The organism is Pseudomonas bohemica (assembly GCF_002934685.1).
Lineage (GTDB): Bacteria > Pseudomonadota > Gammaproteobacteria > Pseudomonadales > Pseudomonadaceae > Aquipseudomonas > Aquipseudomonas bohemica.
Genome location: NZ_NKHL01000083.1, coordinates 1 through 44,945, shown reverse-complemented (window position 1 = coordinate 44,945; position 44,945 = coordinate 1). Strand labels below are relative to the sequence as shown.

The 44,945-nt window shown below is 59.2% G+C and carries 41 protein-coding genes and 1 other RNA gene; 14 read left to right on the top strand and 28 right to left on the bottom strand.

Annotation, left to right across the window (positions count from 1 at the left end):
• Positions 1 to 374: 374 nt before the first annotated feature.
• Positions 375 to 1,541 (top strand): zinc-binding metallopeptidase family protein, encoded by a 1,167-nt coding sequence (locus tag CE491_RS04635; protein ID WP_110947187.1) that lies wholly within the window; start codon positions 375 to 377, stop codon positions 1,539 to 1,541.
• 166 nt (positions 1,542 to 1,707) lie between these two features.
• The gene (locus CE491_RS04630) at positions 1,708 to 3,513 is read left to right on the top strand and encodes a putative bifunctional diguanylate cyclase/phosphodiesterase (protein ID WP_110947186.1); all 1,806 of its coding nucleotides are present in this window, start codon (positions 1,708 to 1,710) and stop codon (positions 3,511 to 3,513) included.
• Between the two features lie 18 nt (positions 3,514 to 3,531).
• Here the strand turns inward: CE491_RS04630 and CE491_RS04625 are convergent, their stop codons facing one another.
• On the bottom strand, positions 3,532 to 4,020 hold the full coding sequence (locus CE491_RS04625; RefSeq protein WP_110947185.1) for a GNAT family N-acetyltransferase: 489 nt from the start codon (positions 4,018 to 4,020) through the stop codon (positions 3,532 to 3,534).
• A gap of 235 nt (positions 4,021 to 4,255) precedes the next feature.
• On the opposite strand from CE491_RS04625, the gene ffs reads away from it, so the two are divergent.
• An RNA gene (gene ffs / locus CE491_RS04620) (signal recognition particle sRNA small type) lies at positions 4,256 to 4,352 on the top strand.
• Between the two features lie 230 nt (positions 4,353 to 4,582).
• Here ffs and CE491_RS04615 read toward each other — a convergent pair.
• On the bottom strand, positions 4,583 to 4,786 hold the full coding sequence (locus CE491_RS04615; protein WP_110947184.1) for a hypothetical protein: 204 nt from the start codon (positions 4,784 to 4,786) through the stop codon (positions 4,583 to 4,585).
• Positions 4,787 to 4,936: 150 nt separating this feature from the next.
• Here CE491_RS04615 and CE491_RS04610 point away from each other — a divergent pair, with 150 nt between their 5' ends.
• The 5 genes from CE491_RS04610 to CE491_RS04590 all read left to right on the top strand — a co-directional run bounded on the left by CE491_RS04610 (position 4,937) and on the right by CE491_RS04590 (position 8,940).
• The gene (locus CE491_RS04610; RefSeq protein ID WP_110947183.1) at positions 4,937 to 5,212 is read left to right on the top strand and encodes a metal/formaldehyde-sensitive transcriptional repressor; all 276 of its coding nucleotides are present in this window, start codon (positions 4,937 to 4,939) and stop codon (positions 5,210 to 5,212) included.
• Between the two features lie 11 nt (positions 5,213 to 5,223).
• Positions 5,224 to 6,159 (top strand): CDF family Co(II)/Ni(II) efflux transporter DmeF, encoded by a 936-nt coding sequence (dmeF, locus tag CE491_RS04605; protein ID WP_110947182.1) that lies wholly within the window; start codon positions 5,224 to 5,226, stop codon positions 6,157 to 6,159.
• Positions 6,160 to 6,325: 166 nt separating this feature from the next.
• Entirely contained in the window at positions 6,326 to 7,252 is a 927-nt protein-coding gene (gene coaA, locus CE491_RS04600) for a type I pantothenate kinase (protein WP_110947181.1), read from the top strand.
• Between the two features lie 77 nt (positions 7,253 to 7,329).
• Positions 7,330 to 7,695, top strand: coding sequence for a Rap1a/Tai family immunity protein (locus tag CE491_RS04595; protein WP_110947180.1), 366 nt, complete (start codon positions 7,330 to 7,332; stop codon positions 7,693 to 7,695).
• Positions 7,696 to 7,737: 42 nt separating this feature from the next.
• On the top strand, positions 7,738 to 8,940 hold the full coding sequence (locus tag CE491_RS04590) for an MFS transporter (protein ID WP_110947179.1): 1,203 nt from the start codon (positions 7,738 to 7,740) through the stop codon (positions 8,938 to 8,940).
• 81 nt (positions 8,941 to 9,021) lie between these two features.
• Here CE491_RS04590 and CE491_RS04585 read toward each other — a convergent pair whose 3' ends face one another.
• From CE491_RS04585 to CE491_RS04570, 4 genes are all read right to left on the bottom strand, one after another.
• The gene (locus CE491_RS04585) at positions 9,022 to 9,861 is read right to left on the bottom strand and encodes a PhzF family phenazine biosynthesis protein (protein ID WP_110947178.1); all 840 of its coding nucleotides are present in this window, start codon (positions 9,859 to 9,861) and stop codon (positions 9,022 to 9,024) included.
• A gap of 121 nt (positions 9,862 to 9,982) precedes the next feature.
• A complete protein-coding gene (locus CE491_RS04580; protein ID WP_110947177.1) occupies positions 9,983 to 10,471 on the bottom strand; it encodes an N-acetylmuramoyl-L-alanine amidase in 489 nt (162 codons plus the stop codon).
• Positions 10,472 to 10,587: 116 nt separating this feature from the next.
• A complete protein-coding gene (locus CE491_RS04575) occupies positions 10,588 to 12,309 on the bottom strand; it encodes an acid phosphatase (RefSeq protein ID WP_110947176.1) in 1,722 nt (573 codons plus the stop codon).
• Positions 12,310 to 12,576: 267 nt separating this feature from the next.
• Complete coding sequence (locus CE491_RS04570) at positions 12,577 to 13,347, bottom strand: substrate-binding periplasmic protein (RefSeq protein ID WP_110947175.1); 771 nt, start codon at positions 13,345 to 13,347, stop codon at positions 12,577 to 12,579.
• A 157-nt stretch (positions 13,348 to 13,504) separates the two neighbouring features.
• Here CE491_RS04570 and dnaX point away from each other — a divergent pair, with 157 nt between their 5' ends.
• The 4 genes from dnaX (at position 13,505) to recR (ending at position 18,029) form a co-directional block, all read left to right on the top strand.
• Positions 13,505 to 15,631: a DNA polymerase III subunit gamma/tau gene (dnaX, locus tag CE491_RS04565; protein ID WP_110947174.1), complete on the top strand. Its 2,127-nt coding sequence runs from the start codon at positions 13,505 to 13,507 to the stop codon at positions 15,629 to 15,631.
• A 67-nt stretch (positions 15,632 to 15,698) separates the two neighbouring features.
• A complete protein-coding gene (locus tag CE491_RS04560; protein WP_110947173.1) occupies positions 15,699 to 16,025 on the top strand; it encodes a YbaB/EbfC family nucleoid-associated protein in 327 nt (108 codons plus the stop codon).
• Between the two features lie 303 nt (positions 16,026 to 16,328).
• The gene (locus tag CE491_RS04555) at positions 16,329 to 17,357 is read left to right on the top strand and encodes an NADP-dependent oxidoreductase (protein ID WP_110947172.1); all 1,029 of its coding nucleotides are present in this window, start codon (positions 16,329 to 16,331) and stop codon (positions 17,355 to 17,357) included.
• A 69-nt stretch (positions 17,358 to 17,426) separates the two neighbouring features.
• Entirely contained in the window at positions 17,427 to 18,029 is a 603-nt protein-coding gene (gene recR / locus CE491_RS04550) for a recombination mediator RecR (RefSeq protein WP_110947171.1), read from the top strand.
• Positions 18,030 to 18,102: 73 nt separating this feature from the next.
• Here the strand turns inward: recR and CE491_RS04545 are convergent, their stop codons facing one another.
• The 15 genes from CE491_RS04545 to CE491_RS04475 all read right to left on the bottom strand — a co-directional run bounded on the left by CE491_RS04545 (position 18,103) and on the right by CE491_RS04475 (position 32,235).
• Complete coding sequence (locus CE491_RS04545) at positions 18,103 to 18,651, bottom strand: adenine phosphoribosyltransferase (RefSeq protein ID WP_110947170.1); 549 nt, start codon at positions 18,649 to 18,651, stop codon at positions 18,103 to 18,105.
• A gap of 65 nt (positions 18,652 to 18,716) precedes the next feature.
• On the bottom strand, positions 18,717 to 19,451 hold the full coding sequence (gene fnr, locus CE491_RS04540; protein WP_110947169.1) for a fumarate/nitrate reduction transcriptional regulator Fnr: 735 nt from the start codon (positions 19,449 to 19,451) through the stop codon (positions 18,717 to 18,719).
• Positions 19,452 to 19,571: 120 nt separating this feature from the next.
• Positions 19,572 to 20,954, bottom strand: a complete 1,383-nt coding sequence (gene hemN, locus CE491_RS04535) for an oxygen-independent coproporphyrinogen III oxidase (protein WP_110947168.1) — start codon at positions 20,952 to 20,954, stop codon at positions 19,572 to 19,574.
• Positions 20,955 to 21,092: 138 nt separating this feature from the next.
• Positions 21,093 to 21,776 (bottom strand): sulfite exporter TauE/SafE family protein, encoded by a 684-nt coding sequence (locus CE491_RS04530; RefSeq protein ID WP_110947167.1) that lies wholly within the window; start codon positions 21,774 to 21,776, stop codon positions 21,093 to 21,095.
• Positions 21,777 to 22,445: 669 nt separating this feature from the next.
• Positions 22,446 to 22,661, bottom strand: a complete 216-nt coding sequence (gene ccoS / locus CE491_RS04525; protein ID WP_110947166.1) for a cbb3-type cytochrome oxidase assembly protein CcoS — start codon at positions 22,659 to 22,661, stop codon at positions 22,446 to 22,448.
• Positions 22,662 to 22,679: 18 nt separating this feature from the next.
• Positions 22,680 to 25,133 carry a heavy metal translocating P-type ATPase gene (locus CE491_RS04520; RefSeq protein ID WP_110947165.1) on the bottom strand — a complete coding sequence of 818 codons (2,454 nt, stop codon included), beginning with the start codon at positions 25,131 to 25,133 and terminating at the stop codon, positions 22,680 to 22,682.
• Positions 25,134 to 25,137: 4 nt separating this feature from the next.
• A complete protein-coding gene (locus CE491_RS04515) occupies positions 25,138 to 25,677 on the bottom strand; it encodes a FixH family protein (RefSeq protein ID WP_110947164.1) in 540 nt (179 codons plus the stop codon).
• A gap of 12 nt (positions 25,678 to 25,689) precedes the next feature.
• Complete coding sequence (gene ccoG / locus CE491_RS04510; RefSeq protein WP_110947163.1) at positions 25,690 to 27,105, bottom strand: cytochrome c oxidase accessory protein CcoG; 1,416 nt, start codon at positions 27,103 to 27,105, stop codon at positions 25,690 to 25,692.
• A gap of 191 nt (positions 27,106 to 27,296) precedes the next feature.
• Positions 27,297 to 27,749: a type II toxin-antitoxin system VapC family toxin gene (locus CE491_RS04505; RefSeq protein WP_110947162.1), complete on the bottom strand. Its 453-nt coding sequence runs from the start codon at positions 27,747 to 27,749 to the stop codon at positions 27,297 to 27,299.
• Entirely contained in the window at positions 27,749 to 28,000 is a 252-nt protein-coding gene (locus tag CE491_RS04500; protein ID WP_110947161.1) for a type II toxin-antitoxin system Phd/YefM family antitoxin, read from the bottom strand. Before CE491_RS04500 ends, CE491_RS04505 begins: the two co-directional genes overlap by 1 nt.
• Positions 28,001 to 28,156: 156 nt before the next feature.
• The gene (ccoP, locus tag CE491_RS04495) at positions 28,157 to 29,137 is read right to left on the bottom strand and encodes a cytochrome-c oxidase, cbb3-type subunit III (protein WP_110947160.1); all 981 of its coding nucleotides are present in this window, start codon (positions 29,135 to 29,137) and stop codon (positions 28,157 to 28,159) included.
• The gene (locus CE491_RS04490) at positions 29,134 to 29,325 is read right to left on the bottom strand and encodes a cbb3-type cytochrome oxidase subunit 3 (protein WP_110947159.1); all 192 of its coding nucleotides are present in this window, start codon (positions 29,323 to 29,325) and stop codon (positions 29,134 to 29,136) included. Before CE491_RS04490 ends, ccoP begins: the two co-directional genes overlap by 4 nt.
• 5 nt (positions 29,326 to 29,330) lie before the next feature.
• A complete protein-coding gene (gene ccoO / locus CE491_RS04485; RefSeq protein ID WP_110947158.1) occupies positions 29,331 to 29,942 on the bottom strand; it encodes a cytochrome-c oxidase, cbb3-type subunit II in 612 nt (203 codons plus the stop codon).
• On the bottom strand, positions 29,942 to 31,384 hold the full coding sequence (ccoN, locus tag CE491_RS04480) for a cytochrome-c oxidase, cbb3-type subunit I (RefSeq protein WP_110947157.1): 1,443 nt from the start codon (positions 31,382 to 31,384) through the stop codon (positions 29,942 to 29,944). Before ccoN ends, ccoO begins: the two co-directional genes overlap by 1 nt.
• A 521-nt stretch (positions 31,385 to 31,905) precedes the next feature.
• Positions 31,906 to 32,235 (bottom strand): hypothetical protein, encoded by a 330-nt coding sequence (locus tag CE491_RS04475; RefSeq protein WP_110947156.1) that lies wholly within the window; start codon positions 32,233 to 32,235, stop codon positions 31,906 to 31,908.
• Positions 32,236 to 32,250: 15 nt separating this feature from the next.
• Here CE491_RS04475 and CE491_RS04470 point away from each other — a divergent pair, with 15 nt between their 5' ends.
• Positions 32,251 to 32,928: an alpha/beta family hydrolase gene (locus tag CE491_RS04470; protein ID WP_110947155.1), complete on the top strand. Its 678-nt coding sequence runs from the start codon at positions 32,251 to 32,253 to the stop codon at positions 32,926 to 32,928.
• Here CE491_RS04470 and CE491_RS04465 read toward each other — a convergent pair.
• The 3 genes from CE491_RS04465 to CE491_RS04455 all read right to left on the bottom strand — a co-directional run bounded on the left by CE491_RS04465 (position 32,917) and on the right by CE491_RS04455 (position 37,348).
• Positions 32,917 to 33,393: a hypothetical protein gene (locus CE491_RS04465; RefSeq protein WP_110947154.1), complete on the bottom strand. Its 477-nt coding sequence runs from the start codon at positions 33,391 to 33,393 to the stop codon at positions 32,917 to 32,919. The two genes, CE491_RS04470 and CE491_RS04465, sit on opposite strands and share 12 nt — an antisense overlap.
• 119 nt (positions 33,394 to 33,512) lie before the next feature.
• Positions 33,513 to 35,423, bottom strand: a complete 1,911-nt coding sequence (locus tag CE491_RS04460) for a hypothetical protein (protein WP_234407512.1) — start codon at positions 35,421 to 35,423, stop codon at positions 33,513 to 33,515.
• 62 nt (positions 35,424 to 35,485) lie between these two features.
• Positions 35,486 to 37,348: a hypothetical protein gene (locus CE491_RS04455; protein ID WP_234407511.1), complete on the bottom strand. Its 1,863-nt coding sequence runs from the start codon at positions 37,346 to 37,348 to the stop codon at positions 35,486 to 35,488.
• A gap of 1,305 nt (positions 37,349 to 38,653) precedes the next feature.
• Here CE491_RS04455 and CE491_RS04450 point away from each other — a divergent pair.
• Positions 38,654 to 40,018, top strand: coding sequence for an autotransporter outer membrane beta-barrel domain-containing protein (locus CE491_RS04450; protein ID WP_234407513.1), 1,365 nt, complete (start codon positions 38,654 to 38,656; stop codon positions 40,016 to 40,018).
• Between the two features lie 133 nt (positions 40,019 to 40,151).
• On the opposite strand, the gene CE491_RS04445 is transcribed toward CE491_RS04450, so the two are convergent.
• From CE491_RS04445 to CE491_RS04430, 4 genes are all read right to left on the bottom strand, one after another.
• Complete coding sequence (locus CE491_RS04445) at positions 40,152 to 40,811, bottom strand: hypothetical protein (RefSeq protein ID WP_110947152.1); 660 nt, start codon at positions 40,809 to 40,811, stop codon at positions 40,152 to 40,154.
• Between the two features lie 423 nt (positions 40,812 to 41,234).
• Positions 41,235 to 41,903, bottom strand: coding sequence for a hypothetical protein (locus tag CE491_RS04440; RefSeq protein WP_110947151.1), 669 nt, complete (start codon positions 41,901 to 41,903; stop codon positions 41,235 to 41,237).
• A gap of 296 nt (positions 41,904 to 42,199) precedes the next feature.
• Positions 42,200 to 43,765, bottom strand: a complete 1,566-nt coding sequence (locus CE491_RS04435) for a methyl-accepting chemotaxis protein (RefSeq protein ID WP_110947150.1) — start codon at positions 43,763 to 43,765, stop codon at positions 42,200 to 42,202.
• Positions 43,766 to 43,869: 104 nt separating this feature from the next.
• Positions 43,870 to 44,661, bottom strand: a complete 792-nt coding sequence (locus CE491_RS04430; RefSeq protein ID WP_110947149.1) for a CPBP family intramembrane glutamic endopeptidase — start codon at positions 44,659 to 44,661, stop codon at positions 43,870 to 43,872.
• Positions 44,662 to 44,945: the final 284 nt, after the last annotated feature.

The following is a 44,945-nucleotide window of genomic DNA, read 5'->3' as shown; positions in this document are numbered from 1 at the left end:
GAATCGGTACCGGTGCAGGACTCAAAACCGTAGGAGCGCGCTTGCCGGCGGACGCGGTGTGTCAGGCGTTTCATTTATAACTGAGCCCGCGCATTCGCTGCCGTCGTAACCTCCGGCGTCGCTCACAGGTTTTTGCGGTGGAATCGGTACCGGTGCAGGATTCAAAACCGTAGGAGCGCGCTTGCCGGCGGACGCGGTGTGTCAGGCAATTGATTTGCAAATGGCCCTGCGCAATTGCACGTAAGCGCGCTCCTGCCGAGAAAATCCGACAGACTGGAGTCCGTTCCAAGCACAGATTTCACTCTGCGAAAAATATCCGGAACCCCCCGCAACCCCCGATGATCTAGTGCTTGCAGCCCATTCAGGAGATCGTCATGTTCCAGTTCTTCGAGCAACTCAGCACAAGGATCGCGGCGCCTTTCGTCGGCGAAAACAAGCGCAATAGTAAAGTCTGGCAATGCCGCTGCGGACAGTCAGTGTTCTTCCGCAACAGCCAGTGCCTGGCGTGCTCGGCTGCATTGGGTTATCTGCCCGAACAGAGCAAGATTGCCGCGCTGGAACCTGGCCCGGACCTCAATACCTGGCGCCTGAGCGATGAACCGCAGGCCGGTCTCTACCGCCGTTGTGCCAACCTCGACACGCCCGCTGCCTGCAACTGGATTTTCCCTGAGCACAATGCTGGCCAATTCTGTGTCGCCTGTAGCCTCAACCGGACCATCCCCGACCTGTCGATCCCGGATAACCCTGAGCGCTGGCTCAAGATCGAGACCGCCAAGCGCCGGATGATCGCGCAACTGATCACTCTTGGCTTGACCGTCATCCCGAAGAGCGTCGACGAAGAGCGTGGTCTGGCGTTCGAATTCCTCGGTGTCGACCTGCAAGGCAACCTGCCGACCACTGGGCACGCCAATGGCCTGATCACCCTCAACGTCGAAGAAGCGGACGATGCCATCCGTGAGAAGGTCCGCGTGCAGATGCATGAACCCTATCGCACGCTGCTCGGACATTTCCGTCACGAAGTAGGGCATTACTACTGGGATCGTCTGATCGCCAACACCTATTGGCAGGACGGCTTCCGCAACCTGTTCGGCGATGACCGCGCCAGCTACGCCGATGCCCTGGATCATCATTATCAGAACGGTGCTCCGCCAGATTGGCAATCCAGCTACGTCAGCGCCTACGCCACTATGCACCCGTGGGAAGACTGGGCCGAGACCTGGGCGCATTACCTGCACATGATGGATGCGGTGGATACCGCCTTGAGTCTGGGCATGAGCGCCCGGGATATGGACCTCGACTATCAGCCGTTCGAGCTCAACACGCTCTACGATCCGCAGCATCCGGGCGGTCCGGCATTCCTGGCGTTCGTGAATGCCTGGATCGAACTGGCGGGTATGCTCAACGAACTTTCACGCGCCATGGGGCAGCCAGATTTTTATCCGTTCGTGTTGCCACCTGCGGTGATTACCAAGCTGCACTTCATTCATCTGGTCATACAAGGCGCGGGCGGCAAGGCAGATGAAGTGTTGCAGGTGCAATGACCTGTTCGATTGAAGGGTGAGAGGTTGCTCAGTGCAACTTTGGAACGGCGGTCGTGTCAGCACCGCCGGTCTGCGAGAGCCTGCACAGGCGCGGATCTAGTGCTACTTTCCCTTCCAATGTCGTTTTGATACTACTGGCAGAAAGCAGTTGCACAGGGATTCGCAAATGGCCAATAGCGCTCCAATTCCTTTGAACGAAGCCTCGCGGCTGTCCCGCATTACCTATATGGGGCTTCTCGATTCGACTTCCGACGAAGTGCTGGACCATATCGTCGACATGGTCGTTCATTACTTCAATGTACCCATCGCCCTGGTCTCGATTGTCAGCGAGCATCGGCAGTGGTTTCGCGCAGGCACCGGACTCGACGAGCACGAGACGCCTCGGGAAATCTCCTTTTGCGCCTATTCGATCCTCAGCCACGATGTGTTTCAAGTCGTAGATGCGCGGATAGACGAACGCTTCAAAGATAACCCGCTGGTGGTTGGCGAGCCGCACATCCGGTTCTATGCCGGGGTGCCGTTGGTGACCGCAGACGGCCTGGCGCTGGGCACGCTGTGCATCATCGACAGCAACACCCGCGCGCCCCTCGATGCTCGCGACATCACCATGCTCCAGATGTATGGCCAGCTGGTGATGAAACGCCTCAACGACCTGCGCAAGGCCAGCTATGTCGATCAGCCGACAGGGCTCTTCAACCGCCTGCGCCTGGAAGAAGACATCATCGCCCTGGCTAACCGTGAAGATCATGCGCTGGTGGCGCTGGACATGGTCAACCCGGTGTTTCTCGACAGCATCGTCAAGGCGCTGGGCTACAGTTTCGCCCAGGAACTGGTGCGCGGCATGATCAACGCCTGCCGGGCGCAGCTGCCTGCCGACACGGCGCTGTACAAGGTCAGCCCGACGCGCATCGCGCTGCTCACCCGACATGACGGCCCTGAGCAGGCCGAGCAGCTGTTTCGCAAGCTGATCACACACTTCCAGCGTCCGTTGACCTGTCGCAACATTCCGATCCAGATGGACCTGGGCATTGGCGTGCTGCCTTTGGGGCTGGGGCGCAGCGATGAGAAAGACTGGATTCGCCTGGTGGTCAGCGCTGCCGATGAAGCGCGAGGCAAGGCCACTGGCTGGCGCTGGTACGAACCTCACCTGGATTTCGCCCAGCAGCGAGCGTTTCTGCTGCTGGCGTCGCTGGCGGACGCGGTGCGCAGCCCCGATCAGCTCTCGCTGATGTTTCAGCCGAGGCTGGAGGTGAGTACCGGGCGTATTGTCACCGTCGAGGCGCTATTGCGCTGGCAACACCCGGTATTGGGGCCGATCAGCCCGGCCGAGTTCATTCCGCTTGCGGAAAAAACCGCGCTGATCCGATCGCTGAGCCTGTGGGTGCTGCGCCATGCGGTTGGACAGGCGAGAACCTGGCAACACCAGGGCTACGCTTTCAAGGTGGCAATGAACGTTTCCGCTATTGATCTGGCCAACTCGCAATTCAGCGATGCGCTGTTCGAGCAACTGGCGATCAGCGGGCTGGATCCGGGTCGCTTCGAACTCGAATTCACCGAAAGCGCACTCTGCGACAATCCCGAGCTCACGCGCCAGCAACTCGAACGCCTGCGCGCGCTGAATATCGACATTGCCATCGACGATTTCGGCACCGGATACAGCAACTGGACTTACCTGCGCCAGCTGCCAGCCACCACGGTCAAGCTCGACAAGTCGCTGGTGGAAAACCTCGAAGCCAATGAAAAGGATCGCCGACTGGTCGAAGCCATCGTCGACCTGGCCCGTCGACTGGGTTACCGCGTCGTGGCAGAAGGGGCCGAGACCGAAGGTGTCTATCAGATCCTCTGCGAACTGGGCTGCCACGAAGTGCAGGGTTACCTCGTCGCCCGTCCCATGACCGTCAGCGCACTGGAACACTGGATGAACGGCGAACGCAACAACAAGGTCAGGCAACTGCAAGCGCTGGGCAGTTGAATGGCGGTCGGGCGCCTCTCAACGCAGTTTGAGGATCATTTGCCGCTCGAACCCCTCGGCGGGGGTGGCCGGATCTTCCCTGAACGTCCAGCCCAGCGCCTGATAAAGCGCGATCGCCGAGTGATTGTCGGGATGCACGGCCAGCATCAGGTGCTCGATTTCCGGCCATAGGTTTGACACGCGTTCCGGCAGCTTCTGCAAACAGGTTCTGCCCAATCCGAACCCCTGATAACGCCGGTCGATCATCAGTGCGTGCAACGTCGCAGTCCGCCCCCTTGCCCAGAGCGGCAACAACGACCTGCGTTTGAGCAGAAAGAATCCCCTTGGGACCTCTTCCACCAGCAGTACGTAGCCCTGAATGTCGGCTACCGGGCGAGCGCTGAGCGCATGCAGCCCGCCGTGAATGTCCCCGACCATGGTTTTCTGCTCCGGCCGCAAGTCGATCTGCAACACTTGCTGAAGCTGCAGGGCAGACAACGCCTCGTATTTCATCAATGAGCTATTCATGGGCGCCACCTTGCCAAGGCCTGGGCGACTAAGTCCAGCGCGGGATGGAGCGGGGTGGCCGCCGACACGTTTGCCACGCCACCCAGCACTTGCGGCATCCTGGACCCGTTGCATGCGGCCATCTACAAGTGCTTGAGCGCTATCAAATTTTTTATCTACACCAGAGGTTGTAACTTCGCGCCAGACCGGTACAATGGCGCGGCTCGCCGACTGGTGAGTGTCGTTATGGTGACCCTATCGGTCCCCCCGCAACGATTACCCGTGAACCTGGTCAGATCCGGAAGGAAGCAGCCACAGCGGGAACATTGTGTGCCGGGGTGTGGCTGGTGGGGTTGCCTCCATAACGAACCCTCCTTTATTCCCCTTCGTTTTGTTTCCTCCGAAATGCCCTCCTGTTTTGAAACCGTCTATGGTCCTGGCTGGCTGGTAGTGCCGATCCGCAGGGTTGGCTGCGAATAGACCGGGAAATCAGATAAGCGCGGTCTATTGCTTTATCTCGTCGCGTTTGATGACCTTCTGATGGCCGGTGCGGCTCGCCGATGAGGTGCAAGCGCAGGCCTCATCACAATCTCCCCGCACGCTCTCTCGCAAACCTGCGCCCTGCGGGCGTACGCTCGGCCACTACGCATCCATCCTGGATCGAAACGGCGGCATAGCCCTGGTCACGCAGGTAAAGCAGCGCTGTGAAATCCAGCGGATTGACTCTCGACACGGCTTCATCAGCCAGGGTGGCGAGTAATCGGAGAGCCAAGAATTCAAGCCGCATGGGAAGCGCCTCTGTCAGCGTCGATTGTGGTGGCTATTTGTCAGCACGATGCAAGGCGGAGTTCAATTTATTTCCATCTTCTTTTCAGCGCTTGTGAGTCAGGCGCGAACGACCCATCATGCCGATAAGCATAGGTAAGGGGGGTATGGTATGGCGCATTTGCACGCCAAAAACGATGACTTGCTCAAGCGCGTTCGGCGCATCGCCGGGCAGGTGCAGGCGATCGAACGTGGGCTGCAGTCCGATGCCGACTGCGCCAGGACGCTGCATCTGGTCGCGGCCACGCGTGGGGCGATCAATGGCTTGCTGGATCACATCATCGAGGCCCACGCGCGTGAGCATGTGGCGCATCCTGGGTTGAGTGACGAGCAGCGGGCGCAGGGCCTGGAAGATCTGCTCGAAGCCATTCGCCGCTATTCGAAATAAGGAGGTCGCCAATGGTCCTTTCGCAGAAGCACACCCACGAGCACGTGTTCCTCAGTCAGTCCCATGACGAGAACGCTCGCCGCACGCTGTGGGTGGTGGTGTTGACGTTCGTGATGATGGTGGGAGAGATCGCCGCGGGCTATGTGACAGGCTCGATGGCGCTGCTGGCCGAAGGCTTTCACATGGCGACTCACGCCGGAGCGCTGGGCATCACAGCAGCGGCGTATTCATTCGCCCGACGCAACGCCAACAACGGCCGATTCAGTTTCGGCACGGGCAAGGTGGGTGATCTCGCAGGTTTCGCGTCGGCGCTGATTCTGATGCTGGTGGCACTTGGGATCGGACTTGAATCGCTGCTGCGGCTGTTTCAGCCCACGCCGGTGGCCTTTGGCGAGGCGACATTGATCGCCGTGGTCGGGCTGCTGGTGAACGTCGTCAGCGCGTTGATGCTGTCGGGCGGCCAGGCTCACAGTCATCACCCTCATGATCACGCGGGCCACTCTCATGATGCTCACGTCCATTCTCACGGGGGCGATAACAATCTGCGCTCCGCTTATATCCATGTGCTTGCCGATGCTCTGACCTCGGTGCTTGCCATCGCCGCGTTACTGGCCGGGCGTTACCTGGGCTGGGTCTGGCTCGACCCGGTGATGGGCGTGGTCGGCGCGGTGGTGATCGCCAATTGGTCCATCGGGCTGATCAGGCAAAGCGCCAACGTGCTGCTGGATGTCACCGATGAACAGGTCGCGCAAGAGATTCGCGAGGTGGTGGAGGCCGGCGGCGACGTGCAAATTACCGATCTGCACGTCTGGAAGGTGGGTCCGGATGCCCGCGCGGCGACTGTCAGCGTGCTGGCGAACGTCGAGGTAACGGCTGAAACGATTCGTCAGCGCCTGGACGTGGTGCATGAGGTTTCGCACCTGACCATCGAGTACCGAGCGGCGTAAGGTGGACGTTCCCGCGCAAGCCTGATCTGGCGCAATACCCTTCACCGGCTCAACGCCAATTGCGCCAATAATGCGTGGCAAATCGAAGAAATCTGCCCCGCTTTTGGGTCAATACGATAGTCTTCGCACCATTGTCGATACGGACACCTGGATTGGAAGGCTATAGATGGCGCCTGATGACTACCTCGTAATGACCAGCGCAGAGTGGGCGGGACTGCGCGCCAGTACGCCACTGACTTTGTCCGAAGAAGATCTGGCGGCGTTACGAGGGGTAAACGAAGATATTTCCCTGGAAGACGTCGTCAATATCTATCTTCCTTTGTCGCGCCTGATCAACTTGCACGTCAGTGCTGCGCGCAGTCTGGCGAGCATCAAGGACACTTTCCTCGGCCGTCCTGCGAAAAAACAGACGTACGTGGTCGCCGTTGCCGGAAGTGTCGCGGTAGGTAAAAGCACCTTCGCTCGGGTGTTGCAGGCGTTGATGGCTCGCTGGCCGGATCATCCGCGGGTCGATCTGGTCACCACAGACGGTTTTCTGCACTCCAATGCGAAGCTCGACGCCGGAGGCATCATGCACCGCAAGGGCTTTCCGGAGAGCTACGATCGCAAGCGCATGGTCAAGTTTCTGTCTGACCTCAAGGCTGGCGTCGCGGACATCAGCGCGCCGGTCTATTCGCACATCAGTTATGACATCGTGCCGGACAGATTCCTGCAGATCAGCCAGCCGGACATCCTGATTTTCGAAGGGCTGAACGTGCTGCAGACCGAAGGCAACGACGGTCAGAAGCCGGGCAGTATCGTCTCGGACTTCTTCGATTTCTCGATTTATCTGGATGCCGACGAGGGTGACATCGAGCGTTGGTACGTCGAGCGCTTTTTGATGCTGCAGCGCACGGCGTTTCGTGCTCGTGGCGCTTATTTCCGCGAGCTGGCCGATTTGCCGCCGGAAAAATCCCCGGATGCCGCACGCAAGATCTGGCGCGACATCAACCGCCCGAACCTGCTGGAAAACATCCTGCCCACCCGTGAGCGCGCAAGCCTGGTGGTGCGCAAGGCGGCGGATCATTCGGTCAAGGAGTTGTGGCTGCGTTAGGGGTTTGTTGTTGGCCGGTTCATCGGATGCCGGTCACAGGGTTTGTGCAAGCAGGGATGACAGGAGAATAGATCAACATGGCCAGGACCATCCTGTGCTCGGCAGCGCTAGCCCTGTGCTTTGCCTCGGCCGCCCTGGCTGACGGAAACAAGCTGTTGCTCGAATGCCAGGACGGTATCAGCAGCATGAGCGGCGGCGTGGCTAAAAATCCGGTGGGGATCGGCCACTGCGTTGGCGTTCTGCAAGCCACCATCGACACGCTGGACCTCGTCCATGAAGCTGGCGGCACGCCTGAATTGGTCTGCATACCGGAAGGCGGGATTCCGATGATTCAGTCGATGCGCATCGTGGTTCAGTCCCTGGAAGAGCATCCGCAAAGCTTGCATCTGAACGAATCGGTGCTTGTCGTCTCGTCGCTGAAAAACGCGTTTCCCTGTCGATAGATCTGTATAAGCCGTTCCCCTCTCTCAGAAAGGAAGCTGACGATGCGTATCAATGCTTTGATTGTGCTGTTGCTCACCGGGCTGGTGGCCGCAACCTTCGGTTTTGGCATCTATCTATTCGCTCAGCTGGTGCCAGACATGCGCGCCAGCCTCGGCTTTGATATCTCCTACGTTGGCACCATCACGGCGTCAGGGCAGTTTGGTTTTCTGCTGTGCGCGTTGCTGGCGGCCTGGCTCACCCCGCGGGTCGGGGGTGGCTGGGTGATCTTCGGCTCGGGCGTGGTCTGCGCGGCGGCCCTGCTGCTGATCCCGCTGACGCATGACATCCTGCTGATCGGCGCACTGCTGACAATACTGGCCGGGACGGCAGCCACGGTGTTCGTGCCGATGGTCGACGTCATTTCGCGTACAGTCGCCTTCAAATACCGCGGCATGGCCATGGGGCTGGTGTCCAGTGGCACCAGTTATGGCGTGTTCATCAATAGCCTGCTGGTGCCGCTGTACGCGCCGCAGGGTGAATGGCGCATGGTCTGGTGGATCGTCGGCCTGATCACCCTCGTGCTGGCGATTGGCGTGGCGCTGGTGTTCAAGCGGGCGCGGTTATTCGTCGTCAAGGCAGAAGCCGCAGCGCCCGATGATTCAGCCGCACAGGTCGGCAAAACCGCTCTGATGCAGCCCTGGGTGCTGACGGTTTGGGCGATGAATTTCCTGCTGGGCTTCTCGACCTTCCCCTTCCAGAACTACCTGTCTTCCTACCTGCGCACTGAGCTCGGTTTCAACGTGACCTACGCCGCGAACATCTGGGCCAGCATCGGTTTCGTCGGCATGTTCGCCGGCCTCGCGTTGGGCTGGCTGTCGGACCGCGTCGGCCTGCGCATCGCGATGCTGCTGGTCTACGGCTGCGTGGCTCTCGCGGCGCTCATCCTCGTGATTCATCCCGCCGGTTACTGGCCGCTGGTGGCCGGCGTGCTGTTCGCCCTGGCGTTTTACCCTATCTTTGGCCTAATCCCCGCATACGTCTCGAAAATGGCCGGCAGCGCGGCGTTGGCTGTCACCATTTTCGGCGTTGCCAATATTCTTCAGGGCGTAGGCGGAATGATCGGCAACTTCAGCGGCGGGGTATTGGCCAGTTTCAATGGTTCGTTCGTCGGGGTATATGTGGGAATTGCGCTGGTTGCGGTGCTGTTGGCGGGGTTGACGTTGCGGTTACCCAAAGAGGCCAGCGAATTTCTTAATGCGGTGTGAGCGATAAGGTGGGGCCGGCCGTTCCTGAGTGAAGCGTGAATCGCCGACCTCGCTGCTATCGGGTCGGCGCTCCTGGGGTAGTTACAGCGTCACGCTCCCCTCCACACACTTCTGCACATCACCCCCCACCCAGATCTGCTCGCCCACTTGCTCGATGCTGATCCTTCCGCGATGGCCGATCACAGTCCCTTGTCGCGCGGTGTATTTGCTCGGCGCCAAACCCGCGCCGATCAACCACTGAGCCAGGCTGGCGTTGAGGCTGCCGGTGACCGGGTCTTCGACGCCGTTGTCGCTGCTGATCAACGCGCGGACTTCGAAGTCGGCCTCGGCATCCGGGCCGGTCCAGGGCGCGATGACGCCTACGTTCAGGCCGTTGAAGGCCTGGTAGTCAGGGCGGATTGCCAGCAATTCCTCTCGGCTTTCGAGCATGACCGCGACCCAGCCCGGCCCGTTGTCGACCCACTGGCTGGCGACAATGTGCTCGGGGGCCATGCGAAGCCCTGCGGCGATGCAGTGCAAGACATCCGCTTCAACCGGGCCGCTGCGCAGCAATGGCGGAGCGGAGAAGGCCAGGCGCGAACCATTGCGGCGGATGCGAACCAGCCCTACGCCGCATTCCTGAACGATCTCGTCGGTCTTCGCAGTGCCGCCGTTATCCAGCCAGACGAAACAGCTGCCCAGCGTCGGGTGGCCGGCAAACGGCAGCTCGCGGTTGGTGGTGAAAATACGCACGCGATAATCGGCGTCTGGGTGGGTTGGACGCAGCAGGAAAGTGGTTTCGCTGAGGTTGGTCCAACGCGCGAACGCGGCCATTTGCGCGTCGGTCACGTCATCGGCGGCATACACCACGGCGAGCGGATTGCCCTCGGTGGCGGCGCTGGAAAAGACGTCGACCTGTTGGAAATTCAGTGTCTGGGGCATGGCACTCTCCTTAAGTGCTGTAGGGCGCGGTCACTCTAGTCAGGAGAAACCGCACCGTATATGCACAGTTCCACACTCATTTCTACGGGATGTGTGTGGTCGCCAGGCGCCAATCAAGCGTTCATCGGTGCTCTTTCAGCCACTTCGCCACATCGAACGATGGGCAGGCCTTGATGAACTCGTTGGGGGTGATGATCCCGTCGCCGTTGCGGTCTGGAGACAAATCCCGATGCCCCAGCACGCGGGCCTCGGGATGGCGCTCGCGTAGTTCATCGAGCAGGTGGTGAAGCGCAACGAATTGCGCTGAGGTGAAATTGTTCGCAGGCTTGCCCGCTGAATCGACGCCGCCGACCAGGCAGACGCCGATGGAGTTGGCGTTATGCCCTTTGACGTGGGCGCCAATGGCGTTCTCCGGTCGCCCGGTTTCCACCTCGCCGTTGCGGCGGATGACGTAGTGGTAGCCGACGGTGTCGAACCCGCGTTGGCGATGCCATTGGGTGATGTCGCGAACGCCGATGTCTTGAGTGGGACGAGTGGCCGAACAATGCACGACCAACAGTTCGGTAGTCGCGCGATAGCCAGGTACGTAAGAAGGGTGTGATGCATTCATGTTGTTGCTTCCTTGCAGGGTGATTGGAGTCCTGAAAGGAATACCCGTCGCGGCGGCAGGTCAACGAGGCAAACGTTGCAGAACGTCTCGGTGGCGTTGTGCACCGGCGCTTTTCTTCAGACGGGAAACCTCAGCGCAGCGGTCAGGTCACCCATGGGCGTTTGTCCTCGCGCGATCATGGCGCTGTCCCGCTCCACAAGCCCGTCGAGCTTTTCCAGGCCGTGCACCCGCGTGATCAGCCGCAGGATCGACGCGGTGTCGTAGACGGTGTGATCCACGGTGCCCTTGCGCGCGAATGGCGAAATGACAATGGCGGGAATGCGTGTTCCAGGCCCCCATCGGTCACCCCTGGGCGGCGCGACGTGATCCCACCAGCCGCCGTTCTCGTCGACGGTGACGACGATCACCATATTTTTCCATTGCGGGCCGTTGCGCAGCACTTTCACCGCACGATCGATGTGTCGATCACCGGCAGCGACGTCGGCGTAACCGGCGTGCATGTTCAGGTTGCCCTGGGGTTTGTAGAAGGTCACGGCAGGCAGCTTGCCCGCGTCGGCGTCAGCGAGGAATCCATTGGTGCTCGCTTCATCGCCCAGCCCGCCGTCGCGCAAGCGTTTTTTACGTTCCGCCGGGTTCTCCGGGCCTTGCTGTATAAAATAGTTGAACGGCTGATGGTGATACTGGAAATTGGGGATTTTGGGATTGCCCGGCGAATCCTTGTATTCATCCAGCGTGACCTGCCAGGCTCCGGCATACCAGGCCCAGTCGACGTTCTTCTTCGACAGCTTGTCGCCGATGTGCTCGTGGCTCTGCGGCACCAGCACGTTGGCCAGATTGGGCTGTGAGTAGTCGGGTTTCTCCTTGTCGCGCAACCAGGTCGGCCAGTAGGGCGGGGCCATGGTGTTGACCGCATAGCCATCCGGCGTCAGGGCACTGGGGCCGAATTGCGGGGGACCGGACATGGCGCTGGGCGGAGATTTTTCCAATGGCTTGAGGCGGTAATCCAGCGGGTCGCTGCTCTCCAGGGTAGCGATCTGCGACTTGGCGGCGGAGCTGGCGGCGTTCGGGTAGAACGGGGCCCTGGCCGAGATCAGATAATGGTGGTTAAGAAACGAGCCGCCGAAGGCGCCCTGGAAGAAGTTGTCGCAGAGCACGAACTCCCGAGCTACATCCCACAGGCGCAGGGAATATTGGCTCTGGCTGTAGTAACCCATCGGCAGACCGCCGGAATCGGCCCAGGCGACGAAGGCGTCGTTCTTTCCGCCGTTGATCTGCATCTGGTTCTGATAGAAGACGTGCCACAGATCGCGGGTCACGACACCCAGTGGCAGGTCTTCACCGCTCGGGCCCTTGAGGGCGAAAGGCGCGTTCGGCAGGTTTTCCTGATATTGCAGGCCGGTGGGGTAGGTGACGCCATCGAGGCTCTGCGGTCCGATCTGACATACGCCGCCCCAGCACGAGGGCAGCTTTTCCAGCACCTTGCCGTCGCGATCGCGTTGGCGATAGTCATCTGCCTTGACCGAAGACAGCGGCTTTTCCACGCCGGGAAAGTTGGCGAACAGGTTGTTGAAGCTGCGGTTCTCGGCATAGATCACAACGATGGTCTTGACGTTGTCGTGCAGCGCCTTGTCCAGTTCGGCGCCGCTAAGGGTGGATTCCAGCGAGGCGGATGTTCCATCCTCGACCGAATCACTGGCCGCAACCATGTTGCTCAGCGTCGCGCCCGCGCCCAGAACCGCCACCCCGCCCAGAAACCTGCGACGACCAGCGTCCGTCGGGGAATCGATGGAGGGTTCGCTGGCGGACGGTTTGGTGGGATCTCTGGGTGTATCGCTCATCACGGCTCCTGCTCGCTCGGTTGAAGTTGTTACCGATTACGTCGAGCGAGCCTAATGCCGGAATGTGACGTTGTTGCTACAGCTGCAAAGCGCCAATCCAGAGCCTTTGCTTGAGGTCGAGCATGCGTTCTGCCGAATGTGCCAATGCCTCCGCGCTGTTTTTTCAGCGGATCGGTCTCGGTCTTCGTGACCAAGATCACGCCCAGGGGAGTGCCGTCTTTTGCGATAAGCCGAATGCATTACACGCAGACGTGTGAAAGCTTGGATTCAGGGCGCGGCCGGCCGATCCGCAGGCAGACCGGAGACGGTGTTGTAGCGACTCATGATCCGGTCGATCTCACCTGACATACGCATGCGCAGCAGAATTCTCATCAACCGTTGCGCGGGGATGCTGGTATCGTTGCGCACGACGCAGCCCACTGGTTGCTCGTCGAGTACCGCCACGCCGCGCAGCTTCTGCTCTTCTGGCAGATTGCGGTTGAACCAGTCCAGCGACCACTGGTTGCCCACTGCATAGCGGTAGCGATGGATCTGCAGTTTCTGCAACACCTGCACTTCGCTGCGCGCATCGTCACGACGCAGCACGTCATTGTCGAACGCCGCTTGCAGGGTAGGGTAGGCGTAGCCCAGCACCGTGCCGATGGTCTCGCCGGTCAGGGTTAGGGGCGCTCTGGGCGCGGCGTTGTCAGGGGTGCTGATCAGTAAGTCGCGCTGAATCAACAGCGGCAGGCTCCAGGTATAGTCGCCTGAAAGGTTGGGCATCCACGACTGCGCGGCATAGCAGCGCACGTCGATGGCGCCGCGCTCCAGGGTGCGTTGCACGCGCTGCATTGGCACCACACGGTATTCCGCCGTCAGGTTCGCCTGGGCGGCCATGCTCTGCATGATGTCGAAGAGGAAGCCGCCGGTGGGCTGATGGTCATCGATCTGCACCAGCGGCATCGCCCACGCATCGGCAATGGAAAACCGCAAAGACGCTTCCCCGGCATGAGCGAACCCGCTCACTAGCAACACAGCGCTCAGTGCCAGCAGACGCATCAAGGTCCCTCGTGTGAACATTAACAACGGTATTGGGCAGTGGTGGCAGTCTAGCGACAGATTGTTTATATGCGTGCACTCATATTGCCCGGATGCAATTTTGCCCCCGCTCCGCTAGCATTAGCGGTCTTCCGCAACCCAGTCGCGACGGTTTTCAATGAGTTATCAGGTTCTTGCACGTAAATGGCGTCCGCGCTCGTTCCGCGAAATGGTCGGCCAGACCCATGTGCTCAAGGCCTTGATCAACGCGCTGGACAGCCAGCGCCTGCACCATGCCTATTTATTCACCGGTACGCGCGGGGTCGGCAAGACCACCATCGCGCGGATCATCGCCAAGTGTCTGAACTGCGAAACCGGTATCACCTCGACGCCCTGCGGCGAATGTTCGGTCTGCCGGGAGATCGACGAAGGCCGTTTCGTCGACCTGATCGAGATCGACGCCGCGAGCCGGACCAAGGTCGAAGACACCCGTGAACTGCTGGACAACGTGCAATATGCACCGAGCCGCGGGCGCTTCAAGGTCTACCTTATCGATGAAGTGCACATGCTCTCCAGCCACTCCTTCAACGCCTTGCTCAAGACGCTGGAAGAGCCGCCGCCGTACGTCAAGTTCATCCTCGCGACCACCGATCCGCAGAAGCTGCCAGCGACCATCCTGTCGCGCTGCCTGCAGTTCTCGCTGAAGAACATGACCCCGGAGCGTGTGGTCGAGCATCTGACCCACGTGCTGGGCGCGGAAAACATCCCATTCGAAGACGATGCGCTGTGGCTGCTCGGTCGCGCTGCCGATGGCTCGATGCGCGACGCCATGAGCCTCACCGACCAGGCCATCGCATTCGGTGAAGGCAAAGTGCTGGCCACCGATGTACGCGCCATGCTCGGTACGCTGGATCACGGCCAGGTCTACGACGTGCTGACCGCGCTGATCGACGGCGATGCGCGCTCCTTGCTCGAGGCCGTGCGTCATCTGGCCGAGCAGGGCCCGGACTGGAGCGGCGTGCTGTCGGAGATGCTCAACGTGCTGCATCGTGTCGCCATTGCCCAGGCGTTGCCCGAAGGCGTCGACAACGGCCATGGGGACCGCGACCGCGTGTTGGCCCTGGCCCAGGCATTGCCTGCCGAAGACGTGCAGTTCTATTACCAGATGGGGCTGATCGGTCGTCGCGACCTGCCTCTGGCGCCAGACCCGCGCGGCGGCTTCGAAATGGTGCTGTTGCGGATGCTGGCTTTCCGCCCGGCGGACAACGACAACGCGCCGAGACAGCCGCTAAAGTCGGTGGGGATCAACCCGGCCACGGTTGATTCCCAGACAACGGTGGCCGGTGCAGCGCCCGTTGCGTCGGCACCCGCGTACGTTCCGGCCGCCGCGGCGCCATCCCCCGTTGTCTTGCCCGTGGTTGAGCCGCCCGCGCCGGTCGCAGCACCTGCAACCGCGCCGACGGAAGAAGTCGACCTGCCGTGGAATGATCCCAAGCCGGCGCAGCCGATCAATGCGCCGGAGCCCGAGCCTGTTCCTGCACCCGTTGTCGAAGAAATCCCCGAGCCGGTGCTCGACACCGTGGCCGAGCAGCCTGAACTCACGCCAATGCCCGCCCCGGCGCCAGCCAGCCCCGTGCCGGATGCGCCGGAGGTCGAGTCTCAGGAACAGCTGCAAGCGGCGGCGGATGTGGTCACCCCGGCCATGCTCGAACACGTGCCCGATGCCGTGCCCTATGTGCCTGCGCCGATGGACCGTGACGACGAGCCGCCGCCGGATGACGACTATTTCGAACCGGATATCGACATTGATCCGGCGTCGTTTGCCTATCTCGATGATCTGGCCCACGAAACCGTTGAGGCAGTGGAGAAGGAGCCTGAGCTGTTGCCTGCTGCCAAACCCGCGACGGGGCTGGCTGCTGACTGGCTGGAGCTGTTCCCGAAACTGCCGATTTCCGGCATGACCGGCAGCATCGCCGCCAACTGCACGCTGATTTCGGTGCAGGGAGACAACTGGCTGCTACACCTGGATCCGGCCCACAGCGCACTGTTCAACTCGACACAGCAGCGTCGTTTGAACGATGCGCTGAACCAATACCATGAACGCACCATCAACCTGAGTATCGAGCTGATCAAGCCCGAGCAGGAGACCCCTGCTCAGGCCGCTGCCCGTCGGCGTGCCGATCGTCAGCGCCAGGCCGAGGCTGCGATTCACGGCGATCCGTTCATCCAGCAGATGATGGAGCAGTTTGGCGCGAGCATCCGCGAAGATACCATTGCCCCCGTCGATGCTCCGGTAACCCCTTAATGACCGCGAGGCGCTAAGCTGATTTGGCGCCGCGCAATGACCCCATCGACTTTCGAGGAGAACTCCCATGATGAAAGGTGGCATGGCTGGCCTGATGAAGCAGGCTCAGCAAATGCAGGAAAAAATGGCCAAGATGCAGGAAGAGCTGGCCAACGCCGAAGTGACCGGCCAATCGGGCGCAGGCCTGGTGAGCGTGGTGATGACCGGTCGCCATGACGTCAAGCGCGTCACTCTGGATGACAGCCTGATGCAGGAAGACAAGGAAATCCTTGAGGACCTGATCGCCGCCGCCGTCAACGACGCCGTGCGCAAGATCGAAGCCGCGAGTCAGGAAAAGACTGCCAGCATGACCGCCGGCATGCAATTGCCGCCAGGCATGAAGCTGCCGTTCTGATCAAGCATCAGGTGTAGACCAATGCCAGGCCCAGTGCCTGGCATTTTTGTGTGTGGCGTTTGCACACGCTCGCCGATGGCTCGGCTTGCTCATCCTGTAGGAGCGCGCTTGGCCGCGAATGCTCTGTGTCGGCCTCTTAAGCCTCCACAGGCCTTCCGCAATCGCGGGCACGCGCTCCTACAGAATGGCTGCGGCAAGGATTATGATGTGTGTCATATTGCTGCCACATCCAACCGAACCCCGCCCGACACCCACGGTCTGCTTTCTATAGTCCCGAATCGATCATTCAAGGAGTTACTCCCGATGTCGCAAGAATTGATCCTCAACCAGCGTGTCGTCCTTGCCTCTCGCCCCGAAGGCGCGCCGACGCCTGAGAATTTTCGGCTCGAACGCGAGGCATTGCCCGACCTGGAAGATGGCCAGGTTCAATTGCGCACCCTTTACTTGTCCCTCGATCCTTATATGCGCGGTCGCATGAGCGATGCGCCGTCCTACGCGCCGCCGGTGGAAATCGACGCGGTGATGGAGGGCGGGGCAGTTAGCGTGGTCGAACAGTCGCGCAATCCGGCGTTCAAGGAAGGCGACCTAGTGGTCGGTCAGACCGGCTGGCAGACCCACAGCATTTCCGATGGCGAAAACCTGTTGGCAATGCCCAGGGATCTGCCAAGCCCGTCAATGGCCGTGGGCGTGTTGGGCATGCCGGGGATTACCGGTTACATGGGCCTGATGGACATCGGCAAGCCCAAGGCCGGGGAAACCCTGGTCGTGGCCGCCGCCTCGGGTGCAGTAGGTTCGGTGGTCGGGCAAGTGGCCAAGTTGCACGGGCTGCGTGTGGTCGGTATCGCTGGAGGAATCGACAAGTGCCGCTACGTGATGGACGAGTTGGGTTTCGACGCGTGCGTCGATCACAAGAGCGAGCATTTCGCCGAACAGCTCAACGAAGCCTGCCCCAGCGGCATCGACATCTATTTCGAGCTGGTGGGCGGCAAGGTGTTCGATGCCGTGTTGCCGCTGCTCAATCAGCATGCGCGAGTTCCTCTTTGTGGCCTGATCGCGCAATACAACGCGCCACGCCTGCCGGATGGCCCGAATTATCTGCCGCTGCTGATGCGTACGTTGCTGACCAAACGTGCGCGGATTCAGGGCTTCATCGTTTACGAGGAGTACTACCATCGCCTGGAAGAATTCATGCAGGCCATGGTGCCGTTGGTGAAGGACGGTAAGGTCAAGTTCCGCGAAGACGTGGTCGACGGGCTGGAGCACGCCCCGGATGCATTCATCGGCATGCTCGAGGGCAAGAACTTTGGCAAGCTGGTGGTCAAGGTGTCGTAAGGGTGATTTGACGCTTGTCGGAGGCGCGGGTATAAACCGCGTCTCGTGTTTTTGTGAGACTTTTCTTCAATGAGCTTCAGCCCTCTGATTCGCCAATTGATCGACTCCCTGCGCATCTTGCCCGGCGTCGGTCAGAAAACCGCCCAGCGCATGGCGTTGCAGTTGCTTGAGCGCGATCGCAGCGGGGGTTCGCGCTTGGCTCAGGCGTTAAGCCAGGCCATGGAAGGCGTCGGTCATTGCAAACAGTGCCGCACCCTCACCGAAGACCAGCTCTGCCCGCAATGTGCGGACAATCGGCGTGACGACACGCTGCTGTGTGTGGTGGAAGGGCCGATGGATGTCTACGCCGTAGAGCAGACCGGCTATCGCGGTCGTTACTTCGTGCTCAAGGGCCACTTGTCGCCGCTCGATGGCCTGGGGCCTGAAGCGATCGGCATTCCGCAACTGATGACGCGGATCGAGGAGCAGGACACCTTTACCGAGGTGATTCTGGCCACCAATCCGACGGTGGAGGGCGAAGCCACCGCGCATTACATCGCGCAGTTGCTGCACAACAAAGGCCTGATCACCTCGCGTATCGCTCACGGCGTACCGCTGGGTGGCGAGCTGGAGTTGGTCGATGGCGGTACCTTGGCGCATTCGTTTGCCGGAAGGAAGCCGATCAAGCTCTAAGCTTCAAGCGAAGGTGCAACAGGTGCTGTGTTGACCTTGCTCGCAGCTTATGACTTGCGACTTGTAGCTGCCTTTACTTATCGCTCAACGCAAACTGCGTCAGGCAGAACGTCGGGATTTCCATGTCTTCCAGGCGTTGCGAGCCGCCCAGTTCCGGCAGATCGATAATCGCGGCGGCTTCATGGACCCTGGCGCCCATGCGGCGAATCAGGTTGGCGGCGGCGATCAGCGTGCCGCCGGTCGCGATCAGATCATCGAACATCACCACCGAGTCGCCATCGCACAGGCTGTCGGCGTGGACTTCCAGAAACGCTTCGCCGTACTCGGTCTGATAACCTTCAGCCAGCACATCAGCCGGCAGTTTGCCCTGCTTGCGGAACAGCACCAGCGGTTTGTTCAGTTCATAGGCGACGATCGAGCCGATCAGGAACCCCCGCGCATCCATTGCCCCGACATGGGTGAAGTCCGATTCGATATAGCGCTGGACGAAGCTGTCGATCACCAGACGCAGGGCCTTGGGCGACTGGAACAGCGGCGTGATGTCACGAAAGATGACGCCGGGTTTGGGGAAATCCACCACCGGGCGGATCAGGGATTTGAAGCTGAATTCGTCGAAAATCATCAAAAGGTCCTGGGCAGGAGCACGCGCAAAGTGCGTAGTTTAAGCCTGCCTGCCCCTGACTTCCATCAGCTTTCCAGTGAACCACCTGCCAGGGCGCACAGCTGGATAGGGTCCAGGATGTGGATTTCCTTGCCTTCGGCGGCGATCAACTCGTTCTGCTGAAAGCGCGTGAACACCCGCGAGACCGTTTCCACAGCCAGCCCCAAATAATTGCCGATCTCATTGCGCGACATGCTCAAGCGGAACTGATTGGCCGAAAAACCCCGCGCCCGGAAGCGTGCCGACAGGTTGACCAGAAAAGTGGCGATGCGCTCGTCAGCGGTCTTCTTCGACAGCAACAGCATCATTTGCTGATCGTCGCGAATTTCCCGGCTCATCACCCGCATCAACTGGCGACGCAATTGCGGCAGTTGCACCGACAATTCGTCCAGACGCTCAAAGGGTATTTCGCACACCGATGTCGTCTCCATCGCCTGGGCCGAAACCGGATACGCCTCGGTATCCATACCCGACAGACCGACCAGTTCGCTGGGTAAATGAAAGCCCGTAAGCTGTTCTTCGCCGCCGTCACTGAGGCTGAAGGTCTTCAACGCTCCGGAGCGCACGGCGTAGACCGAATCGAAGGCATCGCCCTGACGGAACAGAAACTCGCCTTTCTTCAGAGGACGGCCGCGTCTGACGATCTCGTCCAAAGCATCCATGTCTTCCATGTTCAATGAAAGCGGGAGGCACAACGGCGCCAGGCTGCAATCCTTGCAGTGAGCCTGGGTGGGAGCACGCAACTTGACTGGCTCAGACATCGGGTAATTCCTTATAAGAAAACACACATTAGTCGTAAGGGTAACCCAAGGGTTTAAGCTTCGACCAGCACGCGCCCTCCGTGGCGTGAAAATGATTCCTACCGCTTCTGGGGAAATTTCCTAGATAACTCTGGAAAATCTCTGGCGGTTTTGTAGATCAAGGTAAGCATCGAAGACCATGCAGATCGAGCGCACCAGCAGACGTCCAGCCGGTGTCACGCGCATGCCACTGGCGTCCAGGTGAATCAGCCCGTCCTTGGCCATGGTCAGCAGTCGGGGCCATACGTCGTTGAAATAGCCGCGAAAATCGATGCCGAATCGGTTTTCTATCATGGCGAAATCCAGCGAGAAATGACAGATCAACTGCGCGATGACGGCTCGACGTATGTGGTCGTCGACGTTGCACACCAGGCCGCGTTTGGTCGCCAATTGATCGCTACCCAGCAGACTCTGATACTCGGCAAGGTCGCTGCTGTTCTGCGCGTAAAGATCGCCCACCTGGCTGATGGCCGAGACGCCCAGACCGATCAGATCGCAATGGCCGTGGGTGGTATAGCCCTGAAAATTGCGTTGCAGCGTGCCTTCTTCCTGAGCGGTGGCCAAATCGTCGTCGGGTAGGGCGAAGTGGTCCATGCCAATGTAGCGATAGCCTGCGCCGGTCAGCTGTTCGATGGTGCGCTGGAGCATCTGCAGTTTGTGTTCGGCGCTTGGCAGTTGTGCGGTGTCGATGCGCCGTTGCGGCATGAAGCGTTCCGGCAGATGCGCGTAGTTGAACACTGACAAACGATCGGGCTGCAGGGCAATGACCTCATCCACGGTGCGCGCGAAACCGTCCGGGGTCTGCAATGGCAGGCCGTAGATCAGGTCGATGTTCACCGAGCGGAATTGCAGAGTGCGCGCTGCTTCGACGATGGCGCGGGTTTCATCCACGCTTTGCAGGCGATTGATGGCACGTTGCACCAGGGGATCGAGGTCCTGCACGCCGAGGCTGACCCGATTGAAGCCCAGTTCACGGAGCAGGCCCATGGTCGACCAGTCGGCCTCGCGAGGGTCGATTTCGATGCCGTAATCGCCGGTGTGCTGATCCAGCAGGGTGAAATGCTTGCGCAGATGCGCCATCAGTTGTCGCAGTTCGACGTGGCTGAGAAAGGTCGGCGTGCCTCCGCCGAAGTGCAGCTGCTCGACCACCTGGCGGCCGTCGACGTGGCAGGCGATCATCTGGATCTCCTGCTGCAGGCGCTGCAGATAGGCTTGCGCGCGGCCGCGATCTTTGGTGATGACTTTGTTGCAAGCACAGTAGTAACAGATGTTGGCGCAGAAAGGGATGTGCACGTAGAGCGACAACGGCCGTACGGCCTTGCGGCTTTCACGCAGCGCATGCAGCAGATCGAAAGCACCCACCTGATTATGAAACTGTAACGCAGTGGGGTAGGACGTATAACGCGGTCCTGTCAGATCGTGGCGGCGGATGAGTTCAGAATCCCAACGAAGGTCGTCGAGCATGCGGGCATTCCCGAAAAGGCTGGCGGTAAATGCATTTTAAGGAATGAGTAGGTGAGGGGTATTGATTTGGGTCAAGGAAGGCGCGATGGTGGTTTGCGGGGTCAAACACCGATTCTTCAGCAGCACGGCCTCTATGCGTCAATGCCCCATCAACCAATGCTGATGCGGCCCGGGCAGGGTCCACAGGCCAAACAACATGACCAGCAATCCCCCGGCAATGCGTACGCCGCGTTTACGCAACAGCGCAGTGGTTCGCTCGGCGGCGAGGCCCGTGGCCAGCAGCACGGGCCAAGTGCCGATGCCAAACGCCAGCATCAATAGCGCGCTGGACAGCGCATTGCCCTGGCTGGCGGCCCACAACAGGCTGCTGTAGACCAGCCCGCACGGCAGCCAGCCCCACAGCGCGCCGAGCAACAGCGCCCGGGGCAGGCTCGATACCGGCAACATTCGACGAGCCCATGGCTGGATATATCGCCACAACCAGCGCCCCAGCCCTTCGATGCGCGTCAACCCGCTCCACCATCCCGCCAGATACAGCCCCATACAGATCAATAGCAAGGCGGCAATCACCCGCAACAGCATTGCGCCTGGACTGTTGGCCACTGCCCAGCCTGCCAGCCCAATCAGAAGTCCAGCGCAGGCGTAGCTGAAAACTCGCCCCAGATTGTAGGCCAGCAGCAGGCGAAAGCGTCGGCTGCGTTGCTCCCTGGGGATGGCCAGCGTCAGTGCCCCCATCAGCCCGCCACACATACCCAGACAATGCCCACCGCCCAGCAGGCCGAGGATCAACGCCGAGAGCAGTTGGGGGAGCAGGTCAATCATGACGTTCGCCTGATGCTTCGTGGATGTCTGTTCGGACGCCTTCGTGAGCAAGCTCACTCCTACAGGGAATGGGTAGCGAGCACCGGTATTGCGCCATTTGCGTGCTGTGTGGGAGCGAGCTTGCTCGCGAAGAGGCCGACACGACCGACGCAAAAGCCGAATGTTTTGCCCTGGCAAGCTCACTCTTACAGGGAATGGGTAGCGAGCACCGGTATTGCGCCACTTGCGTGCTCTGTGGGAGCGAGCTTGCTCGCGAAGAGGCCGGCACGACCGACGCAAAAGCCGAATGTTTTGCCCTGGCAAGCTCACTTCTACAGGGAATGCGTAGCGAGCGCCGGTATTGCGCCACTTGCGTGCTCTGTGGGAGCGAGCTTGCTCGCGAAGAGGCCGGCACAACCGACGCAAAAGCCGAATGTTTCACCCTGGCAAGCTCAGTTCTACAGGGAATGGGTGCCGAGCGCCGGTATTGCGCCACTTGCGTGCTCTGTGGGAGCGAGCTTGCTCGCGAAGAGGCCGGCACGAACGACGCAAAAACCGAATGTTTCACCCTGGCAAGCGCAGTTCTACAGGGAATGGGTAGCGAGCACCGGTATTGCGCCACTTGCGTGATCTGTGGGAGCGAGCTTGCTCGCGAAGAGGCCGGCACGAACGACGCAAAAACCGAATGTTTCACCCTGTCTTCTTCCCATCCACCTGCTGCACATTCTTGCCCGATGCCTCATCCACCCCCGCCTTATGATTCGGGTCCTGATCATCGAACAGAATGCTGTGCGCCGGTCCGTCCAGGTCGTCGTACTGGCCGCTGTCCACCGCCCAGAAAAACACATAGATCGCCACCGCCACGATCAACAGGGCCACCGGAATCATGATGTAAAGCGCGGGCATTGAAGCCTCCGGAATCCGTTACTCGGGCAACGGGCGTTGATGGCCCGTCAGAGCGGGTGGGAGGGCACCGGTTTTAATCCGGACCAGACGCAGGGCATTGAGCACCACGATCAGCGAACTGACCGACATGCCCGCCGCCGCCCACAGCGGAGTGATCCAGCCAATGGCGGCGAAAGGCAGCATGAGGCCATTGTACAGACCGGCCCACAACAGGTTCTCGATGATGATGCGCCGGGTGCGCCGGGCCAGCTCGAACGCTTGCACCAGCGCCTGCAGGCGGTTGGACAGCAACACCGCGTCGGCGCTGGTCCTGGCCAGATCGGTGGCCGAGCCCATTGCGACGCTGATGTCGGCCGCTGCCAGCACCGGCACATCATTGACCCCATCGCCTAGCACCAATACCTTGCGCCCCTGAGTCCTGAGCTGCTGCAGGACCTTCAGCTTCTCATCCGGCAGCAGGCTGCCACGTGCTTCGTCGATGCTCAGCTGCGCCGCGACACGGGCCACCATCGGCGAGCTGTCGCCCGATAACAGCACGGTTTTCCAGCCGCGCTGCCTGCAGGCCTCGACCAACGCCGCGGCGTCATCGCGCAGACGATCATCGAGCACCAGCCACGCCAACGCTTGCTGTTCATCGCCCAGCAGCAGCCATTGCCCCGGTTCATCCGGCATCGCGGGCACCGGACTGTCGCTCAGCGCGCAGACGAACGCCGGTTGGCCGATCCGCAACAAATGGCTGCCAACACGGCCCTCCAGACCCAGTCCCGGCATGCTGATCACCTGATCGGCGTTCAGCGGAGTGCTACCGAATGCGCGGGCGATGGGGTGTTCCGAATGGCTTTCCAGCGCCGCCGCCAGACCCAGGCATTCGTCGCTGTCCAGCGAGCCCAGACTGCGAATCGCGCGTAATGTGAGGCGGCCTTCTGTCAGCGTGCCGGTCTTGTCGAAAATAACGGTGTCGATCTGATTCAGCACCTCAAGCACATGGCCTCGGGTCAGCAACAGGCCAAGCCTGTGCAGCGTGCCGGTGGCCGTGGTCAGCGCCGTCGGGGTCGCCAGTGACAGCGCGCAAGGGCAGGTGGCTACCAGCATCGCCAGCACGATCCAGAACGCCCGAGTGGGGTCCAGTTGCCACCACACCAACCCGATGACAGCTGCGCAAATCAGCGAAATCAGCAAGAACCATTGAGCGGCGCTGTCGGCGATCTGCGCCACCCGCGGCTTTTCCGATTGGGCCCGTTCCAGCAGCCTGACGATGGCCGAAAGCCGAGTGTCGTGGCCAAGAGCGAGGACTTCCACGGTCAGCGCGCTTTCGACGTTCAGCGTACCGGCGGTGACCGCGTCCCCGGGGCGGCGAGCCTGGGGCAGGTATTCCCCGGTCAGCAGCGATTCGTCGATGCTCGACTGGCCGGACACGATGCGCCCATCGGCTGGCAGCACCGCGCCCGGGTGCACCCGCACGCAATCGTTGACCCGCAGTTCGCTCAGCAGAATGCGCTCGCTCTGGCCACGTTCATCCAGGCGCAGGCAGGATGCCGGTAACAGATTGACCAGTTGCGCCGTGGCCGCCGCAGTGCGTTCGCGGGCGCGGCGTTCGAGATAACGCCCGGTGAGCAGAAACAGCGCGAACATGCCCACCGCGTCGAAGTACAGCTCGCCGTTGCCGGTGATTGCCGTCCAGATGCCGGCCAGATAGGCCATGCCGATGGCCAGCGACACCGAAAGGTCCATGGTCAGATGGCCGGTGCGCAGATCACGCAGGGCGCCCTTGAAGAACGGCACGCAGCTGTAGAACACGATTGGGGTCGTCAGAAACATCGCCACCCAGCGCAGGATGGTGTGCATTTGCGGGCTCAGATCGATATTGAATTCCGGCCAGGTGGCCATGGTCGCCATCATCGCCTGAAACCACAGCAAGCCCGCGACCCCCAGTTGACGCAGGCTGCGGCGATTTTCTTGCGCCAGTTGCTCGGTGGCCTGGTCGGCTCGATAGGGGTGCGCGGCATAGCCGATGCTGAGCACCTCACTCAACACCTGGCTCAGCGGCAGCGCCGCGTCGTTCCAGCGCAGTTGCAGACGATGGTTGGACAGGTGCAGGCGAGCCTCGACAACTGCCGACAAGCTGCGCAAATGACGCTCGATCAACCACCCGCACGCCGCGCAACTGATGCCTTCGATCAGCAGCGTGGTTTCAGCCAGATTGTCGTCGTGACGCACGAACGGCGCCTGTACATCGGGACGATCGTACAGTGCCTGTTCATCCGTCAGCTGTGCGGGCAACGTCCGAGGATTGGTCGAGGATTCGCTGCGATGGCTGTAGTAGCTTTCCAGGCCGCCATCGACAATCGCTTGCGCCACCGCCTGACAACCAGGGCAGCAAAACTCGCGCCGTTCGCCGAGCACGACAGCGGTAAAACGAGCGCCACGGGGGACGGGCAGGGCGCAGTGGTAGCAGGGATTGAGCGCGCTCACGTCGTTACTTCTGACGGGCTTCGGCACCCTGGATCGGCTCGTCGCCCAGGATCAGATCCTTGTCGCGCAAGATGGACTCCTCCTCGAACAGTCGCCAGGTCTGGGTGTTTTCTACGCCGAGCAATTCGACGAAGCGGCGCCCTTCGACCCGGTCGCTAAGTTGTCCGACATAGCGCCCCGGTTGCGCAGGGGAGCGAGCCAGGACGATCTTGCGGTCCTTTTCCGGCTGGGTCGGGGAGATCAGGTTCAACACCAGGGTTTCCGGCTGGCTGTCGCCGGTCAGGCGCAGGCTCGCTTCACCGGTGACATCGTCCAGGCTCACGGTGGCGCGCAGGTTCAGGGTTTGTGCGAGCAGTTCGCGGTCCAGCGAACGGTTGATGCCTTTGCCGGCCTCGTAGTAATTGTCGCTGACCAGGTTGTCGGGGTGAGTCACGGCGATCGTCACCATCGACAGGGTCAGGGTCACTGAGCAGGCCAGAATACCAATGATGATCCACGGCCAGAGGTGCTTGTACCAAGGGCTTACAGCAGTTGCTACGGTCATGTCTGACTTCTCTCAACGAACGTGTGGGCCGATGAATCGGCTCTTGGCTTGCACTTCGGTACCGCTGTTCTCGATGTCCTTGAGGATGAAGCGAATGTCGTTGGTGCTCGACGTCAGTTGTTCGGGGGCAACCGACAGCTCCACCGGCAGGGTGAAACTCTCGCCTGCGGGCACCCTGATCTCGCGCCGGCCTTGCAGTTTCAGGCCGGGCAAACCGGTGGCGTCGAGCACATAGGTGTGGTCGGCCTGATCCTTGTTCATCACTTTCAGGCTGTAAACGTTCTCGATCCGGCCCTCGGCGTTTTCGCGATACAACATGCGATCCTTGCTGACGTCGAAGCCCACCAGCGAACGCATGAAAAATGCCCCGCTCAACACGCCGATCATCACCAGCAGTACCACCGCATAGCCGATCAGACGCGGACGCAGCTTGTGCGTGACCTGGCCGGTAAGGTTGTGCTCGGTGGTGTAGCTGATTAGGCCGCGAGGGTAACTCATCTTGTCCATGATCGTGTCGCAGGCGTCGATGCACGCCGCACATCCGATGCACTCGATTTGCAAACCGTCGCGGATGTCGATGCCGGTGGGGCAGACCTGGACGCACATGGTGCAATCGATGCAGTCACCCAATCCTTGAGCCTTGTAGTCCAGATCCTTTTTACGCGGGCCACGCTTCTCGCCGCGACGTGGGTCGTAGGAAACGATCAGCGTATCCTTGTCGAACATCACGCTTTGAAAACGCGCATAAGGGCACATATAGATGCACACCTGCTCGCGCAACCAGCCGGCGTTGCCGTAAGTCGCGAGGGTGAAGAAGCCGACCCAGAAGTACGACCAGCCGTCCGCCTGGCCGTTGAAAAATTCCACGGTCAATTCGCGTATGGGGGAGAAGTAGCCAACGAAGGTCAGTCCAGTGATCAGGCCAATCAACAGCCACAGTCCATGTTTGGCGAATTTGCGACCGAATTTGCTGGCGCTCAACGGTGCATTGTCCAGCTTCATGCGCTGATTGCGGTCGCCCTCGGTGACCTTTTCGCACCACATGAAAATCCACGTCCAGACACTCTGCGGGCAGGTATAACCGCACCACACGCGGCCGGCGAAAACGGTGATGAAGAACAGCCCGAACGCGCTGACGATCAGAATGCCCGACAGCAGAATGAAATCCTGCGGCCAGAACGTCGCGCCGAAGATATAGAACTTGCGCTCCGGCAGATTCCACCAGACCGCCTGATGCCCGCCCCAGTTGAGCCAGACCGTGCCGAAATACAGAACAAACAACACGATGCCAGCGCCGATTCGCAGATTGCGAAACACACCGGTGAACGCCCGGGTATAGATCTTCTCCCGGGAGGCGTAGAGGTCAACGCTGTCACCGTCCTTTTTCGCGGGTGGGGTGACGTTGTGTACCGGAATCTGGTTACTCATCGAAGCATGCTCATCCAAACGTCACGGGGCAGTGGAAAATTGCCTCGGCCAGTGCGTGCCGGTCGGGGTCATTGAATGCTTATAAAGAGCCGCACTGTCCTCTCTGTGACTTCAGTCGACGGCTGTTCCCGCAGGGCTCAAACGGCTCGGCTTCTGCTCGGCGGTTGCTGGTGTAATGTCGTCGTCAATGCTCAGTTCTCAACGCCATACGGCACAGGCTCGTCATTCAGCTGACTGTTCCAGGGATTGAACAACATGACCCCGCTTCCAGTGAAGTCTGCAGTATTGCGGGTTACTACTGTCATGCCGTGAACCAGGGCCGTGGCAGCGATCATTGCATCGTATTCACTGCGCGGATCTGGAACATGCATGCGTGCGCATTTGACCGCCACGGCGGCATCAATGGGCAAAATGCGCCCCGCAAATGCAGGGAGTACATGATAATCGAGCCAGGTCCTGAGCAACGACGACTGAGCTGAGTCATGCCGTTCGAGCCTTAGAATTCCAGTCTCCAGCTCAAGGACTGTGATCGCCGAGAGGTAGAGACTGGAAGAAGGAATCGGTCTAGCCCATCGCAGGACGCTCGGATGAGCTTTATGGTTTTTGCGAAGCTCGGAGACCACGTTGGTATCGAGGAGGAACATTAGGACAGGTCCACTTCTCGAGGAGTGATGACGGGGCGCTGCGGTTGAAAGTCGATATCTTCGGTGCCGGGCATCGCCAGCATATCGACGATACTGACCGAGCCGCCCGTGAGTTTCTGGTAATCCTCGATGGTCAAGAGCACATGCGCTGGACGGCCCCGATCAGTGATGAAGACTGGGCCCTTTTTGGTGGCCTTTTTTGCGCCGCTGGTGTCTTGATTGAATTCGCGGCTGGAAATCGTGGTGATCATCGAAGGCACCCCTTTACATTGATTTGGCATTGGATGTAGCGATGTAGTTATGTTGCTACTTGATGCCGGGCATCCTAGGCTGATCGTAGTGATTACTCAACAGCCTATATGTAACCGAAGAAGAGCCTCGCCAGCTCACACCGGCGAGGACCGCCTTCACTCCTGCCCATCCGCCGCCTTATCCCCGTGAGACAAGCTGTACACGTACGCTGCCAGCAAGTGCACCCTGTCGTTGCCCTGCAACAATTCCTGCGCAGGCATCTGTCCCTGGCGACCGTAGCGGATGGTCTGTTGCAGTTGCGCGAAGCTGGAACCGTAGATGAATGCGCCGGGGTGGGTCAGGTCGGGCGCGCCCATGACCGGCGTGCCTTTGCCTTCGGCACCGTGGCAGGCGACGCAGTTGGCGGCGAAGATTTTCTGCCCGGCAGCGGGGTCGGCCTTGGCATCTTCCGGCAGTTTGCGACCGTCCAGTTGGGTCAAGACATAGGCCGAGACGTCGCGCACGCCCTGATCGCCGACCACTTCACCCCAGGCCGGCATCACCGCGTGCCGTCCGCCCATGATGGTGGTCTTGATGGTCTGCGGCTCGCCACCCCAGCGCCAGTCGGCGTCGGTCAGGTTGGGAAAGCCGTAGGCGCCCTTGGCGTCGGAGCCGTGGCACACCGCGCAGTTGGAGGCGAACAGCCGACCGCCCATCTTCAGCGCTTGCGGATCCTTGGCCACTTCCTCTATCGGCATCGCGGCGAATTTGGCGAAGATCGGACCAAACCGCGCCTCGGCACGGGCCATTTCCTTCTCCCATTCATGCACGCCAGTCCAGCCCTGCTTGCCATCGGAGAAGGCGATTTGCTTGTCGTTATCGACGTAGTCGTAGCCCGGCAACAGGCCTTGCCAGTTGCCCAGCCCCGGGTACAACGCCAGATAACCCAAGGCAAAGATGATGGTGCCGATGAACAACATGAACCACCACTTGGGCAGCGGGTTGTCGTACTCCTCAATGCCGTCGAAGGAGTGGCCGACGGTCTCGTCGGTGGTGTCGGCGCGCTGGCCCTTGCGGGTCGCCAGCAGCAGCCAGGTCAGGCAGAAGATCGTGCCCAACGACAGTACGGTGACGTACAGGCTCCAAAACGTACTCATTCTTTGTGGCTCCTGGAGGCTTTCGCTTGCTCGAGGTGCTTGATGGCCTCGGGGTCATCGGCAAAGGGCAGCAGGGTGGCGTCGTCGAATTCGGCTTTGCGCCGCGGGCTGAAGACCCAGAGCGCCAGACCGATGAAGGCCACCATCACCACCACGGTGCCCAGGCCTCGAATCATTCCGATATCCATAGCGATCACCGTTTGCTTTTGATGATGGTGCCCAGGCCCTGCAGATAGGCCACCAGCGCGTCCATTTCGGTCTTGCCCTTCACCGCATCCGCAGCACCGGCGATGTCTGCATCGGTGTACGGCACGCCGAGGCTGCGCAGGACTTCCAGCTTGCGCCCGGTCAACTTGCCGTCGAGCTTGTTTTCAACCAGGAACGGATAGGCCGGCATGATCGACTCCGGCACCACGTTGCGCGGGTTGTACAAGTGCGCGCGGTGCCAATCATCCGAGTAGCGGCCGCCGACGCGGGCCAGATCCGGCCCGGTGCGCTTGGAGCCCCACAGGAACGGGTGATCCCAGACGCTTTCACCCGCCACCGAGTAGTGGCCGTAGCGTTCGGTTTCGGCGCGGAACGGCCGGATCATCTGCGAGTGACAGCCGACGCAGCCGTTGGCGATGAACACGTCGCGGCCTTCGACTTCCAGGGCCGGGCGCGGCTTCATGCCTTCGACCGGCAGGGTGGTGAGGTCCTGAAAAAACAGCGGGACGATTTGCGTCAGCCCACCCACCGCAACAGCGATGACCATGAAGATCGCCAGCAGGCCGATGTTCTTTTCGAGTGCTTCGTGTTTGATCATCAGTGGGCTCCCACGACAGCGATCTGAGTGGCAGCGTCGGCTTCTTCAGCGTTCGAGGCACGCACGGTGCGGAACACGTTGTAGGCCATGAACAGCATGCCGCTGGCGAAGAACGCGCCGCCTACCGCTCGCACGATATAGCCCGGATGGCTGGCCTGTAGCGCTTCGACGAAGGAGTAAGTGAGAGTGCCGTCGTCGTTGATCGCACGCCACATCAGGCCCTGGGTAATGCCGTTGACCCACATCGAGGCGATGTACAGCACGGTGCCGATGGTCGCGAGCCAGAAGTGCGTATTGATCAGGCCGATGCTGTGCATCTGTGGACGCCCGTAGAGACGCGGGATCATGTGGTAAACCGAACCGATGGAAATCATCGCCACCCAGCCCAGGGCGCCGGCGTGAACGTGGCCGATGGTCCAGTCGGTATAGTGCGAAAGCGAGTTGACGGTCTTGATCGCCATCATCGGCCCTTCGAACGTCGACATGCCATAGAACGCCAGGGAGACCACCAGGAAACGCAGGATCGGGTCAGTGCGCAACTTATGCCATGCGCCGGAGAGGGTCATCATGCCGTTGATCATCCCGCCCCAACTGGGTGCCAGCAGAATGATCGACATCACCATGCCCAGCGACTGCGCCCAGTCGGGCAGCGCCGTGTAGTGCAAGTGGTGGGGGCCGGCCCAGATATACAGGGTGATCAACGCCCAGAAGTGGACGATGGACAGACGATACGAATAGATCGGGCGCTCGGCCTGTTTCGGCACGAAGTAGTACATCATCCCGAGAAAACCCGTGGTCAGGAAAAAGCCCACGGCGTTGTGCCCGTACCACCACTGAATCATCGCGTCGGTGGCGCCCGAATAGGCCGAATAGGATTTGAACAGGCTCACCGGCAGCGACATATGGTTGACGATGTGCAGCATGGCGGTGACCACGATGAAGGCCCCGTAGAACCAGTTGCCGACATAGATGTGCTTGGTCTTGCGCTTGACGATGGTGCCGAAGAAAACCGCCGCGTAGGTGATCCAGACAATGGCCAGCAGAATCGCAATCGGCCATTCGAGTTCGGCGTATTCCTTGGTGGTGGTGTACCCCATCGGCAGGGTCACGATCGCGCCGATGATCACTGCCTGCCAGCCCCAGAAGTGGAAGGCCGCCATGCCGTCGGAGATCAGTCGCGTCTGACAGGTGCGTTGCACAACGTAATAGGAGGTGCCGAACAGCGCGCAGCCGCCGAAGGCGAAGATCACAAGGTTGGTGTGCAATGGGCGCAAGCGTCCGAACGTGGTCCACTCAAGACCGAAGTTCAGATCAGGCCACACGAGCTGTGAGGCGATGAAGACACCGAGCCCCATGCCAAGGATCCCCCAGACCACCGTCATGATGGCGAACTGGCGAACGACCTTATAGTTATAAGCAGTCGGAGTGATTGCAGTGCTCATTCTAAGGTTCCACGGTTTGGGTATTTTATTAGTGTGTGGTAACGGCCGCAGCATCGATTTAAGCCTAGACTTTTTGCCGCGCCGGAGCGGGGGTGGGGCTTGGCGGATCGAGCACTGTGGAGCTGCCGCAGATGCCTGCGCGAAGGCGCGCTGAGGCGATCTGCCCAAGTGGGCCGAAGAGGGCGGGGGAACAGGTCGGTGAGGCAGCGCGCGTGAGTGGAGAAAATTGGATACAACCCTGCGGGTGACGGACATGGCTGCGCTGTCTGTCTGCAAGAGGGTTGAGAGGTCGTGCACAATCCTTTCACTGAGCCTGTGGCCAGCTGTTGCCGGACCACTGTGGGGCGTAGCTTAGACCGGTTTGCCCGGCGATGGAAGCCATAAGAGTGGCCGCTGTGACACTTCGCCGCGCGAAAGGGACAGGTTGCCGCGTCCTTTGCGGGACGCGGCATTCACCTGTTTTCGATGGTCGCTGAAACGGTTCTCTCCCTGCATTCCATGCACATCGGTTGAGCGCTTCTCTATCGAAAGTTGTATACAAAAGCCGCAGACATTTGCACTTGTAACTGCCCAAAAATTGGCCCGAGCTGGCAGACATGGCCGGAGATCGTCGCGGTTGATCGACCGGCACCGGACAGAAGCTCTGCCACGTCGATGAAACCGCCCGGTTGCGTGTGGGTTGGGGCGCTCATGCTGACGAGGTTGTTCTGCCGAAGTGTAATGGCAGGGTAAGCACCCAAAGCTGAACCGGGGCTGTCTCCGGTGGGGATGTTCATGCTCCGCCAGCGCAGCGCTGCAGATTTCAGCGCGAGGGATATCTTCGGCATAATGTCGCCCCGCATCTGAACCATGGGTATGACTCAAGCATGAGCAAAGACGATGACGCCGCTCGATGTGCACAACTGGCCCGAATCCACGGCTGGCTGTGGAACGCCCCGGCAGCCGTAGATCACGGCAAATCCGCGACGTTGATTCTCGCCCACGGTGCGGGTGCGCCGATGGACAGCGAGTTCATGCATGACGTCGCCGAACGTCTCGCCGCCCTGGGCGTCGGCGTACTGCGGTTCGAATTTCCCTACATGGCCCAGCGCCGAATCGACGGCGGCAAACGCCCGCCGAACCCCCAGCCCAAATTGCTCGATTGCTGGCGCGAGGTGTACGCCGCGGTACGTCCCCATGTTAGCGGCCGTCTGTCGATCGGCGGCAAATCCATGGGCGGGCGCATGGCCAGCCTGCTCGCCGACGAACTCGAAGCCGACGCGCTGATCTGCCTGGGCTATCCGTTCTACCCCGTGGGCAAACCTGAAAAACCACGGGTCGCGCATCTGGCGAATCTGCTGACCCCGACCTTGATCATCCAGGGCGAGCGCGACACCTTGGGCAACCGCGAGGCCGTCGAAGGCTACACACTCTCGAGCCACATTCACGTTCACTGGTTGCCCACCGCCAACCATGACCTCAAGCCATTGAAGGCGGCGGGCATCAGCTACCAGGCTTGTCTGCAGGACGCAGCCGAGCAGGTCGCCAAACGATTAATTGGCTGAGCCGTCGAATACTTTTCCGGAGCGGCAGCGCAAGTCGAACTCTCCCCGGGAGACGGTGAAGTCGATCGCTGACATCGAGAACTCGAACCTGCCGCGCAGTCGCCCTGTTCGAGTATTGCATTCGAGCAACGTGACGCAGCCCTCCTGAAAATCTCGCGAGTGATAGACCAGCGCTTGCTGCCTGGGGGTCAGGTGATAAACCGCAGTCAGCCGCTCATTGTGCACAAGGTCGTAGGTCCCCGGTCCCAACGACTGGTCGATGAAGAAGCCGAACACCGTTCGACGATGCGCGACTTTGCCGGTGGCGTGTATTTTCCAGATCTTTTGCGTCCGTGCGCCGACCAGTTCCGAGCGCAGGCACAGGATCCCTTGCAGGCGGGTGGTCGTGAAGGGCTTGTCATTGATCAGAGCGCGGAAGTTGCCGAGAGGAAAATCTGAGGATGGGAAGTGGGTAATGTTTTCCATGGCTTCTCTTTTTTTGGGTAAGTTGCACAGAAAATTCACCTGCCGAAGACAGCGCTTTGCAGCCCTATGTCTTCGGCACGCGGGCTGTCAGCCAGATAGTTGTCATTCAGCGTTGCGCATCAACGCAGCGCGATACACAGGCTCGGATTGATGTGAAGCAGTTTGAAGTCCTTTCCGGTATTGAGGTTCTTCACGTAGTACCACTTGGCGCCAAACAGATCCTTGGCGACGGTGGACGACCAGTAGTTGCCATTACCCATCGGCCAACGATTGCCATAGGCGTTGAAGATCCCGATCAACTCTTGAATGCTCGGAATGCGACCGCCGATTCTCGACGCTGCGGCCGAGGCCTGGCTCAGGTTGCCCGCCCCCACGCCATGGCACTCGATCACGCCGGTGACCGACACCGTATAGCTTTTGCTCTCGCCCGCAGCGTCGCTGACGCTGATCGTCGCGCCGCCGTTACCGCGCACCGACGTCAGACCTTCCTCATTCACCTGCGCGACCTTGGGGTCGCTCGAAGAGTAGGTGTAAGGAGGCGCCCCACCCGCAGCGGCGCGTTTGACTGTTGTTCCCGTAGGGAAAGCCGGCAGCAGATTGGGATAAGCGGGTAACAGATAAACCTTGCCCGTCAGCGCTACCGGTGAAGTATCCAGCACCAATCCTTCACGAACCGTCAGATCCAACGCGTGGGAGTCCGTTTCAGCCCCCTCGCGGGTCACCCGATACGACACCGTCGCACTGCCCCCTGTGGCGTCATCGATGCACTGCCGGGGGATGCCGAATTTCAGATGAGTGCTGTCACCCACGGTCTGCGCCTCACTCTCGTAGGTGGTCTTGCCCACCCAGCGCATCTGCACCTCATCGGCCGCCACCATGCCGCGATAACTGGCCCGGGCGATAGCCTCCTCACCCGTGATCAACGAAGGTCGCAACACCCCGTCCGGCCCCACCGTGTCCACCGTCGGTGCCGGCAGGTCGAGCGTCGCGCTGAGAATCTTCACGGCCACTTTTTCAGAATCCTGTACCACGCCGCTGCGCCGCGTGACGCTATACGACACCTCTACCGCTTGCCCGTCGTTAACCGTCACCAAGGCGCTGGAAATGACCAGCGAAACCTGCTGACCTGCCTCTTCGGCCGTGACCACATGCTCCTTGATATCGCGGCCTTTCGGACCTTCCCAGCGCACCGAAAGCAGCTCGCCCTCACGCAACGTGGCCGACGCATCGATCATCACCGTCGCGCCGTCGCCGGCATTGGCCGGGTCGAGGATGTCGTTGATGGCTTCCTTGATGATTGGCAGCGGTAGGGGATTGAGGACCGACAGCTGCAGTTCGATCGACAGCGCCTCGGATTTCATCGACACATTTCCTGCCAGATCGGTGACGGTGTAATACACCTGCGAACTCATACCGTCCGCCTGATCCAGCAGCTCCCGGGTAAAATTCACAGTCACACTGTTCAGGCCCATGTCGTTGGCATCTACCGTCACCAATGGACCCTCAAGCTCACCCCGATAAGTGCGAACCACATCCCCCTGCGCCATGCCGTTGTAGCTGGCGATGCGGCCGGGAAGCACGTTGTTCATCGCTTCGAGTTCGTCGGAGGTCAGGCCGTCCCGGATTTCGCTGGGGAAGATGATGGGGGCGAGGTCGGGGGCTCCGGGGGCGGTTTTGTCGATTTCGATCCAGACGGGGTCGGAGAAAACTTCCGAGTCACTGAACGGGCTGTATACGCGATAGGCAACTGCGTGTACGCCTTCGATCAACAGCGATACCGGGATTTCTAGGTTTAATAGATCCCCAGGTTGATCGGTGTCCGAGATGACTTTTTCCGGAGCAATTCGCTCTCCATCAAACACCAGTTGATAGGTGTACTCTGCTTCCGCCGCTGGCCAGACCGGAAGCGTAACAGTGACAGGTGATATCAGGTGTTCTACAGGAATGACACCTCCTTCTAACGCTACAGAAACAGTAGGAATTTCCAATGGAATAGGTGCAGTTCCAGCAGTTCCGTCTTGCTTATTCATGTTATAGCTTCCTTGTTTGATCAGGCAGCGCAATGTGATTCGCAACTGCCCGAGGCGTTATTTTAGATTGTGCAAACGGGTTCGCTCGACTCGCGCATCTCTACCGGCACGCGCGTTACTCTTGACGTGACCGGGCTTTGATTGCTTCCTGTTGCAGGTTCAATCCGAATGTAAGCCTCACAAAAACCACGGCATATAGTGCGCAAGATATTGTAGGGCACCTTAAAGCTGTAGCCATTCAAGATATCTTGATCGTCCAGGATTCGCGACGCATTGAAAGTAGCTGCGTCGACCAGATTGTTATCTCTATCAAAACCTTTGAAGGTAAAGAATAATTTCTGCCCCACGGCGATATTGGTATAAGGAACTACACTACCTTCCGTTCCGTCGTGAGCGACGCTCTTTGAGATAAAACCTGCTGGATTAAGCCTAAAAACAGGGCCGTCTATTTCATCAAGCCCTCCCGGTAAGTCTTCCTTGGATCTAACAATGACTGTTTGAACGGGTGAAACAGCCGGATTGGGATTGCCCAAACGAGTTACTGTGTAGCGAACAGGAATTTCCGCGCCAGTACCCTGAGTTTTCATGATGCTGTTATCTATTGGAATAATCAGATCTTTAGACTCCGCGATATCTGTCGCTCGGATTTGATACCACTGCAGGCGTTCTTGGTCACCCCAATGTAGGTGGATGTCATCGCTAACTTGGTATGCGCCATTCCACTTGACGATTGCTCGTCCGTTAAGTTCATAGTCGTCCTCGTCGATAAAATTGTCATCAGTGTTTGAATTATCCGGACTTGTACCTTGTACGATGGGCGCCGGCATAGCGGCCGGAATTGGCAACGTGACATGAACATCCACAGCAGTCGGTAACGACGAGCCGTTCAGTTGATTTTGACGCATGACACGATAGTTAATCGAGACCGTACCCATGGGTGTAACCGCGATAGTTTCATAGGGTACGCGCAGCGACAGCACGATGTCCTCGTTTTCATTGCCCGGTGGGAGTTGCACTGGGAGCATCGGCAAATCCGTACCCCAGAACAGCGTGATTTCATCATACGCAGCTGCGCCCAAATAGCGCGGAATCTCCACCCGCACACCAGGTTTCGCTTCTGTATAGTCAATTAATGTACCGATTGTCGGGTCAAGTATCGGGGCTGGATAATTGTTCGGGATCTCTTCTAGCAGCAGGAGAATGTCTACTGCAAGAGAGTCATCCGAAACGTTTCCTGCACGGTCAATTACCTGGTATTTGACAGGATGCGCCCCACTGGTAATCGACTTCAGGAAATCTTTTGAGAAATCGAAGATGACCTTGTTGAGCCCCATGTCCGTTTCATCGACAGTTGCGGTCGGACCCTCGACGCCGCCCCAATAGGTTCTGATCAGATCGTGCTTAGTCATGCCGGTATAGCCCGGCACGATTACCTCAAGCGTCCCTCCCAGATCGTCCAATTCTGCGGCGGTCAGGCCGTTCTGGACCTCAACCGGGAACTGGATTGCGGCCAGGATCGGTTTACCGGGTGCCGTACGGTCAATGATGACGGGGAATACTTCCGAGTAGTTGTAAGAGTCAGCATTTGGGCTATATGTGCGATAAGCCAGACTATGAAACCCTTCGGTAAGCTCATCCACAGGGACTTCAAGCGTTAATGGGTCACCAGGCTTGTTGGTTGCTGATATGACTTTCTCTGGGCCACTTACATTACCGTCCCAGTACAACTGATAGGTATAGCCCGCCTCTGCGGCATCCCACACCTTCAAGTCCACAGTCAGTGGAGCGTTAAGCTCCGATGCGGGAATCAGCCCCATGGTGTCGTCATCGTGAAAGGCTGCGGCTATATCGGGTGCAGGTAGGGGGAGGGGCTCGAGTGTCGAACGCGTCTTGATGATTTCAGGGGCGAAGTTAATGGTGTTCATAATTATCCTTTGAGTGAGTTTATATTTTACAAGGACGCACATTCCGCGCTGTCGTCGCTTGTCGGTGATCGGCTATCTGCCAGTCCGTAATCAAATAAATACATATTCTTTTTTGATGTCAACCTGTGATGGTTGGGGAGTTGTAGTCCTTTTTGTCTTGGGTGTAGGAAGTTTATGAGGTTCATCAAAACAACCTCTGTTAGTGTTTTCAGCGAAATGCCCGTTTTAACTCGCATACCGAAAAAATAGAGTCAGACGTGGATTGCAAACGCTGGAGAAATTTCCTACTTTTTATTTTTTTTATATTTTGGAATTTTTTGCTATTTCCCGTCAGCCTTCAGCGCTTTCATTTATCAGTTACGGAGAGTTTTTATGACATTGGATGGGTTCCGGCCTGGCTTTGCGCTTAAACGCACCTTGCTGGCATTGTCAGTGGGCGTTTGTCCTACGATGGGCGCGGCGGAGGTTTTCGACAGTGATTCACCGTTTAGGGCAGCCGATGCTGAGGGTGAAGAGCAACGCTCGAATGATGTAAATACAACCTACGATAAAATAATTAGCGGGGGGGCACAAACCGTTACATCCGCAGATCGTCCATTTAGCTACTATGTAAGCAACCGAGGTACATTGAATGCTCTCCCAGACTCTAGTCTCAAAGACGTGCACGTCCGCGCATCCAGTTTCAGTGCCCAAGGCAGCCATATTGCTGGCGGAGTTTCTGTAGAGTATGGCGAGGCGAATATAAAGGATTCGAATGTTGAAAACACTAATGGAACAGGCGTTAGTTTGGAGTTTGTGCAGAATGATTTGCTAGATGTATCTCACATGCGTGTTGACAATAGCACGGTAGTCGGGAGTGAGCATGGTGCTACGGTCGGAACCAGGGGCGAGCTTTGGTTGAACAATTCCGTTGTCCAAGGTCTGGGCGGCGGTGATAAATCTAACTACAGCGGTCTGCGCCTCACCGGCGGTATCGCAAAAGTGTCTGCCAACACAAAGATTAAAGGTAAAGAAAACGGCGTTTATATCATCAATGGTTCTTTCGGTTACGCTCCCCAGATTAACTTGCTGGAGGTTGATAGCTCCTCCATATCTGGAGTTGCTGGCGCTGCAATCAAGGTTGATAGAGGTGCAAGTGCCCGCCAACCTGATACGACCGCTAAAATTCTTATTGCAAATGGTTCCTCCCTCTCTGCAGGCAATGGCCGTCTGATTGATATACTCTCGAAAAGCACCGCCGATGTCGAAGTTAACAACAGCGCCCTATCCGGCAATATGGTCGCCGACGACACAAGCACGTTGAATGTGGTCCTGCGCAATCATGGCCGTCTCGACGGTAATATCATCAACGGCAATTCGGTGACCATCGACTCAAGTGGCCATTGGCAGCTCAAGGGCGATAACGAGGTCAAGTCACTCGCCATTGACGGCGGCAGCGTGGGATTTTCTGAAGAAGGCTTTCATACCCTGACCCTTGGGCAGCTCGCTGGCCGGGGACGGTTCGATATGCGTATCGACCTGGCGAATGCTGCGGGGGACTTGCTGAACGTCGAGGGCGAGGCTTGGGGCAAGCACTTGCTCAATATCCGCAATACCGGTGAAGAAACCCTGCCATCGGAGTTCGATGCGCTGCGCGTGGTGCATACCGAGGGCGGCGATGCTCAGTTCCGTTTGCGTGGCGCGCGGGCCGACCTGGGTGCCTACTCCTACGAGCTTGAGCAACAAGGCAACGACTGGTTCATCGTCGGCTCCGGCAAGATCATCAGTCCTTCTACAGAGAGCGTTCTGGCATTGTTCAACGTCGGTCCAACAATCTGGAACAGCGAACTGAGCACCTTGCGCAGTCGCATGGGCGAGGTCAGGGGGCAGGAGCACGGCGGTGGCTGGATGCGCAGTTATGGCAGCCGTTTCAACGCATCGCTGGAGACCGGGCTGGATTATCAGCAGAAGCAGCGCGGGCTGTCGTTCGGCGCCGATGCGCCGGTGCAGGTCCCTGACGGGACGCTGCTGGTGGGCTTGATGGGCGGCTACAGCAAATCCGATCTGGACATGGGCCGTGGCACGTCCGGCAAGGTCGACAGCTACTACCTCGGCGCCTATGGCACCTGGCTGTCGGAGGAGGGCTATTACCTGGACGGCATACTGAAGGTGAACCAGTTCCACAACGCCTCGAAAGTGGCGATGAGCGATGGCGAGAAGGCCAAGGGCGATTACAGCAACATGGCGCTGGGCGGTTCGGTGGAATTCGGCAAGCACATCAAGCTGCCTGACGAATACTTCGTGGCGCCGTTCGCGCAGCTGTCGAGCGTATGGATCGGTGGCGACAGCTACACCCTGGACAACGGCCTGCGAGCCAAGACCAGCCAGACTCAGTCGATACTGGGCAAGGTCGGGGCCACGCTGGGGCGCCAGTTCACTCTTGCCGATGGCGGTGTGGTGCAGCCGTATATGCGTGTGGCGGGGGCCCATGAGTTCTCCCGTAGCAATAACGTCAGGGTCAACGATCAGCGTTTCGACAACGATCTGTTCGGTTCACGGGCCGAACTGGGCGCCGGTGTGTCGGTGTCGCTGTCCGAGCGTCTGCAAGTGCATGCCGACTTCGATTACATGAAGGGCGAACACGTCGAGCAGCCATGGGGAGCCAACGTGGGTCTGCGCCTGGCGTTCTGATCTTCAGGCATTTGAACGATGGTTTCACGTTCGATGAGCCCCGACTGCAACGACGCAGCCGGGGCTTTTTTCGGCGTTTGGTTTTCAGCGAGTTTGTATCCAGGTTGTCCGAGTACAAACGCGCCAGACCCAGTTACTCCTGCAGTTTGCGTCGGCGAATCGCCCGGCCGCGCAGGGTTTTGGGATGGTTTTTCCCGTCGCTGCGCAAGACGATCTGCAGGGTTTCCGACACCCCGACCAGACGCGCACGACGCACCACTTCGTAACGAATCTCCACCGCGCCAGTCTTGTAGCTGCCTAGTTTCTCGGCGTTGAGGTACTGGATCATACGCGGCCCGGAGCGACCATTGGCTTCTCCGACGGTGGTGTAGAAGGTGCTGTTGCCCCAACGCATCTTCAGCTGGTCTCCCGACCAGATCTTGGCCGAGCGAGGGATGTTGATGTACACGCCGCTGATGAGTTGTTCCTCGGTTAGGACGCCGTCCTTGTCGCCGCTGAGGAAAGGGGCCGGGAGCGTAGGCGTTGCTTTTTTGGCTTGCTGATCAACTTCCCATGAAAACCCCAGGGCACCCTCCAAGTGCTCGATGTAGAAGCTGGCGGTTTCATTCGTCGTAGCGCCCGGAGGTTGAGGTGCATGCAACTCTTCGTAATGCGGCACTGACGCTTTGCGAAGCGTTGATTCGTCAAACTCCTCCTTTTTATTGATTAACTGATCTTTCACCGGTTTATCAGAGTTATCCAACTGGTTATCTTGCGGGTCAATGGGTAGCTGGATATCCGTTTCGTCTTCCATGGAAGCTCCTTGATCAGATAGTTATTGCGGTGTTTAAAAACAGACGACGACAACCGGATTTGTAGGAAGTGTGCGTCTAGGTTGCATATGTTCGATTCGCGGAAAGCGACTGTCAATCAAGCGACTTGCAGAGGTTTGCAGCGCTTCGCGGAGTCATTTGAAGCGCTTGAACAAAGTGTTGAGATGTGAATTTCGGCATGTTTCCTTTGTTTTATGGGGGTGTAAATACATATGTATCGCATCCATCGATAAGATCGGTGCTAGCGGCCGGGCGCGGTCCTACACGGAATGTAGGTTTTGAGGAAATAAGCTTTGAAAAAATAAATTCCTGAAATTTGAACTGGGCGTTCTCTGAGCAAGCCTCCATGCATATGCATGGAGGCTTTCACCTCAGATATTCGAACGAATATTCAAATTATTCTGTTACAAAGTTACGGTAAGGGTCACCGGCACGGATTTGATCGACTGGTTGCCGGCTCGGTCAGTCACCGAGTAGTCGATGACTGCGGTTTGGGTTGCAAAGCTCTGCAGAGCTTCGCGTTCGAAAACGATTTCGATGGGGCGGATGGTCAGGTCTTCGGGCTGTACGGTGTAGGTTGGGCCGGGGAAGCCGTTGCAGAAAGTCTGGATGGTGTCGCCGGGTTGCATGCCGTAATAGCCAGGTAGCAGGCCGGTCAGGCGGTCGTCGAATGTTGCGCTGGGAAAGATCAGTGGCGCCAGTAGGGTCGCGCCTGGGGATGTAAGATCCACCTTCAAGGGTACTGAAGGTGACATAACCCAGGCCTCAGTATTGGGGCTATATATCCGGTACTGGAGAATATACGTCCCTTCGTTTCGAAGATGGCTTTCGCTGAGATTCAGTATAAGAATATCGCCAGGTTTGTCGCTTTCCTTGATCACCCGCTCTGCCGTCACCGGAACACCATCCAAATCCAGCCGCACGGTGTACCCAGTTTCAGCCGCCGGCCACACTTCTACTTCTACCGGGATGGGCGCGTTCAGATCCGCAGTCTTCAACAAACCATCGGCATAAGCCGATGGCACAACTGCGGGTGGAAGGGGAATCGGTTCTCTAACATTCATGTCATTCATAACGTTCTCCATAAAGCACAGTCATGCGCATCCTTATGCGGGATGAGTGCTCGATTAATTAAATGGCTTAGATCAGCGAATACACCCTCATGGTGTTACATAATTATCGCTACCTGAATTTCAACTAATAGCGATCTCGCACCTTCGTCAACCCTGTATTCCCCCTCAGATCTGCAAAAAAATACCAAACAGATAACTTCGGAAACGTCCTACTTTTTCACCGAACAATAAAAAGCCCCGGCAGGTTCGCTGTCGGGGCTTGGGGTGAGGCGTGTCTTTATTAACAGATGAAGCTATCAGCGATTGAAGCGCTCCACCAGCGAGTACTGGCTGTTGGCAGTGCTGGTCAGTTCCGCGCTCAGGTTAGCGGAGCGGCGGGCTTCGTCGGAAGTCTGGTCGGCCAGTTGGGCGATGGTGGTGATGTTGCGGCTGACTTCTTCGGCGACCGAGCTTTGCTCTTCGGTGGCGGCGGCGATCTGGGTGGTCATGTCGGTAATGTTGGCCACCGCATCGCTGATACCCACCAATGCCTTGTCGGCTTCCATAACCTGTTCGACGCCTTCTTCCGCCTGACGGCGACCGGTGTTCATGGTCTGCACGGCGTTGTTGGCGGTCGCTTGCAGTTTGGCGATCAGGGAGTGGATCTGGCCGGTGGATTCGGTGGTGCGTTGAGCCAGTTGGCGAACTTCGTCGGCCACGACCGCGAAACCACGACCCATTTCACCCGCGCGGGCGGCTTCGATGGCGGCGTTCAGGGCCAACAGGTTGGTTTGGTCGGCGATGCCTTTGATCACGTCGACCACGCCGCCGATTTCGTCGCTGTCCTTGGCTAGCTGGGTGACGGTCAGGCCGGTCTCGCCTACCGAGGCCGACAGGCGCTGAATGGCTTGGCGGGTTTCGCTGGCGATGTCGCGACCGCGGCGGGTCAGTTCGTTGGCCTGCTGGGTGGCGTCAGCGGTGCGCTGAACGTGGCTGGCGACTTCCTGGGTGGTGGAGGCCATCTGGTTGATAGCGGTGGCGACCTGTTCGGTTTCCACGCGCTGACGATCCAGGGCGTTGGAGCTGGCCTGGGCCAGCGTGTCGGATTGCCGCGCCTGGGAGTTCAGGTGTTCGGCGGTGTCCTGCAGACGGGTCAGACAGGTCTTCAGGCGTGCATCCTGGCTGAGGACGGACATCTCCAGCCGTGCTTGCGGACCACGGCTGTCGGTGTACATCTGCGCGATCAGCGGGTCGGAGGTGGTCTGTTCGGCCAGACGCAGCAGCCGTTTGATGCCGCGCTGCTGCCAGCCCAGGCCCAGTAAGCCCAGCGGTACGGACAAGGCTGCTGCCAGGGCGAATCCCCAGTAGGAATTGAGCCATACGCCGATCAGGAAGCTCAACTGGCTGACCAGAATGAACGGCAGCCAGTCCTGCAGCACCGGCAGCCAGGTGTCGCGGCTCGGCACGGCGGATTTGCCGCTGTTAAGGCGTTGGTAGAGCGCTTCTGCGCGGCGGATCTGCTCGGCGGTGGGTTTGATCCGCACCGACTCGAAGCCTACGACCTGTTTGTTGTCGAAAATCGGCGTGACGTAGGCGTTGACCCAGTAATGGTCGCCGTTCTTGCAGCGGTTTTTGACGATGCCCATCCACGGCTGCCCTTGCTTGAGGGTGCTCCACATGTGTTCGAACACGGCAGGCGGCACATCAGGGTGGCGCACGGTGTTGTGTGGCGCCTTGAGCACTTCCTCGCGAGAGAAACCACTGATCTCGATGAACGCGTCGTTGCAATAGGTGATCACACCGCGCGCGTCGGTGGTGGAGATCAACCGTTGCTGCGCCGGGAAGGTCCGTTCGCGTTGGGTGATGGGCTGGTTATTACGCATAAGCTGTTCTATCCGGGAAGGCTTTGACGAGTTATCGGCCCGGTTGCCAGTAAATTAAGTATTTTGTGAGCTGCATCATGGGACGCATTGCGGCAGGTCATTGGTCAGCGGTCGAACATCGGGTAGGTGAACAGGCTGAAATGCGCAAGATTGAGCCCGAAATGGGTGATGACGGCACCCGGTAGCCCACTGAAACGGTAGGCGATGCCGTAGCCGACGCCGGCCATCCCTGCCAGCACCATCCATTGCCAGCCGGCGCCGATGTGCGCGAGTCCGAAAAGCAGCGAAGAGACGAGCAGGGCAAGCGTCTGGTGACAGGGCACGCGCTTGAGCAACCGGCTCAAACCGCCTTGAAGGTAGCCGCGGAAAATCAGTTCCTCGGTGAGGGTGACCAACAGCAGGTTGTTCAGCGCCCAGATACCACCTTGCTCGGGCCATTTCGGTATCCAGCCGATCAGTCTCATTGAAACGGCTGCCGTCAGACACATCACGATGGTGATCGGCAACGTCAGGGCAGTCGTGACCAATGCACGGCGCAGGGTTATGGTCGTGAACACCCATGGACAGGCGAGGGCGACCCAGAAGCCGATCAAGGGTTTGTCGAGGTTCATGTACATCGAAAAAGGTGCGGCTTCCGGGGTGAAGCGCACTGCTGCAATGACCCTTGCACTGATGAACCCTGGAAGCCAATGGCTGGCCAGCCCCGCAGCCAGGGCGATGAACAGCACATGACCGAAGGCGCGAACCGCCCAGTGCGTGAAATGGCTGACGCAGATCCCGGCCATGATCAACAGCCCGACGATGACCGCCACCGGAATGCTCAGTTGCCCGTACACCAGCGCGATGCAGTAACCGAGGGTCAGGAGCGTAAGCGTGCTCCAGCGCTGCGCCAGCATGTGTCGTCCTTGAGCGTGAGATAAGGCCGGCGATTTTAACGTTGATTAAACGCAGGTGTATGTGGGAAGGGATGAAAGGTGTCTGAAAATGCGGTGGGGAATCTGGTGGGGCGGGGTAGGTTTTTTCTGAAGCCTGTGGATGACGCTTCAAGTTGAACAGCGCAGGTGGCGCCAATCCCGTGGGAGCTGCTGGAGTTTGCGACAGTGGCGAATGCGGTGGGTCAGGCACGAGGGTGTCAGAAATTTTGTGTTCGGGCATAACATGAGCAAGAGGTGCATGTATG

Coding starts and splice junctions, on each gene's coding strand:
- CE491_RS04635 (WP_110947187.1), top strand. CDS start 375: ATGTTCCAGTTCTTCGAGCAACTCAGCACAAGGATCGCGGCGCCTTTC.
- CE491_RS04630 (WP_110947186.1), top strand. CDS start 1,708: ATGGCCAATAGCGCTCCAATTCCTTTGAACGAAGCCTCGCGGCTGTCC.
- CE491_RS04625 (WP_110947185.1), bottom strand. CDS start 4,020: ATGAATAGCTCATTGATGAAATACGAGGCGTTGTCTGCCCTGCAGCTT.
- CE491_RS04615 (WP_110947184.1), bottom strand. CDS start 4,786: ATGCGGCTTGAATTCTTGGCTCTCCGATTACTCGCCACCCTGGCTGAT.
- CE491_RS04610 (WP_110947183.1), top strand. CDS start 4,937: ATGGCGCATTTGCACGCCAAAAACGATGACTTGCTCAAGCGCGTTCGG.
- dmeF (WP_110947182.1), top strand. CDS start 5,224: ATGGTCCTTTCGCAGAAGCACACCCACGAGCACGTGTTCCTCAGTCAG.
- coaA (WP_110947181.1), top strand. CDS start 6,326: ATGGCGCCTGATGACTACCTCGTAATGACCAGCGCAGAGTGGGCGGGA.
- CE491_RS04595 (WP_110947180.1), top strand. CDS start 7,330: ATGGCCAGGACCATCCTGTGCTCGGCAGCGCTAGCCCTGTGCTTTGCC.
- CE491_RS04590 (WP_110947179.1), top strand. CDS start 7,738: ATGCGTATCAATGCTTTGATTGTGCTGTTGCTCACCGGGCTGGTGGCC.
- CE491_RS04585 (WP_110947178.1), bottom strand. CDS start 9,861: ATGCCCCAGACACTGAATTTCCAACAGGTCGACGTCTTTTCCAGCGCC.
- CE491_RS04580 (WP_110947177.1), bottom strand. CDS start 10,471: ATGAATGCATCACACCCTTCTTACGTACCTGGCTATCGCGCGACTACC.
- CE491_RS04575 (WP_110947176.1), bottom strand. CDS start 12,309: ATGAGCGATACACCCAGAGATCCCACCAAACCGTCCGCCAGCGAACCC.
- CE491_RS04570 (WP_110947175.1), bottom strand. CDS start 13,347: ATGCGTCTGCTGGCACTGAGCGCTGTGTTGCTAGTGAGCGGGTTCGCT.
- dnaX (WP_110947174.1), top strand. CDS start 13,505: ATGAGTTATCAGGTTCTTGCACGTAAATGGCGTCCGCGCTCGTTCCGC.
- CE491_RS04560 (WP_110947173.1), top strand. CDS start 15,699: ATGATGAAAGGTGGCATGGCTGGCCTGATGAAGCAGGCTCAGCAAATG.
- CE491_RS04555 (WP_110947172.1), top strand. CDS start 16,329: ATGTCGCAAGAATTGATCCTCAACCAGCGTGTCGTCCTTGCCTCTCGC.
- recR (WP_110947171.1), top strand. CDS start 17,427: ATGAGCTTCAGCCCTCTGATTCGCCAATTGATCGACTCCCTGCGCATC.
- CE491_RS04545 (WP_110947170.1), bottom strand. CDS start 18,651: ATGATTTTCGACGAATTCAGCTTCAAATCCCTGATCCGCCCGGTGGTG.
- fnr (WP_110947169.1), bottom strand. CDS start 19,451: ATGTCTGAGCCAGTCAAGTTGCGTGCTCCCACCCAGGCTCACTGCAAG.
- hemN (WP_110947168.1), bottom strand. CDS start 20,954: ATGCTCGACGACCTTCGTTGGGATTCTGAACTCATCCGCCGCCACGAT.
- CE491_RS04530 (WP_110947167.1), bottom strand. CDS start 21,776: ATGATTGACCTGCTCCCCCAACTGCTCTCGGCGTTGATCCTCGGCCTG.
- ccoS (WP_110947166.1), bottom strand. CDS start 22,661: ATGCCCGCGCTTTACATCATGATTCCGGTGGCCCTGTTGATCGTGGCG.
- CE491_RS04515 (WP_110947164.1), bottom strand. CDS start 25,677: ATGACCGTAGCAACTGCTGTAAGCCCTTGGTACAAGCACCTCTGGCCG.
- ccoG (WP_110947163.1), bottom strand. CDS start 27,105: ATGAGTAACCAGATTCCGGTACACAACGTCACCCCACCCGCGAAAAAG.
- CE491_RS04505 (WP_110947162.1), bottom strand. CDS start 27,749: ATGTTCCTCCTCGATACCAACGTGGTCTCCGAGCTTCGCAAAAACCAT.
- CE491_RS04500 (WP_110947161.1), bottom strand. CDS start 28,000: ATGATCACCACGATTTCCAGCCGCGAATTCAATCAAGACACCAGCGGC.
- ccoP (WP_110947160.1), bottom strand. CDS start 29,137: ATGAGTACGTTTTGGAGCCTGTACGTCACCGTACTGTCGTTGGGCACG.
- CE491_RS04490 (WP_110947159.1), bottom strand. CDS start 29,325: ATGGATATCGGAATGATTCGAGGCCTGGGCACCGTGGTGGTGATGGTG.
- ccoO (WP_110947158.1), bottom strand. CDS start 29,942: ATGATCAAACACGAAGCACTCGAAAAGAACATCGGCCTGCTGGCGATC.
- ccoN (WP_110947157.1), bottom strand. CDS start 31,384: ATGAGCACTGCAATCACTCCGACTGCTTATAACTATAAGGTCGTTCGC.
- CE491_RS04475 (WP_110947156.1), bottom strand. CDS start 32,235: ATGGTTCAGATGCGGGGCGACATTATGCCGAAGATATCCCTCGCGCTG.
- CE491_RS04470 (WP_110947155.1), top strand. CDS start 32,251: ATGAGCAAAGACGATGACGCCGCTCGATGTGCACAACTGGCCCGAATC.
- CE491_RS04465 (WP_110947154.1), bottom strand. CDS start 33,393: ATGGAAAACATTACCCACTTCCCATCCTCAGATTTTCCTCTCGGCAAC.
- CE491_RS04460 (WP_234407512.1), bottom strand. CDS start 35,423: ATGAATAAGCAAGACGGAACTGCTGGAACTGCACCTATTCCATTGGAA.
- CE491_RS04455 (WP_234407511.1), bottom strand. CDS start 37,348: ATGAACACCATTAACTTCGCCCCTGAAATCATCAAGACGCGTTCGACA.
- CE491_RS04445 (WP_110947152.1), bottom strand. CDS start 40,811: ATGGAAGACGAAACGGATATCCAGCTACCCATTGACCCGCAAGATAAC.
- CE491_RS04440 (WP_110947151.1), bottom strand. CDS start 41,903: ATGAATGACATGAATGTTAGAGAACCGATTCCCCTTCCACCCGCAGTT.
- CE491_RS04435 (WP_110947150.1), bottom strand. CDS start 43,765: ATGCGTAATAACCAGCCCATCACCCAACGCGAACGGACCTTCCCGGCG.
- CE491_RS04430 (WP_110947149.1), bottom strand. CDS start 44,661: ATGCTGGCGCAGCGCTGGAGCACGCTTACGCTCCTGACCCTCGGTTAC.